Here is a 57,671-nt window from a genome sequence, read left to right as displayed (position 1 = left end):
TGCCATCGTATGCAACAACTGTATCTGCAGCCAGAACGACCCTGCCAGGATTCTTATCAGCGATAGCTTTTGCCTTAAGCAGGCTTAAGTCCATAACGACTTCATCTGGCTTAGTTTTGTCTGTTACTTCTTCTACATTGGCAGCCTGCACTTCAAAATCGATACCGACCTGCTGTAAAAGTTCTTTTCTTCGTGGTGAGTTTGATGCAAGTATAATCTTCATTAGCCTAAATTCCTTATCTTAAAGTCTCTTTCCGCTTCGCGCTTCATATCCTTCTTCTGAATATCAGCACGCTTATCGTATAGCTTCTTACCCTTAGCCAAGGCAACCTTTACCTTTACAAGGCCATTATTAAGATAAACCTCAATAGGAACGATAGTATAACCATTTTCCTTGATTTTGCTAAGCAAGTGATTAATCTCTGACTTGTGAAGTAAAAGCTTACGAGGACGAAGTGGGTCTCTATTGAAAATGTTACCCTTTTCATAAGGATTTACGTGCATCTGATAAATAAACATCTCGCCATTATCAATACGCACAAAAGCCTCCTTTATGGAACATTGACCAAGTCGCATAGATTTGACCTCAGTTCCGTGAAGCTCTATTCCTGCCTCGTATTCTTCCTCGAGAAAGTACTCATGATAAGCTTTTTTATTATTTGCAATTAGTTTTCTGCCTTCTTTATTCATAATCTTTAGCTCCAATTAAAAACGCTGAAATTCGGTAAGGATAAAGTCAATAGTACGAGCTTGCTCATCTACAGAATCCAGTATTACTGTAACAGGCTGACCTAATTTAAAGGTACGACCTGTTCGCTCGCCAACAAGTGTAAGATTCTCTTCGATAAAATCATAATGATCATCATACAATGTCGATACGTGAACCAAACCTTCAACTGTATTTTCAAGCTCAACGTACATTCCCCATCCTGTGACTGAAGAAATATTTCCAGTAAATTCCTGGCCAATAAAATTCTTCATAAACTGAACCATTTTCAGTTTATCAACTTCTCTCTCACATTCCTCAGCTCTACGCTCAAGCTTGCTTGTTTCAAGAGCTACCTGTGGAAGAAGTGATTCATAATGAGAAATCTTTCTATCGTTCATCCTTCCTCGTAAATGATCCTTTATAATACGATGAATCTGTAAATCAGGATATCTACGAATTGGTGATGTAAAGTGACAATAGTACTGTGCAGCCAAACCAAAATGTCCCTTGCACTCTGTGTCGTATCTTGCCTGTTGCATACTTCTGAGAGTCATCTTTGTAATGACAGCCTCGTCCTCATGACCAGCCAAAGATTCTAACATCTTTTGAATTTCCTTTGGATGAATGCTGTCCTTATTTCCTTTAAGTGTATAACCACAAGCACCTAAGAAACGGCTTAATGACTGGATTTTCTCTGGGTCTGGAGCTCCATGAACACGATATACAAATGGAGATTCCATGAGATTGAAGTGCTCTGCAACAGTTTCATTTGCAGCCAACATAAAATCTTCTATTAGTTTGTGAGCATCATTGCGCTCATATGGTGCCAGACCTACAACCTTTCCTGACTCATCGATTACTATATGAGTCTCTGGGAAATCAAAATCTATAGCTCCTCTCTTCTTACGCTTTGCACGAAGAATCTTGGATAGCTTATACATTTGATCAATCATCTCAGCAACGTCAACGTATTCACTACGTTTAACCTCATCACCAGTCATAATAGCAAATACATCAGTATATGTCATACGATGATTGCTGTTTATTACCGACTCGCAAATATTGTGATCAATAAGCTCACCCTTTGGATTGAATGTCATGATGCAAGAAAGGGCCAATCTATCCTCTCCCTCATTCAAAGAACACATGCCATTTGAAAGGGTATGTGGAAGCATTGGAATAACTCTATCAGCAAGATAAACTGAAGTTCCTCGCTTAAGCGCTTCCACATCAAGTGCTGATGATTCCTGCACGTAATTTGTAACATCAGCAATATGAACTCCAAGAACGAAATTTTCCCCATCCATTTCAAGGGAAACACCATCATCGATATCCTTAGTATCCTCACCGTCAATTGTGATGACTGTCAAATCTCTAATGTCATTTCGTCCAGCTCTATCTGCTTCAGAAACAGGCTTAGCAACATTAGTAGCCTGTTTTAAAACCTTATCTGGGAACTCAGGATCGATACCAAAGCCTCTGACAATAGATAAAATATCTACTCCAGGATCATTCTTATGACCAATGATTTCAGTAATGACACCCTCAGGCTTATGAGAATCATCGCCATAGTCATCAATATGGCAAACTACCTTATGACCAGTAACAGCTCCCATATCCTTGCCAGCAGGAATGAAAATATCTCTATCTAATTTGTTGCTATCAGCAACTACAAAGCCAAATCCATTGCTTTTTTCATAAGTGCCCACAACATCTGAAAAACCGTGAGCAATAATGCGAATAACACGAGCTTCCTGTCGTTTACCAGGAGCACCAAAGGTAAGAACAGCTGCTACTGTATCATCCTGCATAGCAAAAGCCGTGTTATCTCTGCTAACAAAATAGTCTTCGTCGCTTCCCTCAACCTCAATAAAACCATATCCATCTTTATGAGATATAAATCTGCCAATAATATCAGGCTCAAGATTCTCATTCTTTGGACGATTTGCATTCTTTGCAACCTGATTAAGAGACTGCTTCTTAGCAGCTACTTCTGCTTTTGAAGGTTTCTTTGATTTATGATCTTTTAGCTTTATGAATTTAGGTCTGTTTTCAGCAATCTGATATTTGCCACGCTTTGTAATTTCTACCTGTCCCTCGTCAACAAGCTCTTGTAGAACCTGCGCAAACTCACTTCTTTTATCCTTCTCAACATCAAGAAGAATTTCAAGCTCCTTCTTTTTCATTGGAACATAAGCCTGACTTTTAAATACATCCATCAGAAAATGCTTTTGTTTATCGAACTCTCTCATAAACCTCCTAAACAACAAATGCCACCCTAAAAGGGTGGCAAAATAAAATCTTTCTTAAAAGCTACCAATATTCAATACTGCTGAAAGCACGAAGAATAAGATAACGCAAACTGTTGTAAGCTTAACTAATAAGCCTTCACGCGAACGTCCCTTATTACGGCTCCAGTATGAATCAAACTGCTGACCTGATAATGAACCAAGGCCATTCTGCTTTCCTTCCTGGAAAAGAATGATAACTGTAAGTGCCACACAAATAGCAATTAATAAAAATATAAGAACTATCTTTAATGTTTGCATAATGCCTCCCGAATAGCTAATATTTAAAAACTAAAATTGCGACCTTTCGCAACATTTGAAGTATATCATAGGGTATATTTGATTTCAAGCAAATTCAGCAAATCTGTGTCCTTTTATTTTGTCCCCAAAACAACTATACTATTACTTAACGCAAAGGAGAATAAGTTATGTTAAGTAGGTATTTTGTTTTATTTATTATTTATAGTTTTATCGGGTGGATTTACGAGACGTGTTATTGTACTATACACGAAAAAGCTTGGGAAAATCGAGGCTTTTTATATGGTCCTTGTATCCCACTTTACGGAGTCGGTGCTACGCTAGCCCAGATTATTTTTGTAGATTTGCCTTTCGTACATAGTAAGAGTCCTTCATATTTAACAATATTCTTAGGATGTGCCGTCGGCTCTTTCTTTCTAGAATATGGTACATCATATATCTTAGAAAAAAGATTTCACGCAAGATGGTGGGATTACAGTGATTTACCACTAAATATAAATGGACGAGTTTGCCTTATTTTTACATGCTGTTTCGGAATCGCAGGAATAATAGTAACACAGTTTATTGTTCCGCCAATCGTAAGCATTATTGTTATCATCCCTCAGATAGTCATAGAATTACTAGCACTAATATTTATGTTTCTATTTGGAATGGACATGGCATTAACAGTTTCTGCTCTCACAACATTTGCTAAGGAATTCGAACGTATTAATGATCAGATAAATAGTCAAATGGCAGAAAAAGTGGAAGCACTTACAACAAATCTGGCCGATGCAAAACTTGCTAGAATAGAAAAAGCAAACGAGCGTAAAGAAGCTGCTTTTGTAAAACGTGAAATGACTGCCGAAAAACTCGAAGAAATAAAAGAACAATTGTCCAGCGAGGCGGTTAAGCAATGGATTATGAATGCTACCGAAACTCAGCGTGGCCAGTTCAGACACATTGCCAAATTCACTCACCCAGTAGCATCTACAAAATCATTATTAAACAAAGGTTCAGAATACTTACGACATAGAAAAAAATAATAAAAATAAAGCCACCCATATGGGTGGCTATTTTAGTCTAAATAAATTATTTAGTCTTTTCTTTTTTATCTTTTTCGTCTTCCTTTGAAGCCTTAACAGCATCCTCAGGCTTTTCAATCTGAGCGATAGCTACCTTCTGCATTGGAATACGGCAGTTCTTGTTGCTTCCGAACTCTACGATAACAGTTGTGTCATCAGGAATTGCAATAACAACACCATAAAAACCGCTTGTAGTAAGAACTGTATCACCTACAGCAAGTGTAGACATCATAGCTGTCTTTTCCTTCTGCTCCTTCTGCTGTGGACGAATCATGAAAAAGTACATGAATACAAAAAGAACTACTACCCAAATAATTAAGCTGATTGAGCTATTAGCTGCAGTTAATAAAACTGAACTGTTCATTAAATTATTCCTCCTAATCGTTGGCCCTATGGGCCAGTCACTGAAATTTATTTTACATAAAGAATACTATATTCGCAAGAAAATTATACCATTTAATATATTTTTAAGAATTACTGTTCTCCTGCTTCCATTGAAGCAAGCTTGTTTTTCTTATAAGTAGCAAATTCTCCTGCATCTAAAGCATTTCTGATTTCTTCCATCATTGTGTTGTAGAAGTATAGATTGTGAAGAACACAAAGTCTCATTCCAAGCATTTCCTTTGCTTTAAGCAAATGACGAATGTAAGCTCTTGAGTAAGTCTTGCAAGCAGGACAACCACAGCCTTCTTCGATAGGTCTCATATCCTTTTCAAACTTCTGATTGAAAAGATTAAGCTTACCATGGTTTGTATATACATGACCATGACGACCATTACGGCTAGGATATACACAATCAAAGAAATCAACACCTCTGTCAACGGCCTCTAAAATATTTGCAGGTGTACCAACACCCATCAAATATGTAGGCTTGTTCTGAGGGAGATATGGTACTACGTGATCAAGAACATCATACATCTGTTCATGGCTCTCACCAACAGCAAGACCACCTACTGCATATCCTGGTAAATCAAGCTCTGAAATAGCCTTGGCATGCTCGATTCTGATGTCGTTATAAATTGCTCCCTGATTGATACCAAAGAGCAACTGCTCTTTATTAATTGTATCCGGCAAAGAATTAAGACGAGCCATCTCTTCCTTGCAACGATGAAGCCATCTTGTAGTACGAGCCACAGAATCTTCTACGTATTTACGTTCTGCAAGTGCTGGTGGGCACTCATCAAAGGCCATAGCAATTGTAGAGCCAAGGTTTGACTGAATCTGCATTGATTCTTCTGGACCCATAAAGATTTTACGACCATCTATGTGGGAATTGAAGGTTACACCTTCTTCCTTGATTTTACGAATACCGGCAAGTGAGAACACCTGGAACCCACCTGAATCTGTAAGGATTGGTCTATCCCATGCCATAAACTTATGAAGACCACCAAGCTCCTTAATAAGCTTATCTCCCGTACGAACATGCAAATGATAGGTGTTTGAAAGCTCCACCTGGCATTTGATATCTCTTAAATCGTCTGTAGATACAGCACCCTTGATTGCAGCAACTGTACCAACATTCATGAATACAGGTGTTTCGATAACACCGTGAACAGTATGGAATCGACCTCTTTTAGCTCGACCTTCTGTTTTTAACAATTCGTATTTCAATTCTTATAAAACTCCTTAATATAATCTACTCTATCTGTCATATGTGAAAGCAACGCATCACAAATTGTAATAGCACACATAGCCTCTACCACAACTACAGCACGAGGAACAATCACAGGATCATGTCTACCGTGGATTTCAATATCTACGTCTTCATGCTTTTCATTAACAGTAGCCTGTACTTGCGCAATAGATGGAGTTGGCTTAATAGCACATCGGACAATAATATCATCTCCATCAGAGATGCCGCCCAGGATACCACCACTGTGATTAGTAAGCTTTGTAACAACCCCGTTATCCATTCTGAAATTGTCATTATTAATGCTGCCTAGAGTCTTTGAAGCAGCAAAGCCATCTCCAATTTCAACGCCTTTTACAGAACCAACAGATACAAGAGCCTGAGCTAATTTTGCATCAAGCTTTTCAAAAACTGGATCACCTATGCCTGCTGGAACTCCAGTAATAAGACATTCGATTACTCCACCAGCGCTATCCTTGTTAAGCATACAAGCTTCCAGGTATTCTTCTGCCTTTTTAGCAGCCACTGCATCTGGCATGCAAAGCGGATTGTTATCTCTTTCAGATAAATCAAAATCATAGATTTTAATGTCGCCAATAGACTTAGTATAGGCGCAAACGGTAATTCCAACCTCATTTAAAAGCTTGGCGCAAATAGCACCAGCTGCTACACGGCCAATAGTTTCTCTTCCTGATGAACGACCACCACCGCGGTAGTCTCTAAGCCCAAACTTTTCAATGAAGCCGTAATCAGCATGGCCAGGCCTAAAAGTAGTGGCAATATTTCCATAATCCTTTGAATGTTGATCCTTGTTTTCGATCATCAAAGATATTGGTGTACCAGTAGTGACACCCTCAAACACACCAGAAAGAATAACAACCTCATCACCTTCTGCTCTAGCAGTCGTATACTTAGACTGTCCAGGCTTTCTTCTATCAAGATATGGTTGAATATCTTCTTCTGAAAGCTTTAAGCCAGCAGGAAAACCATCTATAACAACGCCAAGTGCCTTGCCATGTGATTCTCCCCAAGTTGTCACTGAAATTCTATTGCCAAATGTAGACCCTGCCATATTCTCCTCCTATGAAAAAAGGGCTGCGCCTTGCAGCCCTTAGATAATACATACGATAATTTATTTTATCTTAACAACAACAATACTATTAGGCTTAGCAATTTTGATAGGTGCATTCTGCATTAATGAATGTCCTGTCTTCTTATCAATAGTAAAGCTTCGAATTTCATTTGTATCATGATTCAATGAAACATAATACTTATCCTTAGGCAAAACAGCAAAGCTCTTTGGATAATCTCCACTGATGAAACTGTGTGAGAAATACTTAATCTTTCCTGATCTAGCATCACGTTCATACATGCAGATAGCATTTAATCCATCAACACTAGCATATACGAACTTGTCATCCTCGCCAAACTTAATGTTTGTTCCTGTACTGATTTCCTCATCAACACCAACAAGAAGTGATACTGTCTGGATATTTTCAAAATCAGGATGGCCCTCGATAATATGATAATCGTAAACTAAAATCTCATTAGACATTTCAGTAATTACATATGCATATTTTCCATCTGGAGAAAACTTCATTTTAAGTGGAGCAGAACCCATTGCGCAACGAACAATATCAACAAGATGAAGCTTGCCCATTTCATAGTCTACTTCGTAAATCTTAATCTGATGAAGACCATTTTCTACAGCACAAAGGAATCTCTCATCTGGAGTAAGTTCGACACATGTGCAATGTGGATACAAAGGACGATCTGCTACTGATTTACCAATTCCCTGATGGAAAATACCATCAGCAATACCGCCTATGCTTCCATCCTCGTTGAGTTTCATCATTGTAACACGGCCATCATGATAACCTGCTACAAAAAGATATCTGTTCTGTGAGTCAACGCAAAGGTTACAACCTCTCATACCGCCAACCCATTCCTGGTTCATCTTTTCAAGATCACCATTTTCAAGAATCTTGAAGGAAGCAACACCTTCATCTGCAATAGAATAAAGATATTTGTTATCCTTTGAATTAATGATGTCTGATGGATTGTTGATAGGAGCTACGCTCTGTTCAACCATCTTTCCTGTGTCAGGATCAACATCATAAACATAAATACCAACGCTAGTCTCATGTGTATAGGTTCCCACATAAGCCACATATTTGCTCTCTGCCATTATATTCTCCTCGTAACTAACTTATGCTTCTTTTCTTCTTAAAATGTCGAACTCATCAGGAGTAACGCTAAGCTTAATGAAAAGCTTCTGCTTTGGATGTGGACATGACTCCATATCTTCTCCCTCTTCGTTTTTGATTCCAAGAACTTCTACCTCTATATTATCTCCATTTGGCTTCATAATTTCAATAGTTTCACCAACTGAAAATTTATTACGCTGCTCAATCTCAAAGTATCCCTCTGAATTTAGCTTACCTGTAATACCAAGGTATGTATAACCTATATTATATGTATTGTTATCATATATCTGTGATTCCTCAGATGGCTTGCCATAGAAGAATCCAGTAGTGAACTGACGATAAGTACATGCAGAAATCTGCTCCTTGTACCAATCAAGGTTTGCAAGATATTTTTCTTCGGATTCCTTACAGTCATCAATAGCCTTGCGGTATGTACGTGCAACAGTTGCTACATAAAGAGCTGTCTTCATACGTCCTTCGATTTTAAAGCTATCGATACCAGAATCTAAAAGATCAGGAACATGCTCAATCATGCACAAATCTTTTGAATTGAAAATGTATGTACCACGCTCATTTTCGTATACTGGGAGATACTCTCCTGGACGCTGCTCCTCAACCACTGCATACTTCCAACGACATGGATGTGTGCACTCGCCGTGGTTAGCATCTCTACCTGTAAAGTAGTTTGAAAGAAGACATCTACCAGAATATGAAATGCACATGGCACCGTGAATAAATGTCTCGATTTCTAAGTCATCCGGAATATTTGCTCTGATTTCTTTGATTTCTTTAAGAGAGAGCTCTCTAGCTGAAACAACACGCTTAGCGCCAAGCTCGTACCAGAACTTGTATGTACCGTAATTTGTGTTGTTAGCCTGAGTACTAATATGACGCTCGATATCTGGGCAGATTTCCTTTGCCAACATAAATACTGCAGGGTCTGCAATAATAAGAGCATCTGGCTTAATCTCATTAAGCTCTCTAAAATATTCTTTTACGCCTTCGAGGTCTTCGTTGTGAGCAAGGATATTTGATGTGACATAAACCTTTACACCATGCTCGTGAGCAAACTTGATACCCTCAATCATATCCTCTTTAGAAAAGTTTTTAGCCTTAGCACGAAGTCCATAAACTTCTCCACCAATATAAACTGCATCAGCTCCATATATTACAGCAACCTTAAGTACTTCAAGGCTGCTTGCTGGAACTAGTAATTCTGTTTCTCTCATTTTGTTCCTTTCACACTAATACTAACTCCATCCCCCAATGGCAAAATAGTTGTGTTAAATTCTCCATCATGGGTAAGTTCAAATAAGTAATCGCGCATACGTTTATGAATAGTACGATTACGTCTTGTGATTGCATATCTGGATTCGATTATATCACCATCCTGAAGGACATTGTCTGTTACAACCACTCCTCCATCTCTAATGAGACGCTTGATCTGAGGCCAGAAATTAATGTACTGACCTTTGGCTGCATCCATGAAAATAAAATCATATGGTCCTTCCAATGTAGGAAGAATCTCCATGGCATCACCTTCTAAAAGAGTTATTTGCCCATCCTTACCTGCTCTAACAAAATTGTTGTTTGCAATAGGAATGCGAGGCTCATAGTTTTCTATTGTGGTGATGACTGCATCCTCGCCAGCTGTCTCTGCCATGAGGCAAGCTGAAAAGCCAACAGCCGCACCAACCTCAAGAATCTTCTTAGGCTGGTGAAGCTTTATAAGTGTCTGTAAAAGATTTATTGTCTCTGTGCGAATAATGGGCACATAAGTATCCAAAGCCTCTTTCCTGATTTCTGAAAGTACCGGGCTTAGCTCAGGATAAAGACTGTTTAAGTATGTGGTATATCTTTCGTCTACAATCATTTTAAACTTCCATGATAATTGGAATAATCATAGGACGTCTCTGAGTCTCATGCCATACGAAATCAGAAAGATTGTCCCTGATATCTGCCTTAATCTTATTCCAATCTGTAATATTCTTCTCCTCAAGAACTTCCATAGTTTCTGTAAGGACTGCTCGAGCGCTTTCCATAAGATCTTCTGAATCTCTAACATATACGAAACCACGGGATACAATATCAGGACCAGCTAATACTGTACCTGAAGCACTGTCAAGGGTAAGAACTACGATAATAATTCCATCCTCAGCAAGCTTTTGTCTATCTCTAAGAACGATGTTTCCAACATCACCAACACCGATACCATCAACCATGATAGCACCAGTGTGAACATGACCTGAAACCTTGGCATAATTGTCACCAAGCTCTAATACATCGCCTGAACGAATAATCTTGATATGGTCATGATCCCATCCTAAAGACTCTGCAATACGTGCCTGAGCTGTAAGGTGCTTGTATTCACCATGAACAGGAATAGCAAACTGTGGACGTACAAGAGAATAAATAAGCTTAATCTCCTCAGCACAAGCATGTCCTGATACGTGTACATCCTGCATAACAATTTCTGCACCACGCATTGTCAGATCGTTAATTACATTTGAAACGGCCTTCTCATTTCCTGGAATTGGATGAGAAGAAAATACAATCATATCTCCTGGCTTAATCTGGACCTTTTTATGAGTTCCATTAGCCATACGAGAAAGCGCTGCCATAGACTCACCCTGAGAGCCTGTAGTAACAAGGACTACCTTTTCATCTGGGTAAGACTTAAGTGACTCAATATCGATAAGTGTATTGTCTGGAATCTGTAGGTATCCAAGCTTTGAAGCTGTCTCAATAGTGTTAACCATTGAGCGACCTTCTACACATACCTTACGTCCGTATTTATCTGCAGAGTTGATAATCTGCTGAACACGGTCAACATTTGATGCAAATGTAGCAATAATAATTCTAGATGAATCATTATCAGCAAAGATTGAATCAATAGTCTTTCCTACAGTCTTTTCAGACGCAGTAAAACCAGGGCGCTCAGCATTTGTAGAATCGCACATAAGCGCAAGTACACCCTTTTTACCGATTTCACCAAGACGCTGTAAATCGATTGGATCACCATAAACAGGTGTGTAATCAACCTTAAAATCGCCTGTATGGACAACGATACCAGCTGGTGAATAAATCGCAAGTGCAGCCGCATCCTGAATACTATGATTTGTACGAATGAACTCTACTCTAAATTCACCTGCGTTGATATGTGTGCCATATTTAACTACCTTACGCTTAACCTTAGTAAGCATTTTGTGCTCCTCAAGCTTGTGTTCAATCAAGCCGTTTGTGAGCTTTGTCGAATAAATAGGACAAACATTAAGATCCTTAAATACATAAGGAATAGCACCTATATGATCCTCGTGACCATGGGTGATAAAAAAGCCTTTAAGCTTGTCCTGGTTCTCCTTCAGATATGTTATATCTGGAATAACCAGATCTACGCCCAACATATCATCCTCAGGAAATGAAAGTCCGCAATCCACAACAATAATACTGTCTCCATACTCGAAAGCAGTAATATTCATGCCGATCTGCTCAAGACCTCCAAGTGGAATAATCTTTAGCCTTTCAGCCTTCTGTTCAGTTTTCTTCTTCAAAAATAAACCTCCTAATTGTAATCAATTAATAATCAATGTCAGCATCGTCGCCAACTAATTCTTCAAATAATTTTGCTACTGCATCAAACTCAACATCATCCTCAACAACATCGTAAATAACTTCACCGTTGTCTTCTGATACCTCTTTGAGAATAAATGCATCAGCGTCTTCATTTTCATCCTGGCTGTCGCATACAAGAAGATATTTTACACCTGATAACTGTGTCTCTTCGATAACATATACTGGTAAATCTTCTCCGTCAGCTCCTGATAAAATAATCTGTTCCATAAAACTCCTTATTTATCTCGATGATTGTCGAGATAGTCCTGTAATATAATTGCAGCTGCAATTTGATCAATAAATTTCTTTCTGTCTTTTTTATCAACACCAGATTCTTCAAGAATCTCGTCTGCATACATGGTAGTAAGTCTCTCATCAATGAGGACTATAGGTATATCAACACGCTTTTCTAAAAGTTCCTTGAACTTGATAGTGTCTTCACATCGAAAGCCTTCGGTATCATCCATATTTAAAGGATAACCAAGGACGATTGTAGACACTTGATATTCATCGCATAATTCTTTGATTCGAACTAAAGTATGACGTAGTTTACTAGCTCTATCACGAGTAATAGTTTCTAATTCCTGTGCAGTCAAAAGTAAGGGGTCACTAATCGCGACCCCCACTGTTTTGGTTCCATAATCTAGACCAAGAATTCTGCCACTCATTACTTGCTCCAACTCTCGTTGATGATGTATTCCTTGAGTAGCTCCTCTACAAGCTCATCACGCTCTACCTTCATAATAAGGCTTCGTGCATTGTTATGACTTGTGATATATGTAGGATCACCTGACATGATATATCCTACAATCTGGTTAACAGGATTGTAGCCTTTTTCCGATAATGCTCCATAAACCTGTTCTAAAACTTCTTTTACCCCAACAGGATTTTCTTTTTGAACTTTAAAATATTGTGTGTTACTTAAATCTGCCATATCTACCTCGTATTAATAAAAATATCCCACACTAAAAATCTATTACAATAATATTAATATACAAATGGCTAAATTTCAACAATCAAGTACTCATTATCTTTTGTGATGGAAACAGCTTTTGCCTTTAAAATAACATTTGATAATGATTCTCCGTTTGACTTAATAGCACATTTTATATATTCTTTTGAAAATCCTACGAAATAATCTTCACCATCAATCTGTGCTTCCTCTTCAAAAAGAATATCTAGCTCCTGACCAATATGGTTTTGTCTGTAAGCTTTTGTCTGGATATTTCCCGCTTCGATGAGCTTAGCGCTTCTCTCTTTTTTGACTGCATTTATAATCTGATTTGGCATAGTAGCAGCCTTTGTACCAGCACGCTTTGAATACGCAAATACATGAAGCTCTGCAAATGCAATTTCATCAACATATGCAACAGTCTCATTAAACTCTTCTTCTGTTTCACCAGGAAAACCTACGATTATGTCAGTAGTGATTGCTGGATTTGAAAAATACTTTCTAAGGATGTTAACTCCTTTAGTATACTCCTCAATTGTGTATTTTCTGTTCATTCTTTTAAGAACTGTATCGCAACCTGACTGGAGAGAAAGATGAAAATGAGGACACATCTTTTCAAGGGCAGAAACTCTCTTTGCAAAATCTTCTGTCACTATCTGTGGCTCAAGTGAACCCATACGAATACGTTCAATTCCATCTATTTTATGAACAGCTTCAAGTAAATCAGCTAAGTCGTAATCCTTACCATTACCATAAGATGAAAGATGTATTCCTGTAATGACAACCTCTTTGTATCCAGCTTGAGCAAGGCCAGTAACTTCCTTGATTACGTCATCGATATCTCTACTTCTAATACGACCTCTTGCAAAAGGAATGATGCAATAACTGCAGAATTGATTACAGCCATCCTGAACCTTAACAAAAGCTCGTGTATGCTCAGAGTCCTTTTCGATAATCATATTTTCATATGCAACGTTTCCATCATTAATATCAACACACTCAAGAATTGGACCTTCCAATGAATCACGTTTCTCGAAGAATTCATGAACCTTTGCTACCAATTCATTCTTTTTATTGTTGCCAAGAATAATATCCGCACCAAGCTCATCTGCAATATCTTTTCCAAAATTCTGTACATAACAGCCGGCAGCCACAACGCATGCATCTGGATTTAACTTTTTACATTTATGAATCATCTGACGAGATTTTCTGTCAGCAATATTCGTTACGGAACATGTATTTATTACGTAAACATCGGCGCTCTCATCAAATCCTACGATTGTAAAACCGTCCTTTTTGAGGAGTTCTTCCATCGCTTCAGTTTCATATGCATTAACCTTGCAACCAAGGTTATGTAAAGCAGCTTTTTTCATTAGATTAAAAACCTTTCTATTTTTGTTAAAAGTGCAATACTTTATTGACTTTTAGGTACCATTGTTTTAGTATAAATTTATATTTTAAAACTATTAGAGGAGGCAAGCAGGATGAAAACAGTTCAAATTTCTCTTAACTCAATCGACAAGGTTAAGTCATTCGTTAATACTATTTCACAGTTTGACTATGATTTTGATCTTGTTAGCGGACGTTATGTAATCGACGCCAAGTCTATCATGGGTATTTTCTCCCTTGATTTATCTAAGCCAATCGATCTTACTGTACACGCTGAGGGTGATGCAGAAGACGTAATGTCTACATTAAAGGATTACATCGTTTAATTCTTTAAATCAATGTGTTAAATATTATGAGCTTTGCTATATTAGCAAAGCTCATATTTTTTATCTAACTTTAATAACCTCAACTGTATCTATAGCCTGCTTCATAAGCTCATCTATCTTCTCATCAAGATTGTGCTCATGCTTTTCAATAGCCTCAAGCTTTGGCTTTGTAACAGGATGCTTTGCAACGAAAATTGTACAGCAATCCTCGTAAGGCAATATTGAAGTCTCATATGTATCGATTTTCTCTGAAATATCTACAATATCCTGTTTATCAAATGCAATAAGTGGTCTGTAAACTGGAAGTGTACATACAGCATTTGTGCAGTTTAATGACTGCATAGTCTGGCTGGCAACCTGTCCGATAGACTCGCCTGTAACAAGACCAAGGCAATCATTTTCCTTAGCGAAGTGCTCAGCTATTCTCATCATGTAACGACGCATAATGATTGTAAGCTCTTCGTGAGCACACTGCTGATAAATGTAAAGCTGGATATCTGTAAAGTTTACAATATGTAAATCAATTGGGCCTGAATACTTAGCAACAAGCTTTGCTAAATCTACTACCTTTTGCTTTGCCTGCTCCGAAGTGTATGGTGGTGCATGGAAATATGTGGCTGAAAGTGTAACACCACGCTTTGCAATCATATATCCGGCAACTGGTGAATCAATACCGCCTGATAAGAGAAGCATTGCTTTACCTGCTGTACCAACTGGCATACCGCAAGGTCCAGGAATCTCTGTAGAATAAATAGCAATATTCTCTCTTACCTCTACGTAAATGATTCTGTCTGGATGATGAACATCAACATGCATCTCAGGAAAAGCATCAAGAAGTCTTGCACCAATTTCAGCAGCAACTTCCATAGAAGTCATAGGATACTGCTTGTTTGCTCTTCTGCCCATTACCTTGAATGAGAAGTTCTTATCTACAAATTCCTCATCAACATACTTAATAACAGCCTCAGCCATTTTATCGAAGCCTTCATCTGGCACAACAACAGTAGGGCAAATAGCGCTAATACCAAATACATGCTGTAAAGCTGCGACTGCATCATCATAATCGTATTCACCTTCTACAGAAACTAAAATACGACCGCTCTGCTTCTTAACCCCAAAGTGCCCATCCACACCATAAAGTGCTCTTTTAATCTGATGAACTAAGGCATCCTCGAATACATAACGATTCTTGCCTTTGACACCAATCTCTGAATATTTAATCAAAAATGCTTGATATGTCATTAATAATCTCCTTTAGATTATATTTATAAAACCATCATAGGAACCAATTCAGTCATAGCCTTAATTGCTTCCTCAATTTCTTCCATTGTATTTTCAGGACAGAAACTAAAACGAATAGTACGCTCCAGTAAATCCTTTTCCAAGCCAATAGATTTTAATGTCTCACTGATTGCAGGCTTATTAGATGAACATGCTGAACCAGCAGAAACATAAATGCCATAAGTATCCTGAAGAGCATTCAACATGACCTGCGCTCTTGTACGATTTCCCTTTATAGAGACGCTAACAATCTGAGGCGCACTGTTTTCATCGTGATGTCCATTAACAGTAACACCGTCTATTGCAGTAAGGCCTTCTATCAGTCTGAACTTCATTTCATACATGTGCTTTCTAGAAGCTTCGAGATTGTCATATGCTTCCTTTGCAGCAACACCAAGTGCAGCAATAGCTGGAACATTTTCTGTACCAGATCGCATGCCGTTTTCGTGTCCTCCACCAAGAATCTGAGGAACAACTCGTACTTTATCTTTAATATATATAAATCCAGAACCCTTTGGTCCATGAATCTTATGACCGCTAACTGTAAGAATATCCATTCCCATCTTCTTTGGAATAATATTCATTTTGCCGAATGCCTGAATAGCATCCACATGGAAAATAATTTCTGGATTGGCAGCCTTGATAATTTTAGCAGCTTCTTCTATTGGCTGAAGACTACCAATTTCATTATTCACCATCATGATAGATACAAAAATTGTATCTGGTCTGATTGCAGCCTTAAGCTCCTCTAAATCGATAACACCATATTCGTCAGTACCAAGATAAGTAACATCAAAGCCTTGCTTTTCAAGGGCTTTAACAGGATTCAAAACACTTGCGTGCTCAATCTTTGTAGTAATGATATGATTACCAAGACGCTTTCTTGCCTCTACGCCACCTTTAATAGCAAGATTATTTCCTTCTGTACCACCTGAGGTAAAATAGATTTCCTTAGGTTGGCATTTTAAAATGCCAGCAATAATCTCTCTGGATGTTTTGAGGTAATCCTTTCCTTTGTAACCCATGTTGTGCAAAGATGAAGGATTTCCAAAGTTTACCTGCAATGCTTCCTGCATTATTTTAAGCGCACCATCAGAACATCTAGTGGTGGCTGAATTATCAAAGTATATCATTGTAGTTCTAATTCCTCGCTTTTTAGCATTAACATACTGAGTGAACAAATCGCTGCAGTTTCAGTTCTAAGTATTCTTCTACCTAAAGATATAAGCTTGCATTTGTCTTTTACAAGCTCAATTTCGGATTCATCAAATCCACCTTCAGGCCCAATAAATATACCAACACTCTGCCCCTTTTGCAATCCATTTATAACGTCATAAGTATCTTTCATGCCATTTTTGCTTTCGTAAGGAAGCAAAAGCAAATCAAGATTTGCTGCGTATTCCATAGCTTCCTTGAAAGAAATGACATCATGAATAGCAGGCACAATTGAACGTTTTGATTGTTTGGCTGCTGTAAGGGCAACAGTCTGATATCGTGAAAGCTTATTCTTTTTCTTTTTATCATCAAGCTTTACTATACAGTTTTTCATCTGAACAGGAATGATTTCGTATACTCCAAGCTCTACTGTCTTTTCAATGATGGTTTCCATTTTATCCCCTTTAGGAATGGCCTGGAAAAGATAAATCTTGTTTGAAAGTTCAGTAGAGTTGACCTGCTCATTGACATCGACTAAAAGCTCTTTATCCAAAATGTCGCTAACTGCACAAAGGTAATTATTGCCAGCTGCAGTAGAAACTCGGATGATTTCGCCCTTTTTAATGCGTACAACACGCACCAGATGATGCATATCATCACCTGTGACAGTAAATCTTCCTTCTATTGGCTCTTCATTAACAAATATTTGCTGCATATTTTTATTTACGAGCGGTAATATTTACCCACTCACCCTGATAATTAATCTCTACTATATTAAGTCCAACTGCCTCAAGAGCCTCTTTTACTTCATTTTCCTTGAAATTGATAATTCCAGAAGAAATAAAGTAAGCTCCCTTCTTTAATGTTGGATAAATGGCTGGAGCCATACCGATAATGATGTCTGCCAAAATATTAGCAACAACTACATCATATTTTTCATAGCCCACTTTATCCTGTAAATCCTTGTCCTCAGTAAGATTTCCAACAAAGAAATCTCCTGCGTCCTTGGAAATATGATTTACTTCGAAATTCTCATAGGTAGACTCGATACAATCCTCATCGATATCTGTACCAACGATATGACACTTACCATCTAAAAGCTTATTAGCAATAATAGAAAGAATACCGCTACCGCATCCTATATCAAGAATCTCGTCGCCCTCCTTAAGATATTTCTTAAGCTGTCTGATGCAAAGCTGAGTAGTCTCGTGCTTTCCTGTTCCAAAAGAAACGCCAGGATCAATTTCAACAACCAGATTGTCCTTTGCATCTGCTGGAATTTCCTCCCATGTAGGCTTAATAAGAATATCTTCGATATAGAAGGCCTTGAAGAATTCCTTCCAATTGTTAACCCAATCTTCCTGCTTTGTAATAGATGTATCGATTGTTCCTTCACCGATATCCATCATATCCTTAAGCTCTGCTAAGCCAGCCTTTACCTCGGAAAGCTTTGACTCATGATCCTCGTCCTCTCCTAAATAAAAGCATACTCGAGATGTACCATCATCATCTGGTAAATCAGGCTGAAGCTCTTTGAATTCTCCGCCCTGCTTTTCTCCAGAAACTGGTACATTATTTTCAATTTCAATAGAGACAATATCTAGTTCCATCAGCATTGCGCTAACAAAATCCTCTGCCTCTGTTGTTGTATTTATAGAATATTTAATCCAATTCATAATTACCTCAAAAAAACACATATCAGAATAATCTGATATGTGTCAATTCTACTTTGCTCCTTGTTTTGCAACAATATCTTCCTTAAGCTCTAAGCACTTATCCTTAAGCTTTCTGGAAGTACTAGGTGACTGAATAAGTCTTGCGATAAGCTTCATAGCTGCATCGTATTTTTTATAGTGAACTGACATATTAGCAAGCATATATTCAACTGCCTCTGATGCCATTCCGCAATATGGAGGAGTTTCTGATGAAACAGCCTTCATAAAGCCTTCATATGCCTGTGAGTAGAAACCTTCGTATTCTTTTTGAATCATATCTACAATCTTTGGATCAGCATCCTTGTTTCCCTCAAGCTCTTTAAGCTGTGCTCTACGAAGCCATGCTATCTTAAGGCAAACGTAAGCTTTTTCAGACATCTTTGCACGCTTTTTCATTGTACAAATCAATGCAAGCTTAAACTTTTCGATTGAATATTCATATGAATATGTCTCAGGAAGTGCTGTCTCCTTCTGTGGCTTAAAGCTTGGGCAGAATTCAGCTCTGATAAGCTTAACACGAGCTGTGTCAATCTTAGCAAATGTAGTATCAAGAGCAGAATAACCACAGTTTGGGCATGACATAAAGTCGTATTTGCATTTGTCAACATGCTCGTAATTAGGTCTTAAATCGAAATCAGGCTCTAATCTCTTAAGCTTTGTAGCAAGTACAGCCTTGATAGGAAAATCCTTATCGCAAACTGGACATCTAACCTTTTTATCAATGATAAAATCCTTCTCAGTTTTAACGACAGGCGCTGCTGCTGTCTTTTGCGCAGCATCCTTCTTTGGCTTGTCATCCGCCAAAATATCAAGCTCTCCGTCCATAGAGAAGCCAAATTTTTCCATTCCAGATAATAAATTCATTTTGCAATCCTTTTCTAAATAGATTACTAAATCTATAACTTAGTTATTTGTAGGCAATTTAAATGAGCTCTTTAAAGAAACAATTCTATTAAACACTAATGCATCTGGCTTTGAGTCCTTAGAATCAACGCAGAAGAAGCCTTGTCTAACAAATTGGAAACTATCATAAGCCTTGGCATCCTTAAGGGATGGCTCAACAAGACAATCTTTAAGAACTGTAAGTGAGTTTGGATTAAGATTTAAACTACCATCTTCATTATACACTCCTTTTTCTTCATCTACAATGTTTTCATAGAGACGAACCTCTGCCTTAAGAGCTGTCTTAGCAGCTACCCAGTGAATTGTTCCCTTAACCTTACGTCCATCAGGTGCATCTCCACCCTTTGTAGCTGGGTCGTATGTACAGTGAATGCAAGTAACCTTACCGTTTTCATCTGTTTCATAGCTTGTGCATGTAACAAAGTATGCATTCATTAAACGTACTTCGTTGCCTGGGTAAAGTCTGAAATACTTCTTAGGAGGCTCAATCATGAAATCCTCTCTATCGATGTATAATTCCTTACCAAATGGAACCTGTCTGCTTCCAAGCTCAGGATTCTCTAAGTTGTTTGGAGCATCAAGCCATTCAACATCATCACTCTCGTAATTATCAATAACAAGCTTAACTGGGTCAAGAACAGCCATAACACGGCCACGGCTAGTCTTTAAATCCTCTCTGATGCAGTACTCAAGCATTGCATAATCAGATGAGGAATTAGCCTTTGAAACTCCAGAAAGCTCAACAAATTTTCTGATTGATGAAGGAGTAAAACCACGACGTCTAAGAGCTGCAATTGATACAAGACGTGGATCATCCCAACCGTCTACAATTCCATCCTCAACAAGTTTCTTGATATATCTCTTTCCTGTAACAACGTTTGTAAGATACATCTTTGCAAACTCAATCTGACGTGGTGGATTTGGGAAGCCTGCTGACTTAACAACCCAATCATAAAGAGGTCTGTGGTCCTCAAACTCTAATGTACAGATTGAATGTGTGATACCTTCAAATGCATCCTCAAGTGGATGAGCAAAATCGTACATTGGGTAGATGCACCACTTATCACCTGTGTTGTGATGTGTCATGTGAGCAACTCTGTAGAGAATTGGATCTCTCATATTGATGTTAGGTGAAGCCATATCGATTTTAGCTCTAAGTGTATGGCTACCATCCTCATACTTGCCAGCCTTCATGTCTTCGAACATAGCAAGGTTTTCCTCGATAGAACGGTTTCTATTTGGATCTTCCTTACCTGGATGCTCGAAGTCACCACGGTACTCTCTCATCTCATCAGCTGTAAGATCAGAAACATAAGCAAGCCCCTTTTTGATAAGGTCAACTGCTACTTCGTACATTCTATCAAAGTAGTTTGAAGCGAAATAGAGATGCTCTCCCCAATCAGCTCCTAACCACTGAATATCTGCCTTAATTGAATCAACGAACTCTACCTTTTCCTTTGTAGGGTTTGTGTCGTCAAATCTCATGTGGAACTCACCGTTGTACTTCTCAGCGAGACCATAGTTTAAAATGATTGACTTTGCATGGCCAATGTGTAAGTAACCATTTGGCTCAGGTGGGAAACGTGTACAAACATGGTCGTAAACGCCCTCCTTTAAATCCTTGTCAATTTCAAGCTCGATAAAATTTTTGCTAACTACTTCTTCACTCATTATCTATTTATTGTCCCTTCAATAATTATATTTTAGATTTATCTAATGTGATTGTGTGTAAACAAATGATCACTGCAATATTCATAATTACCATTACATTTACTGCAGAATCTGAACTCCAAACCTGGGTTTGTAAGCTCTGTGCGCCCGCACACAGCACATTTATGTCTCGCGATAGGTGTGCCATCACGGTACTGAGTACGTGGTGGTGTTGCCTGTCGTTTAAACTCGTTTCGTCTATGGATATCCTTTGGATTGAATCTAGCCATATTTCTAGTCATCAGGAAGAAGATGAAGAAATTAAGGAGTGATGCAATCACTGGTACGGCAGCAAAAAATGCACCGGCCATACAGTATCTAAATACTTCATATCCAATAATAACAAGGTAGAATATGGACATCCATTTCATCTTGATTGGAATGATAAAATACAAAAGTACCTGCATATCTGGGAAGCATGTAGAAAATGCAAGGAAAATTGAAAGATTAATGTAGTAAGTGCTGGTAATCTGTCCAATATATCCTACAGGTAATGCTCCGCCATAAATAAAGTATGTAATGAACGCTCCAAGAAGGGTGAAAATCATACCGCCAAAAATATATACGTTAAAACGAAAAGCACCCCAGGTACGCTCAAGTGTCTGTCCCAATTGATAATAAAGCATAAACATGATAATTGCCCATATAATGCTAGTATCAGGTGGAATAATAACCCATGAAATAATTCTCCAGATTTGTCCATGGAGAATGTAATATGGCTCCAAGGTAAGAAAACTCAGATAAGGCACCCCGGTAAATCTCTGTCCAAAGGATAATAAATATCCGATGGCATATCCGCCAAGCAAATATACTATTAAATTATTAATGGCATATCGGCCAAATTTCTTCTCTAATTTGTCTAACAAAGTATAACCTCCAAGTAAAAAACGACATAAATATAGACTTTAAAGATTATACCTCTTTAAAGCCTATGTTATCAACTAGATTTTTAGAATTAATAGTAATATCACTGGGAAATAGTATACTGCGAAACATTAGTATTATCTATACGTTCATAAGGAACATAATAATATTTACCATCCTCCATCTGGATATCCTCTGGAGGTCTTCCATCCATTGCAATCCCTACAGCTAATTCAGCTATAATTCTTCCTTTTTCCTGGGCGTTATTCAAAGCGGTACCTTCAATTTTGCCCTCAGCAATATCTGCAAGAACCTCTTCCTGACCATTAACCCCAACAATTAGAGGATCATTTTGCACTCCAAATTCAGTCAATGCATCTAAAGCTCCAAGAGCCATATTGTCATCATTTGCAAGGACCAGCTCAATTTGTCGAGGATATCCTGCAAGCAAAGATGTCATTTTTGTCTGTGCCTGTTTCCTATCCCAGTTTGCTATTTCATCTCCCAGCATTTCCATCTCGTATCCCGCATCTTTTATCGTTTCCACAGATACGCGGCTTCTAAGAATAGCATCCTGATGTCCGGCCTCGCCCTCTAAAAGTACATACTGAATAATGCCATCACCATTAACGTCAATCTCATCGAAGCGCTCATCCAATGCATCAATAACAATCTGCCCCTGAATCTGGCCACTGTCCTCAGGTCTAGCGCCTACATAATAAAGCTTGTTAAATCGTTTCAAATCGTCTTCTACAAGCTCGCGATTAAAAAAGATAATTGGAACATCAGCTGATTTAGCAGCCTCAATTATTACAGAAGGATCTGTTCTATCAACCAGATTCACACATATGACGTCATAGTTTTTTTCGATAAAATCAATAACCTGGTCATTCTGCACCAATTGATTCTTGCCTGAATATACAACGCTACTTTCAATTTCAATATCCTTTTCATCCCCATACACTGCAAGATAGTCCTCGATATTGTGCCTGATTTCCTCTGTAAAAGGATCATACTGATTGTACATAGTAATCCCAACCCTGATTACCCGAGGTTCAGTACTTTCCTTGGATTGAACCATATGGTAGCCGCCGAATAAACATGCAGCCACAGCAATTGCTATTCCAAATACAAACAACCTTCTCTTATTCATTACATCCTCTTATTTAACAAATGGAAATAGTATTTTTTCATACTCCTCTGAATAAATCTGCTCTTTATTAATTATGTAATAAAGAGGAACACCTTCATCTGAAACCTTATCTCCATTATCAAGTACAGCCTTCACTGCCAAATACCCCATTGTATAATCGTCCTTACAAGCAAGTGCCTGAATAGAACCGCTATCAAGGTAATAAACTGCAGCCTGTCTGTCATCAACTCCATAAATTGCAAAGCCAGATTTTTGATCAATCCCCAATGACATTGCACAATCTAGCACATTGGCGTCCAACAAAATCATTCCGCTATACAATCCAGATCTGTAAATGTTGTAAATATGGTTTATCAGGGAACTATCATCCATAGTAACAAGTTCCCTTTTCAAATAGACATCTGAGCCCTCTAATGATTCCTCCAGTCCCTTGATGAAATTAATGTTATTTACAGAATCAGAGCTATACATAACATACAAGGAACCTGAAAAACCATCGTCGATTATATATTTACCGTAATCTTTTCCCATAGAATAGTCATCAGCTATGATAGAATATTTGTCGTCATCACAATTTCCATTCTTTACAAATCTAACTTTGCTTTTCAGACCTTGTTCTTTGATATAAGTGTACAACTCATCATAAAAGCCTGAGGCAACATAAACATATTCAGCCCCCTCGTATATCTGTCTATTGATTAGCTCTATTTCGCCTTCCACTCCAGCAGATACAGGGCTATTCAAAAAAGTAACCTGACACTTGTTGTCCAGCGCAGCTGTTTCTGCACCTGATTTTAAAGTTTCCCAGTCGTCCAGATTGTCTCCTGTGACAACAAATGAAATACGCTCATCCTCTCCCTCAAATACACTTGAGTTGGCGTAAACATAAAACTCAACAATGATCAATAGGATAAGTACAAGGAACATGCCGATAAAGAATCTATTTCTTCTCATTTCCATCACCTCCCATATATTCCTGGTAGGAAATCTTTGGCAAATGAATTATGGCAGTAGTTCCTACGTCCAATTCGCTTTCAATTTTCAGTCCATAGTCCTCCTTAAAATACAGGTTGATACGCTGATTGATATTCCACAATCCGATACCAGATCCTTTGCCTTGAGATTTACCCTTTTCCTTAAGCAAATCCTTTAGTTTCTCAGGAGGAATTCCCATTCCATTATCCTTAACCTCGATATAAATATCTCCGTCTTTTTCATAGCCCTTTATATCGATTACGCCTTCATCATACAAATCCCCCACAGCATGATAAATGGCATTTTCGATAAGAGGCTGAATAATAAGCTTGATAGTAATGCAATCCTCTATCCCCGGATCAACGTCGATATTGGCTTCAAACTTGTTTTTATAGCGCACCTTCTGGATGGCTAAATAATTCTTTGCATGGGTAATCTCATCTCTTATTGTAATGATGTTGTTGCCCTTGCTAAGACTGATTCTAAACAGGGATGCCAGGCTTGTAATCATAGAAATAGCCTCTGGATATTTCTCCGATTCAATCATCCAAACAACAGAATCCAAGGTATTATAAAGGAAATGTGGATTTATCTGAGCCTGCAGAGCATTCAATTCGGATTTACGTTTTTCTTTTTGCTCCGCAACGCTTTCTTCCATCATAGTTCTCATCTGGACTACCAAAGATTTTATGGTGCGGCCCAAATGCCTGATTTCGTGAGTACCACCAATGAAAATCACATCTTCATCAAGCATACCTGCATCGATAACGCCAATAGAATCCTCCAGCTTCTTAATTGGATCAGTAACCACTCTTGCAATGAAAAGGTTTCCAAAAAGAATCATAAAAATAGTTATTGTAAGTATGATAAGCATGAATACACGCAGCTGGAAGCTTTCACCGATCAGCTCCTTAACTGGTGTTACTGATACTATTTTCCAGCCTGTGTAACCTACCGTTTTTACGATAACCGCTCTTTCATTTCCTTCAAATGTCTCGATATAGTTTCCATCATCATAACTAGCCGCCACAATATTGTTCTCGTTTGCAAGACCTGAATATATAGCCTTCTGAGCAGGATGATATATTATTTCTCCATTTGAATCTATCAGATAGACATAGCCCTCACCAGACTCATTTGCTTTCATAAACATTTGCTCTATAGCAGAATAGTTCATGTCAACCAAAAGGATTCCTCGCCTGATGTAGCCCATGTAATTCAAATCGATACTACGAGTGAGAGAAACTACCCAATAATATCGATAATTGTCGCTTTCAAACATGTTTTGTACATGTGGCGCAGAAAAATGAAAATTCTCCACTTTCTCTTCTTCAGTATCGCCAAACCAGGACTGCTCCGTAAAATCCACCCCAGTTTTTCTTGTGGCGATTGGCGCAGCAGAAATCAATGCTCCGTCCTGGGAAATGCAGGCGATGCTGATAAGATCATCCTTATTCGCCTCGTACAGGATATCCATTTCCTTAGTCATACTATCGCTAGTCAAATCCAGATTTTTGATTACGCTGTAGTACATACTATTTGAAACGCCCATCATATTACGTAAATACGAATTAAGATTCCAGCTTATCTGCTCTACTATCTTCTCATCGTTATCAATAGCATTCTGTCTGGATGTATTGATATAGTTTGTATAAAAGGCCATAGCCATAAAGGTCATACTGATTATGGCAACCAACGTGAAGGAAATAGAAATAACAAGCTGAATACTTCTTCGCTTGGAAGCACGACGCAATCTATGAAATTGATTTTGAAAATCAAAAAGTTTCATTAGCTTTCCCTTTGCTGTCTATACTTTGATGGTGATATGCCATAAGCCTTTTTAAATACATAGCTGAAATAATTTGGCTCATCGTAGCCTACAAGACCAGCAATTACATAGGCCTTTTCATCTGTAGTTTCAAGCAGCTCCACTGCCTTTTTCAACCTAATATCAGTTAGATATGATACAAAGCTTTCCCCTGTGTTTTTCTTAAATACAGCAGAAAAATAATTAGCGCTTACATTAAGGTTTGAGCAAACTTTATCTACCGACAAATCTGAATCCTTATAATGTTCCTTAATATATTCCTTCGCTTTATCTACAAGCACTTCCGTGGAGTCCATTCGACTCTTTTTGATTTCCTTTTGGATGAAGAAGCACTTATCCAAAAACCACTTTTCTACTTCCTGTATTGAATCGATGTTGTCCAAAAACTCAAAAATATCTCCATCATTACCATCAATTGATGAGCCTGAAATATCATAATTCTTTGCAAGCTTAAGGACCTCAAAATAAGCCTCCAAAATAGAAATCTTCATCTGGTACAAGCCAATTCCTTTTTCACTAAAGTTAGAAAAGAATTCATGAATAGCTCCATTCAATTCATCAGTAGAGCCAATCTTGATAAGCTTAAGTATCGTATTTACGTTATCATTTTCAAACAGATTGATTTCTGTCTTGTCCGGTTCCACATCCATAATTGAAAATGCCTGGTTTTCATCGAAAAGCTTTCTATAGGCAGTAGCCTCCCTGGCTGATTTGAACGAACTAAACAAATCCTTAAGTTCATTTACCATTAAGCCAACACCAGCAGTGGTTGGCACCTCTATTAGCTTCGCAGAAAGCTTACAAATCATGTCCAGATTAGATACAAACTCTTCGTACTCGTCTTCCTTCTCAAAGCAGCCCAGCACAATAACATTGCCCAGGTAATTTAAGCAATGATAATTTCCGTAATCCTTTAATGTTTCCTTTGCAAGCTGATTCAAAGAAACAGAAAAAAGTTTTCTATCGGTTGTATTAAATTGTTCACTGTTTTCAAAGGATAATTTGATTATGCCGACGGCATAGAAATTCCCCTTAATATCTTCTCCGTAATCAGACGCTATCTCAGCTATCCTATCGACCTCAATATGCCCCTCAATAAGGCCAATAAGAAACTGCTCCCTAAAAAATGGGAAGCTCTCCTGATAGTATTTTTCAAGATTTTGAAGATTGCGCCTCTTGTCAAACTCCTCGTCCAAGGTGTGTTTAAGACGAGTAAAAATAGAATGCAACTCATCTGCATCAATCGGCTTTAAAATGTATTCCTCTGCTGATAGCTCGATTGCTTCCTTGGCATACTCAAACTCATCATAGCCAGAGAAAATAACGAATTTCGTTGCAGGAAGCTCCGCCTTTAACTGCTTTGAAAACTCAAGGCCATTCATGAAAGGCATGTTAATATCAGTCATAACCACATCCGGCTGAGCCTCAAGCGCTCTCTCCAAAGCATCCTGACCATTTTCAGCAGTGGCAACCACATTAAACCCCAAATCCTGCCAATTAATCTTTTTTTCAATGGCGATGCGGACTTCCTCCTCATCGTCAACTAACATAACATTATACATACATTATTCCCCCAGTAAAAACCTACCTCTAGTATAACAAAAAGCTGGTTACGGCTACAAGCCTTAGCGTTTCTTCATTCAGCTAAGAATGCTTCTTTCAGAAACCTAAGAGCTTGATGCCTACCAGCTTTATCCTAGTCTATGAAATAATGTATTAGTTCTTTTTACGCTTAGAAAGAACGTCTACAGTAACAGCGCCAAGAAGTACAGCACCCTTTACGATTTTCTGGATATCTGTCGACCATCCAAAAAGTGACATACCGTTGTTAAGAACACCCATAACGAAGGCACCAACAACTGCACCAAGGATAGAACCAGAACCACCAGCTACGGCAGCACCACCGATGTAGCAAGATGCAATAGCATCCATCTCGAAACCATCACCAGCCTTTGGAGTTGATGATCCGTTTCTTGCTGAAAGAACGATACCTGCGATAGCTGCAAGAACGCCCATGTTTGTGTATACCCAGAAGAATACCTTATTTGTATCGATACCAGAAAGGTTTGCTGCTTTTCTATTGCCACCTAATGCATAAATCTGGCGACCTGCAACAGTCTTTGTTGTAACAAATGCATAGATTCCAATAAGAACAACCATGATAAGAAGTACAAATGGAAGTCCGTTGTAACGAGCAAGCTTATAGAAGAAGAACCAAATGATAAACAGCTCGATTACAAGCTTAGTTACTGTCTGCCATGTAGGAGTAAGTACAAAGTTATATTTCTTCTTTGTCTTGATTCCTCTGATTTCATTCCAAATAAGAGCAACCGAAGCAATAAGTGCAACTGCTATTGAAACTAAATCAAGGATACCATCACCAAAGAATATTTTGTATGTAGGAAGGAAGCCTGCACCGATAAAGTTGTAATTTGAAGGAAGAGGACCTTTTGTCTGAGCCTGTAAAAGTGTGTATGTTAATCCTCTACCCATAAGCATTGTAGCAAGGGTAACTACAAATGGAGGGATGCTCAAATATGCAATGAAGAATCCAGCAAACATACCAACTAAAAGACCGATAGCAAGTGCTGCAATAATTGCAACCCACATATTCATTTTGTAGTCCATCATCATGATACCGGCTGTGGCACCACACAATGCAACTACAGAACCAACACCAAGGTCAACGTTACCAGTTAATACGCAAAGCAACATACCGATTGCAAGGATAACAACGTAACCATTTTGCATAACCAGGTTGTTGATGTTCATTGGTGTAAGGTTTTTGCCACCAGTAAGAATGGCAAATATCAAATAAATAACAATAAGGGCAATGAACATGCCGTATTGTTTCATATCAAGACTAGCTTTTTTATTTTTCATTTCCATCATCCTTTCTATTATGTGCCATTACACACTGCATGATTTTTTCTTGAGATACTTCTGCACTAGAAAGCTCTCCCGCAATCTCGCCCTCATTGATAACGTAAATACGGTCACAGGTACCAATGATTTCCGGCATTTCAGAAGAAATAACAATGACTGCTTTTCCAGCCTTTGCTAAATCGTTGATAATACAGTAAATTTCGTATTTAGCACCAACATCGATACCACGAGTTGGCTCATCCAAAATCAATACATCCGGTTGTGTAAGCATCCATTTAGCAAGGACAACCTTCTGCTGGTTACCACCTGAAAGTGATCCAACAACCTGATTGATGGAATTCGATTTTACGTTAATTTTCTTTTTATATTCTTCAGCCGCAAGGATTTCCTCGTTCCCATTAATAACACCATGCTTTGAGAAGAACTTAGGACGAGCAGCAAGTGTCATATTCTCCTTGATATCGCCAATAAGAATAAGACCATTTGTCTTTCTATCCTCAGTTACATACGCAAGCTTGTTATCAATAGCATCCTTGACTGTATTTAAATGGACTTCTTTGCCATTTATTTTTACAGTTCCTGAGATTTTCTGACCATAGCTATGACCGAATACACTCATGGCAAATTCGGTACGGCCTGCTCCCATCAGACCAGCCAGACCAACAACCTCACCAGCTTTAACTTCGATATTAATGTCCTTAAGTACCTGACGATTTGGATCATCAGGATGATATACATTCCAATTCTTAACCTCAAAGATTGTGTCACCAATAGTGACACCTTCTCTTTCAGGATAACGATTAGTCATTTCACGACCAACCATTGCCTTAATTACTCTATCTTCAGAGAAATCATCTACACCCTTAACAAGTGTTTCGATTGTCTTACCATCTCTGATAATTGTAACGGCATCAGCAACATAGCTAATCTCGTTCAATTTGTGAGAAATAATAATACATGTAATCCCCTGCTTCTTTAATTCAAACATGATATCAAGAAGCTTCTTTGACTCCTCATCATTCAAAGCCGCTGTAGGCTCGTCCAAAATAAGAAGCTCAACCTTTTTTGCCATTGCCTTTGCGATTTCAATAAGCTGCTGTTTACCAACACCAAGTGAATTTACTGGGGCATTGACATTTTCATTTTCAAGACCAACTCTAGATAACATTTCCTGGGCTTTTTGTCTTGTCTTTGTCCAATCAATTACGCCCTTCATTTTAAGCTGTTCGTTACCTAGAAAAACATTTTCAGCAATTGAAAGAAGTGGGCTAAGAGCAAGCTCCTGATGGATAATAACGATTCCTTTCGCCTCTGAATCTCTTAAGTTATGGAATTTGCAGATTTCGCCGTGATATTCAACATCTCCCTCATATGAGCCGTATGGATAAACTCCTGATAAAACATTCATCAGAGTAGATTTTCCAGCACCATTTTCCCCACAAAGAGCATGAATCTCTCCCTTTTTAACCTGCAGATTAACATCATCAAGGGCTTTAACTCCAGAAAACTCTTTTACAATATGCTTCATTTCCAAGATGTAATCTGACATATTCTTCTCCTTCTTAAAAGTAATGGCGACTTAAGACTAAGCCGCCACTACAATTAATACATTAATTACTATTCAGCTAACTGCTCCTCTGTGTAGTAGCCACCGTCAACAATGATTTCTTTGTAGTTGTCCTTATCTACTGCAACTGGTGTGCAAAGGTATGAAGGAACTGTAATCTTTCCATTGTTGTACTGCTCTGTGTCGTTGATTTCTGGCTCTGAGCCTTCAAGAACTGCCTGAACCATTGTTACGCACTTGTCAGCAAGAAGACGTGTGTCTTTGTAGATTGACATTGTCTGTGATCCAGCGATGATGTTCTTTGTAGCCATAAGCTCAGCATCCTGACCTGTGATAAGTGGCCAATCTTCGCCAACTGTGTAGCCTGCTCCTTCAAGAGCTGCCTTACATCCATATGCAAAACCATCAAAAGCTGTTGCACAGATATCAAGCTTTTCATCAGCATAGAAACCTGTTAAGTAGTTTTCACAGTTCTGCTGTGCTGTTTCCTGAGACCATCTGAGGATACATGTATCATCAAATGATGTTCTACCTGACTTACATACTAATGTACCGTCATCAAGGTATGGCTGAAGAACTTCCATAAGTCCGTTGTAAAGCATTACAGCGTTGTTATCATCTGGAGATCCCATGAAGAACTCGATTGTGTAAGTCTCATCTGTGTTAGCCAAATCCTTTGCCTCTTCGATGTACTTACCAATTGCTGTACCAACACCCTTGTTATCGAATGTTGCATAGTAGCTTACAGCGTCTGTGTCCATAAGAAGTCGGTCATAAGCGATGATAGGAATACCAGCTTCCTTAGCCTGCTCTTCTACGTTTACAAGAGCTGATGAATCAACTGCAGCGATTACTAAGCAATCAGCGCCAGCAGCGATCATGTTCTCAATCTGAGATACCTGAGCCTGAACGTCATCCTCAGCATACTGAAGATCAACTTCATATCCGAGAGCCTCAAGCTTCTCTTTCATGTTGCTACCATCGTTAATCCATCTCTCTGAAGACTGAGTAGGCATTGCAACTGCAACTCTCTTTCCGTTTGAAGCTGCAGGTGCAGAAGAATCAGAAGATTCTGTTGCTGTGTCAGTTGTAGCAGCTGGATCAGCGCCTGTGTCTGCAGGGCCACATCCTGCAAATAACCCCATTGCAAGAGCGGCTGTCATCATTAAACCTAGAACACGTTTTTTCATTTTACCTTCTCCTCCTGTGTTTTCTTGACAACTTTGTTGTCGTTTTTAACTATGAATCAATAATAACAGTTCACTTTTTTGTTTAAAATATAAAATTCTATTTAAAAATATCAAAATTCTACACAATAAAAAAAGACTCCTAAGAGTCTTTTTTGTGATTATTGCAGTTAAACATCATATCAAAACCAATTCCGCTATAAATACAACCGCGCAACAAAGTGCTGCTACTTTAAATAGGCTTTGATTAAACCAAGCCGCTACAACTCCCACAATCAATGCAATTATTCCAGCAAGCTTTACCTGCGTTGCATCGATGATAGCCGGAAAAGTCATAACTGCAAGAGTCACATAAGGAACATAATATAAAAACGAACGAATGAATCGATTCTTAATTTGTTTTCTAAAAACTGTCACCGGCAAAATACGTATAAACGTACTGACAAGTGCTGCCACCAATATATAAATATAAGTTCTAGTCATCATCTTCCTCCATAGGATGTGGAAATAGTATTGCAGCTACAGCAGCAATTACAACAGTAAGAATAATAGTTTTTGTTCCAGCTGATATGGATGCAAAAACTTCTAATCTAGATGCTAAATAGCTGAGAACAAAGCTTATTATAATTAACACTGCCACTATTCTGTGCTTTCTGGCTTCCGGCATAATGCAAGCTAAAAACATTCCATACAAAGCAACAGAAAATGCACTGACAACTCTAAGAGGCATCAGCTCTCCTGCCACAATCCCACATGAAGTACCAAGAGCCCAGCAAGGAACCGCTATAGCACAAGCTCCATAATTATATATAGGATTGATAAAACCAGGTCTGTTAATGGTTATGGCAAATATTTCATCAGTAACACTAAATCCCACAAGCATTCTATGAATCAAAGGGGTTTTAGGATCAAACTTTTGACTTAAGGCCGTAGACATCAGTAGATATCTGGCATTGACAACCAAGGTCATAATAGCCATTTCCACAAAACCCGCTCCAGCAGCAACTACCGTATATACGGCATATTCACCTGCGCTAGCTCGATTTAAAAAGGAATTAATAAACCCCTGCAATGGAGTGAAATGTGCTGTTCTAGCCAAAATTCCAAGAGAAAATGCAACAGCAAAATATCCTAATCCAATAGGAACCCCATCTCTTACTCCTTCTCTAAAAACTGTTAAATTAGAATTAGTTTTTTTCAAATTCATTTTATCCCTTTATTTCACCAATTTTTTAAACTTTTTTCTTCTCAAAAGTGTAAAATAATATACATAGGAGGATTTTATATGAAACCTGGCGTATATCAGGCCACTAAAAAAGACGGAACAGTCTATTATCGTGGCAATATCACTTACAATGGAAAACACATCAGCATCGGTAGCTTTTCTACAGAAGCTAAATGCAACAAAGCATACAATGAGGCTTGGAGCATTATCAAAAATGAAGATATCACTATCTTAAATTTGCAAAGCAAAATTAAAGAGCTTCCATTTGATAAGTGCATCACTCTAATTAATTTTAGAGACAACCATATTTATATTAAAACTCCAATATATCTTCAGAGAAATTATTTTCTATATTATTTAGATAAAACAACTATCTTGAAATTCGACAATGATGACCTCTTCTACTATTCAAGTCATAAGATTCAGTATCGCGGAGGCCACATGTTTGTCAGTGATTACGGAATGCAATACAACATTCTTGGCCGTTATGGCATCAAACCTTACAGTGTAAAAGGTAAGGACTTTCTCTTCGCCAATGGCGACGAAACTGATTTCAGATATTCAAACATTATAGTTGTAAATAAATATCACGGCGTATACCGTGAGGAAAAGGCTGGAAAGGTAATCTATGCAGCCAAGATTCATCTTAATGGTGATTTTATAGTCGGCCGTTATAATAGCGAAGCAAAAGCTGCTATAGCTTACAACAAGGCTGTAGATTTATGCAAAGCCCGCGGTATGAAAAAAGCTTTTCCTACCAACTTTATATCTGAATATTCCCCTCGTGAATATGCCGACATCTACACTGAAATCAAGATATCATCTCATCTGTATAAATTCTTTCATAATAAAAACTTCCGCGAGGCTTAGGCCTCGCGGTTTATTTTTTATATTAGTTGTTGATGAACTTGTCTTCCTCATTGTTCCATGAGTAAAGGCTACGAATCTGCTCACCAACTTTTTCTGCTGGATGCTCAGCAGCAAGCTTTCTCATTGCCTGGAAGTGAACCTGGCGACCAGCTGGTGACATATCAAGAAGGAATTCCTTAGCAAATGTACCATCCTGAATATCAGAAAGGATCTGCTTCATTGCCTTCTTTGTATCTTCTGTAACAATCTTTGGTCCAGTGATATAATCACCGTACTCAGCTGTATTTGAAATAGAATATCTCATTCCAGCAAAGCCTGACTGGTAGATAAGATCAACGATAAGCTTCATTTCGTGTACACACTCGAAGTATGCATTTCTTGGATCGTATCCAGCCTCAACAAGAGTCTCGAAACCAGCCTGCATAAGAGCACAAACACCACCACAAAGTACTGCCTGCTCACCAAAGAGGTCTGTCTCTGTCTCTGTTCTGAATGTTGTCTCAAGAATACCAGCACGAGCTCCACCGATACCAGCACCATAAGCAAGTGCAAGATCAAGAGCCTTTCCTGTAGCATCCTGATATACAGCAACAAGACAAGGAGTTCCCTTACCTGCCTGGTACTCAGAACGTACTGTGTGACCTGGAGCCTTAGGTGCAATCATAGTAACATCAACATCTGCTGGTGGCTTGATGCAACCAAAGTGAATGTTGAAACCATGAGCAAACATAAGCATGTTGCCAGCCTCAAGGTTTGGCTCGATATCAGCCTTGTACATATCAGCCTGCTTCTCATCGTTGATAAGAATCATAATGATATCAGCTTTCTTTGCAGCCTCTGCTGCTGTATATACTGTAAGGCCCTGCTTCTCAGCCTTTGCCCAAGACTTTGAACCTTCGTAAAGACCAATAATGACGTCGCATCCGCTTTCCTTAAGGTTAAGAGCGTGTGCGTGACCCTGGCTACCATAACCAATAATAGCTATTGTCTTACCCTTCAATAATGAGAGATTACAATCTTCTTGGTAATAAATCTTTGCTTCCTGTGACATTCTTTTATCCTCCTTATAATATAACTACATCCTCTGAGCCGCGGCTAAGACCAGTAAGACCGGTACGAGCGAGCTCTAAGATGTCGTAGTCTCCAAGCATATCTAAAAATGCTTCCAATTTGTCTTGGTTGCCTGTAAGCTCAAGAATCATAGAATCATGAGTAACATCTACAACCTTTCCCTTGAAAATCTCAACGATTGTGAGAACATCCTGTCTCTCGTCATTTCTAACAGAAATCTTAACAAGCATAAGCTCTCTTTTTACTGAGCTACCATGCTCCAAAACCTTGAGATCAACAACCTCTGTAAGTTTTGACACCTGCTTTTCAATCTGTTCCAATATCATTTCATCGCCATGTGTAACAATAGTCACACGTGTATATCTAGGATCAGCAGTGACACCCGCTGAGAAACTGTCGATATTGTATCCTCTTCTTGAAAATAAGCCTGAAATGCGGCTTGTAAGACCTGGTGTGTTTTCTACTAAAATAGAAAGAACTTTTTTAGACTCCATAATGCTCTCCTAAAAATATAATCTCGTTTGCACTTTAATGCTTTGAAGTACGAAACTATTACAAATTCTATCACAAACAATTTATATGTCAACCAAAAAGATTTCAGAATTTAGTAAATTTAGTAATACTTTCCATCGTATGGGTTATAGAGTCCCATTTGAATTGGTTGTCTCTTATCTTCGTAACATAAAGTAATATAAAAATCTCTGAACTCAAATCCCTGTTTTGTCCAGTAAGTACTTCCCTTTTCAAAATCACAGTACTCACTGAAATCAACCCATTGAAGGACCTGCATTAGTGGTCGGTCCATCATCTTGCAGGTAGCCTCTTTAAATGTCCAAACCTCAGTAAATTTTTTGTTTACCTCGGTTTTCTTTAATGATTCCAGGTACTCTAAATCAGCCTTCGTAAAAAAGCGTTCAACTAAATCTCTATCGTATGGACGTATTCGCTCAACATCAATTCCAACAGGCTTATCTGAAATTGCCGCTACTGCAAAAAAATTAGAATGCGAAATACTAAAATCTACGTTTTTCGGCTGTATAAAAATGGGTTTTCCTTGAGAAGTTGATGAATAGACATATGGTCTTTCAATGTGATTTTCCCATAGAAGTTTTTCTAAAAGATGGGCAGCGCCTAATCTCTCACATTTGCCCTTTAAGGTCTTAGCCTCGTCAACATGTTCTCGTCTTTGGGGACTGATCATGCTGTACACTTCATCAAATATGAACGGATTTTGTAATGGCTCACAATTATATGCTGCTGCTTTAATCATATTCTCCCCCTTTAACGTTTACATAAAGTATAACATAGTGGAAATTAAATATGATAAAATATTTGTGAACTATTCTTATAGGGGGCTATATGAAATTCTTAATTTTTGAGATGAAAACTGTATGCTATAATTCCTATCTTTACTTCGGGGACGCTTTAGGCAAAGCACTCACCGATATGGGACATACAGTAGAATATTTTAAAGTAGACGAAGACGCCTTAGACGATTTAGAAAACTATGTAGGAACAAAATACGATGCACTTATCGATTTCAATTCCGATTTGCCTCGTGCACTTATGGATGACGATTCATATTTTCTAGATCATGTAGATGCGCCTTTTTTTGATGTTATTTTAGACCACCCTCTATATCATCATGATTCATTAAAACATAAGCTTAGCAATTTCAATGTAGTCTGCCTAGATGCAAAGCACCGAGACTACATTCTAAAATACTATCCTCATATCAAATCAGTTACTGTCACACCAATGACTGGCGAATTAGCCTTCGGAAATGAAGCCATCAACTGGGATGGTTATAATGAGCGCCCATACGATATTCTTTTATCCGGCACTTATACGGACCCTACCAGGCTTGAAGCTGCCATTCATAAGATTCCAGATTTCCTTGCACAAAACGTATACGAATTGATTGATATGATGCTTGCAGACAGTACCCTTACAATAGAGAACGCTGTTGAAACTCTGGCCAAAAACGAAATCTACGACTATATTAATTCCGACCTTCCTTTACACACTCAGTCTTTCTATCTGGCAGATGCTTATGTGCGCTGCATAAACAGAAAGAATCTTGTGTTAGAGCTGGATAAATGCAGTCATAACTTCCATATTTTTGGTGCACTTTGGGAAGAATTAGATTTAAAACATGCCACTCTCCATCGAGAGATTCCATTCAATCTTACATTTACAGTTTTTTCCAAGGCTAAAATATCAGTAAATATCATGCCAAATTTCAAAGCAGGCAGTCACGACCGAGTATTCTCAGGCCAGCTAAACGGTGCTGTTTCTCTCACCGACCCTACTACTTTGTTGCTTTCAGAATATCAGCATGACAAAAATATACTATTCTATGATTTGAATCATATGGATGATATTCCCTCTATGGTAGATAGTCATTTGGATAAGCCTGATGAGCTAAAAAAAATAGCCCAAGGTGGATTTAGTATCGCAAATGCGAATCACACCTGGGCTAATATTGCAAAATTAATTTTAAATAATCTTTAATCTAAATTAAGCATTTCCTGGTAGAAAGCGAAGTAATCCTTTCTACCTTCTTTTGTAAATTGGATAGCTGTTCTAGGATGCTGATTTAATAGGCCTGTTGTAAGATACTGCATATCGTATCCCCAAACAACCCCCTGCTCCTTTAATGGTAGCATATAGTCCTCTACAAACTTGATAGCATATCTTTCCTTGTATTTAGGGTTCTTCAGGAATCCAAGAAGAAGCTCCATAGCGCAATTTCCCGCGCCACGTCCCATGCTGCAGTATGTGGCATCCAAGAAATCTACATTGTCGCCGACAGCTTCTATCGTATTTGCGAAAGCAAGCTTCTGGTTGTCGTGAGCGTGCATTCCCACCTTTTTGCCATACTTAGACGCAATTTCATAGTACATATCAGCAATTCGCTCTGTCTGCTCTGGATATAATGAACCATAGCTATCAACAATATAAATACATGAAATAGGTGTCTGACATACAATATCAAGTGCAGACTTAATATCCTCCATAGAAGCTGTTGAAATAGCCATAATATTACATGTAGTCTCATAGCCTTTCTTATATGCGTCCTCAATCATCTCAACCGCACCTGGGAGCTGATGAAGATATGTTGCAACACGAATAAGATCCACAGGACTTTCTGCCTTTGGATGAATATCCTCCTTGTAATTGCAACGGCCAACATCCGCCATGATTGCAAGCTTCAAATCAGTATTGTTGTCCCCAACAATCTTTCTAATATACTCATCAGATGAAAACTTCCATGGGCCAAAAGAATTCTCATCAAACTGCTCTTTATCAGCACGATAGCCCATTTCCATATAGTCGACTCCAGCCTTTACATTTGTAAGATAAAGAGCTTTAGCAAATTCATCTGTAAAATAAAAATCATTTACCAAACCTCCATCGCGAAGTGTAGCATCCACTACTCGTACGCTTTCCCTTACTTCTAAAAGCTTTGAAATTTCCTTTTTCATCTGTCTATCCTCCAGTTACTTTAGTGATTAAAAGTGGTAAAGTAAATTATAAACGTATCTGACCAAAAAAACAAGCCTATTGCAGATTATCACTACAATAGGCTGTAAATTTATACTACTTCAAACTGCATTGTGCTTTCATTAAGCTGCTTTGTAACAATATTGCTTTGATCCATAGCAGCATTAATTCCCTGGATTTCCCCAACAATATCTGTTGTGGCTGTTGCAGAAGTATTGATAGCCATTGAACTTTCCTGAATTGAGTCACCAATAGTAAGAATCTTTGCTGACATATCGTCCATAATGGTATTAAGATTGTTAGTCTTCTCAGAAAATGCTCCAAGTAAGTCTTCAATTACAGTAGCTATACTCTCGAACTTATCTCCTGTCTCAACAAATGCATCATAATCACATAATACATTTTCATTGATAAACTGGATTACCTGAACAGCATTGTCAGATAAAGCCTGAACTGCTGTAGTAACCTTTTCTGAAATATCCTGGATATTACCAGCTGTATCTCTAGAATTTGCAGCAAGCTTGCTGATTTCATCAGCTACTACTGCAAAGCCTCTACCTGCTTCACCAGCACGGGCAGCCTCAATTGAAGCGTTAAGTGCAAGTAAGTTTGTCTGGCTTGCAATATCAAGAATATCGTTTGTTAAATCGCTAATCTGATTAACCTGCTCTGATTCTTTAACAGATTCCTCAAGCACACATGAAAGCTCCTCAATTCTTGAACCTGTGCTGGCTTTCTTGCTGTTAGCTTCTCGCTTAATTTCATCAGCCTGAACTTTGATTTCGTTTGCCTTATTTGAACCGTTTACTGACTCTTCGCTAATTGCTGCTGTAGCCTTTTTAGCAACTCGAAGCTTGTCTTCTAACTCAACAGTAGAGAATGTGATTGTCTCCATAGATGCAACAAGCTCCTGCATAGCTGCAGATGTGTTAGTAACGTTGTTGCTAGCGCTCTGAATCTTGCCAACCATGCTCTCAGATGATGACTGAAGCACATCAGTTCCAACCTTAACATCCTTAATAACATTTTGAAGGGTAGATAAAAAATGATTGACCTTATCTTCGATAAGAACTAACTCTGTCTTGCTTTTCGCATCAACTCGAGTAGTTAAATCTCCCTTTCCCTGATTAATATCGTCAATAATTACCTGTATATCCTGGGACATATTAACGATTTTCTTACTAACTCTAACCTGAGTAAGTATGAATGAGGCAGCAATAAGCAAAATACCAATCGTCATAACTATATATCCCCCGATAAAAGTCTCCGCAATTAAAGCAGAAAGTATCAAAACACTCATGAGAATATTTTGAAACTTAATAGAATGAATAAACTTGCTTTTGGTTTCCATTATTGCCCCCAATCTTGTAGTAATAAATATTTTGCACAGCTATTTAATTTTACACTATTACCATACTTTAGGGAACCGATAAGAACGATAAATTTCATAAAAAAAGAGCTCTTGGATTAACCAAGAGCTCTTGAATATAACAAGGACTTAATTAGAATTTACCAGCAGTAGCAGCTTCCTCTACAGAAACAGCAACAGCAACTGTTGCACCTACCATTGGGTTGTTACCCATACCGATAAGACCCATCATCTCAACGTGTGCAGGAACTGAAGATGAACCAGCGAACTGAGCATCTGAGTGCATACGTCCAAGAGTATCTGTCATACCGTATGAAGCAGGACCTGCTGCCATGTTATCTGGGTGAAGTGTACGTCCTGTACCACCGCCTGAAGCAACTGAGAAGTACTTCTTGCCGAGGTCAACGCACTCCTTCTTGTATGTACCAGCTACTGGATGCTGGAAACGTGTTGGGTTTGTAGAGTTACCTGTGATAGATACACCTACGTTCTCATGATGCATGATAGCAACACCTTCCTGAACATCATCAGCGCCGTAGCACTTAACTGTAGCACGAAGACCGTTTGAGTATGCCTTCTCTGATACGATGTTAAGCTTAGCTTCCTTGTAATCGTACTTTGTCTCAACAAATGTGAAACCATTGATACGAGAAATAATCTGAGCAGCATCCTTTCCAAGACCGTTAAGGATTACTCTAAGAGGCTTCTGACGAACCTTGTTAGCCTTCTCAGCGATACCGATAGCACCTTCAGCAGCAGCGAATGACTCGTGACCTGCTAAGAAACAGAAGCACTCTGTCTCCTCCTCAAGGAGCATCTTTCCAAGGTTACCATGTCCAAGACCTACCTTACGGTGATCAGCAACAGAACCTGGAATACAGAAAGACTGAAGTCCCTCTCCGATTGCTGCAGCTGCATCAGCAGCCTTGCGGCAATTCTTCTTAATAGCGATTGCAGCACCTACAGTGTAAGCCCAGCAAGCGTTCTCGAAGCAGATAGGCTGAATCTTCTTTACCTGCTCGTATACATCAAGACCTGCGTCCTTAGTAATCTTCTCAGCTTCTTCGATTGAGCTGATACCATACTTATTAAGAACTGCGTTAATCTGATCAATTCTTCTCTCATATGATTCAAATAAAGCCATTTTTGTTTCTCCTTTCCTATATTATTCCTGACGTGGATCGATAATCTTAGCAGCATCGTCAACACGACCGTACTGGCCCTTTGCCTTTTCCCATGCTGTGTTAGGATCATCACCCTTCTTAATGAAGTCTGTCATCTTTCCAAGAGAAACAAACTGATATCCGATAACTTCGTTATCATCATCAAGTGCGATACCTGTTACATAGCCTTCAGCCATTTCAAGGTAACGAACACCCTTTTCCTTTGTTGCGTACATTGTACCAACCTGTGAACGAAGACCCTTTCCAAGATCCTCAAGACCAGCACCGATTGCAAGTCCGTCATCAGAGAATGCAGACTGTGTACGTCCGTAAACGATCTGAAGGAAAAGCTCTCTCATAGCTGTGTTGATAGCGTCGCAAACAAGGTCTGTATTAAGAGCCTCAAGGATTGTCTTTCCCTGAAGAATCTCTGCAGCCATAGCTGCTGAATGTGTCATACCTGAGCAACCAATTGTCTCAACAAGTGCTTCCTCGATAACACCATTCTTAACATTTAAAGATAATTTGCAGGCACCCTGCTGTGGAGCACACCAGCCAACACCGTGTGTGAAACCGCTAATATCAGAAATCTGCTTAGCGTGTACCCATTTTCCCTCTTCAGGGATAGGAGCTGGTTCATGCTTTGCGCCCTTTGCTACAGGACACATGTTTTCTACTTCTTTTGTGTAAATCATTGTAGAACTCCTTTCTATAATTCCATTAATATACTGCTACCTACATTAATGACCTAATTATATAAACGCATAGAAACGCGTTATTGATTACATTTTCTCACTTTCTGTGGCTTTAGTAAAGTATTCTTTTGTATTTTCGTTAAAATATTATCTAAATATTTAGAAGCTGTGACCTCCACCTGAGTGGCCACCGCCACCACCGCCGGAAAAACCGCCGCCACCGCCAGAAAATCCACCGCCACCACCGTGGTATGAGCTTCCAGCTGATGCAATTTTTCTACGAGTTGTATTTAATACAGTAGATGTTCCTGCAATGGAAGCTCCTATTAGAAGCAATTCTGCAGGAGTAAATGTCTGAACCCTTGCTCTCTCTCTTACTGCTTTCAAGAATACAAGTAAGAATCCAAGAATTATAGAAACTAGAGCTGTAACTATAAGTCTCATTGGTCTAAGGATCATTCCATCATTAATCAATGTATTGCACTGCTCAAAAACAGAATAAATGCATTCGTAGTACTCTTCATTTGACGCATATCTATAAACATTATCTGTAATATCATATGCATCTGCACTTTTTATCTCGTATTGAGCCTTTCCATATCCTGATAAATATAACTCTCGATGGTACATATCAATCAAGAAAGCGACTCCATCCTCTCTTGAGTTGTAATTTTCAGTATAGAAATCAAAAAGAATAGAATCTTCATCTTGCCCATAATTAGACTCATCTGTAGTAGCAACCACATAATTGTAGCTACTATCCAAAGAATCCAGATATTCTTCAAGCTCATCATATTCATCATCGCTAAGCAAATAAGCATCATCGATAATAGTTACATTTGATTTAGCCTCAGCACGAATTGGAAGTAAGAGACATACAACGAATAAGAATATAAAATATTTAGCCTTTCGCATTTTCAAGCTTACCTCCCTTCTTCAAAAACTGTGGTGATGGACGTGTTGCAAGTCTGTTGTACTCTCTAACAGTACAGTCAATGGTAAATACGATAATTGCAAACACTATAGCTAAAGCTATGTAATAGATTATGTCGTTTGGAAGGTTGATTATTCTTATAAGAATTGCAGCAATCCATCCAAAAGTTCCAAGCATAAGAACTGTCTTCTGTCCCTTTTTAACTACATTAAAGCCTTTAAAAATGAATACAAAACTAGAAATATACATCGCTAACATCAGAATAACATTAAGAACATTTGAAACAGCTCTACCATTCTCAATAACATAAAGTATACCTGCTATGATAAATGCATATCCGCCCTTTAAAATCAAAAATAAGACAACGGCACCAGCGCCGGATAGTGCTGCCTTTGTTGACGATTTAGTAATCTTCTTTTTCGCTTTCTTTTTAATTGGCTTAATATTTTTGCTGGTAACAACATCTTTGCTGCCAAAATAACCCTTATCATCAAGATGATTGTCACGTCTATAGACACCATCTGCAATCTTTGCACCATAGTAAGCTATAAATGAAGAAACAAGTGCAGCAAACCCGCAAAGATTCTTTATGCGATAAGTAAAGCTAAAGGTTAAACTGAGCACAAAAAGAACAGCAAAAATAGCAAATGATGCACCTATAGCTGCAGCATACATCTTTCGCTTATCGATAGGCATATCCGAATAAACAGCACCTGAAGCGCCATTGATTACAGAATATGAAACTCTATCGTAATTACGTGTAGTCATGAAATAGACAGGAAGATATGCTCCTTCGCATCCCTTATACTGTAGCTTCGAAGCAACATCATTATGAATTCGTTCATCTTCTCTGCTAGTCAAATCATATCCATCTGCTTTAGCTTTAACTTTGTTACAAAGTGAGTTCTGAGCTTCCTCTAATGCATCCTCAACATAGATTTCCTTATCAACAGTAGAATTTTCAACGAAAAATCCTGCTAAAAAGTTTGGATTAAACTTTTCCAATTCTTTAAGTGGAAATGGATTGATGGAGCCAGAAACATTGTCGTCGAATGTCTGTGATGCATCAAATGGAACCTTCATATCATCCACATCAACTCTAACATTAAACTGGGTTTCTTTTGTAACTTCATAATCTCCACTTGTAGATGTTTTTTTACCAACAAATGAAACATCACCATCTGACGAATAATCATAGAGATAATATGGAGTATAAAGTCCAACAAGCTTATCAATATTGTCATCGATATTTAATCCATCAGGGACAAAATGAATATGTTTAACTTCCTCTAGATATTTTTCACGAGCTTCCTTTTTTGTGAGATTAAAAGGAAGAATATATTTAGGAACACCACTTTTAGAAAAGTGCTCCTGCATAGTAGTCTGAGTACCGCAGTATGGACAAAACTCCATACCATCGTTATCTATTACCTGAATTTCCCCAGCACAATTAGGACAGGTATAAATAGTAGTATTTATACCTGCCTCATTTTCAATATCATTACCTTTGTACGCTCTTGGATCTGTATACTGACCGCAAGAGCTACAAAGCATTTGCATACGTTCTGGCGAAAACTTCAGTTGCCCTCCACAACTTGGGCAAGGGAACATTGTAGCCATTTTTCAACTTCCTTCCTATGGTCTCTTAGTTCCGCAATTTACACAGAAATTGCCGTAGTTTTCATTGCCACAATTTGGACAGAACCATCTACCTGGCTGTGCTGCAGCTGCGTCCTGACCTGGAGTCACCTGAGGCTGTGCTGGCTGACCTGGCTGTCCAGCAAACTGCTGTCCTGCTGCCATACCTGCAGCACCTGCATTTAATAAATCAGCTGCATTTGCACCACCTGCCTGCATAGCCATGTTCATACCAAAGAATCCCATAGCTGCACCGTTTGCATTGCCGGCTGCTGTCTTCATTGCCTCTGCCTGAGCCTGTACAAGTGTTGCACCTGCCATAGCCTGTGAACGAAGTGCACCAGACTTCTGAAGTTCTCTAAGTAAATCAGCATCCTTGTCAGGAATAACTGTTGTAAGAATCTGAACAGATGTAATTGCAAGACCGTACTTATCTGTCCATTCCTGATCAAGCTCATCGCTCATAGCCTCAGATATTTCCTTTGTATAAGATGGAATACCTGAAGGTCTAACACCAAGTGCTGTAAGCTTGCCAAGTGCTGGCTGAAGTGCCTGGATAAATGTAGCACGAAGCTGATCCTGAATATCGTCAACTGTGTATTCGTTCTTTACGTTGCCTGCAAGGTTAACATAAAGCTGAGTAGGATCAGATACTCTCATGCTGTAGTTACCGTTAAGCTTAAGTGTTGTATCTAAATCTAATCCAATGTTGTTATCAAGAATTCTGAAAGGAATTGGTGATGGTGTGCCGAACTTCAAACCAACAATATCCTTTGTATTAACGAAATAAACTCTCTGCTGAACTGGCTTCTCGCCGCCGAATGTAAATCTACGTCCGAATTCCTTAAATACATCGATAAAGTCACCAGCAAAAATAGAAGCAGAACCATTATCTTCCCATTCATATGCTCCCGCCTCTGCAGCAACATCGATAATTCTTCCGCTATCAACTAAAAGAGCACACTGACCTTCGTTTACAATGATTGCAGAGCCATGTGAAATAACATCAACATCTCCCTGTGTGTTTGTACCGCGGCCTGTCATCTTGTGAACAGCTCTCTTAACAAGTACATCTGATGACATTGAATCAGATACGAATAACTCTTTCCACTGATTTGCAAGCTCACCAGATACTGAGCCTTTTACTGCTTGAATAAGTCCCATTTTTTTATAAATCCTCCCTAAAAAAAATAATCTTTAATTAGTTTAACAAAAAAGACCCATTCTTTAAAGAACGGGTCTTAAAAAATTTCAATTTTTTAGTTTTTCTTAACGATGTTGTCCTGGCTTTTGAAAATGCTATCTGCCTCAACAACTCCTCTTACAGAAGAAAGTGGGTAAACATTTGAACGAGGGCAAACTACTGTACCAGGGTTAAGAACTGAGTTGCATCCAACCTCTACATTGTCTCCAAGCATGGCTCCGAATTTCTTTAATCCTGTTTCAATTTTCTCTCCATCGCGTGATTTTACAACAACAAGAGTCTTATCCTGCTTTACATTTGATGTGATTGAACCGGCCCCCATATGAGACTTGTAACCAAGAACTGAATCACCAACATAGTTGTAATGAGGTACCTGTACGTTATTAAAAAGAACAACGTTTTTAAGCTCTGTAGAGTTACCTACTACGCAGTTCTTTCCAACGATAGCTGAACCTCTAATAAAAGCGCACTGACGAACCTCAGCATCCTCATCAATGATAAGAGGTCCGTTTAGATATGCAGAATCAAAAACCTTAGCTGACTTAGCTACCCAAATATCCTCTCCTCTTTTCTCAAACTTCTCAGGATCAAGAGTTGAGCCAAGCTTTTTGATGAACTCAGAAATCTCAGGAAGAACCTCCCATGGATATTCCTTTCCATCAAACAAGTCTTTAGCGATAGTTTCATCTAAATTATACATAGATTTAATTTTTGTCTGTTCCATAATGTTCCCTTTCTTGTATGTAAATTACTTTGCATCTGAATAATTATCAAACTCAAACTCTGTTCTACATTCGTCATTGAGCTTAAGTCTCGCATCAAAGAATAAACCTTTTTTACTCAAAAAGCCAGATATAACATCAGTTTTCTTTTCCAGGATAAGCTTTTTGAATTGGTCTTCTGGAATATCTACGCCGGCGACCTTGCCTACATAGAACTGACAGCTGTCTACGTTGTCCCTGATGTTGTTCTTACATCTATAGCCAAAGTGATTCTTTAAAATAGGCTCGCCACATTTAGGACATTTTAAGCCTTCCATAACCTTTTCTTCATCTTCGAATACGAACTTTATTCCTGACACTTTGCCTGTCTCATCTTTGTTTAAAGCAAGCTTCGCATCAAACTTTGTTCCCTTCTTGGACTTGAATCCAGATATTGTAGATGTGATGCCATCCTTTAAAAGCTCCTTTACCTGAGCTTCTTTAAGCTTAACGCCAGCAATCTGTCCAATATTAAAGCCGCATGAATTCTCAGGATCATCCTTTTTGTAATTGCTGCATCCGTAACCAAATGGTGTGACAACAACCTTGCCTCCACACATTGGACAAACAACGTCCTTAATATCCTTTGCTTCTACATTGTCAAAATCAAAGGTTACCTCTGATTTGCCTTCTTCGTTTTTCTTAAGGACAAGGCAGGCATCAAACTTCTTACCTGATTTGCCTTTGAAGCCACGAATAGTTTTGGTGTGTCCTTCTGTAAGAAGCTCTTTCACATCACCATCGCCAATCTTTTTAGAAGCAATCTCTCCTATAACAAAATTACATTTATTCTCTTTATCAAAGTACTTTTCACAAGCGAAACCGAAGTTTGTCTTTATGATTTTATTGCCGCAATCAGGACAAACCACATCTGCCAAATAGTTAGGAGCCACATCATCGAAATCAAATACAAGCTCTGTACGACCTGTCTCCTCATTCTTTTTAAGAACAAGCCTTGCGTCAAACTTCTTTCCAGTCTTGCCCTTAAAGCCTCTAAGTGTATCTGACTTTCCTTCTTTAAGAATCTCGGTAACAACCTGCGAGCTGATATTCTTTCCTGCAATTGTCTTTCCTATATAGAACTTACATGAGTTTTCATCCTGGGCATTAAAGTTAGCACAGCCATATCCGCTAGGACGAACAAGAATATCTCCTCCACAATCAGGACATTTAACATCTGGAAGCTTTTCAGCCTCAATTCCATCAAAGTTAAAGCTAAGTACCTTCTTGCCCTCTTCGTTTTCTTTTAATTGAATCTTAGCGCTGAACTTCTGATTAGTCTTTGACTTGAAACCAGTAAGCACATCAGTGATTCCATTATTAAGAAGAGTTGTAAGTTCTTCCAGTGAAATCTTTCTGCCAGCGATTTCACCAACAGAGAAATAGCACTGGTTCTCCTCCTGGAAACGGTGCTCGCATGCGAAGCCGTAACCAGTCTTTGCAATTCTTCCACCACAAACAGGACATTTCAAATCCTCAACATACTCAGTAGGTGTTTCAGAGAAATCAAAGCTAACGTTGAATTCACCATCTTCGTTTTTGCCTAGCTTAAGCACAGATTTGAAAGGCTTGTTTGACTTACTCTTAAATCCTTCTATTAAATCTGTCTTGCCTTCAAGGATAAGCTTTCTAAATTGCTCCTCTGGCAAGTCTACTCCGGCAATCTGGCCGATACTAAATCTACATTTAATTTCATCGTTAGTGTAATTACTGCAGCCATATCCAAAGGATGTTGTAGTAAGCTCACCACCGCAGGCAGGGCAATTAATTCCAAGAGGCTTTCTAGTAGCAAGGCCCTTAGAATCCTTACCTGTGAATTGATTAATATTAAGAGCGATAGTCTGAGTCAGGTCGGAATCTATCATGCTCTTTGTTTCAGTACGGATATAGTCCTCAAGCTCTTTACGATAATCATCGAACTCTACAGAACCATTAATAATTCCTTCCAATCCCTTTTCCCAGTTGGCAGTCTGCTCTGGCTTTAAAAGAGATGGTGTAGTCAAAAGAACTACCTCATAAATCATCTCACCCAAGCGTTCAGGTGTGATGACCTGAGTCTTGTTGTTTTGATTGAGATATCCAATTCGAACAAGCTTTTCAAGTATTTCGCCTCGTGTAGCAGATGTTCCAATACCAGTAGTCTTAATCTGCTCTCGAAGCTCCTCGTCCTCAATAAGCTTTCCTGCATTTTCCATTGCAAGAATCAAGGAACCAGATGTGTATCTCTTAGGTGGAGAAGTCTTTCCTTCCTTTAACTCGAAGCCATTTACATTGATGGAATCTCCGATGTTTACCTGCTCTACAAAGGCAGCAAACTTCTCTTTAGAGAAATCATCCTCTGCATCTTCGTTCTCATCGTCAGATTCGCCTGCATCATCCTTTTTATTCTTAGGAATGCCGGCTATTTCCAGATAACCAGGCTTCACTAATAATTTAGAGCCTGCAAAGAAGCATTCAGAATCTATCTTAACTGTGATTTTTACATTTTTGTATTCTGCAGGCGGATAGAAAATAGAAAGGAAACGACGAACAATAAGCTCGTAAACCTTTTGACTAAGAGGGGAAAGGTTTTCTATTCCATTGCATTGACCGGTAGGAATAATCGCATAGTGGTCAGTAACCTTGCTATCGTCTGTATAGCTTGTCTTTTCAATGCCGATGTATTTTCTATCTGCAAGAATCTCATGAACATACTTTGCAGTAGGTCCGTAAGACTGAAGCTTGTTAAGGTTTTTATTGATTTCCTTTGCAACTGCTGTTGTAAGAACTCTGGCGTCTGTACGAGGATATGTGGTGTACTTTTTCTCGTAAAGCTCCTGAATAATATCAAGGGTTTGAGCCGGAGAAATCTTGAAGCGCTTAGAGCACTCCGATTGAAGCTCAGCCAGGTTGAAAAGCAAAGGTGCTTTTTTCTTCGAAATACCTGTTTCCTTATCTGAAACCCGGGATTCTGCATTTGTTAAATCGTCTATTAACTTTTGAGCGCTATCCTTTGTTTTAAAGCCGTTGCCCTTGTCGCCATACAACAAAGGAGATTCAAAATACTTAGATCCGTCAACAGCTTTCCACTCAGCAGGGAAATTAACATCTGAGAACTTACCAACTACTTTGAAAAAAGGATCCTCGTTGAAATTACGAATCTCTCTTTCTCTCTCAACTACCATACCAAGCACACAAGTCATAACTCGACCAATAGCAATTGCTGCATAGCTTGTGGTAGCTGCCGCATCGTTTATCAAACGGCCGTATTTAACAGATAAAGCACGGGAAAAATTAATACCAAGACTGTAATCCTCGATGGTACGCATAATACCAGAAGCACCGAGCTTTGCGTAATCGCTCATTGGCTTTGCTTCATTAATACCGCGCAGGATTTCATCATCAGTCTGTGAATCAATCCAAACACGAAGCTCTGTCATGCCATCACGAACTCCACCATAATTACGGATGTTTTCCTCAATTGTCTGTCCTTCTTTTCCCGAGTCACCTGCCCAATATACAGTATCAATATCCTCTCTGTGCAAAAGGCCATTAACTACTTTGTATTGGTCCTTTGCAGATTCAACAACACCATACTTGTACTCAGTAGGCAAAAATGGCAAATCCTCAAGATTCCAGTTTTTATATTTAATGTCATACTCCTCTGGATAAACCATCTGAACCAAATGGCCATAGCACCAGCTAATGACATATTCATTATTCTCAATAAATCCGTTTTGATTTCCGGAAACCTTCAGCACTCTTGCAAAGTCTCTTGCAACAGATGGTTTCTCAGTGATAATCAATTTTTTGCCCAAACTTATTACTCCCTTGTAAAAATTAATTTTAGTTTTAATAATATTTAGAGCCCCTAGCCAAAGGCAAGGGGCTCTAAATATTATAACTTTATAGCTCCGTCATGTCCACCAACACAACAGATTTATTTTCTTTTGAAAGCTCAACTAATTTGTTGTCAAACTTAGTTGCTGAGAAAAGGAATATGGTGTTTGCAGTGATACGAGCTTGCTTCATAGAATCGAGAAGCTTTTCGTATGTATCGTATCCCATAGTCTTCTCAGTCCAGTTGCAAATACCAACCACATTTTCTCTGTTAGTACTTTGACCGATTACATCAATTGTTCCTTCTTTACCAAGCCATGTACCAATTTTTACTAGCTTGATTGGCAGCTGCCCTACCATATTTAAAAGATGTAAATATTCTCTACATACATCCACGAAGTAATTCTGTAAGTATTCATCTAAATATGGAGCAATAAACTTGTCATAGAAAGCTTCCGGTGTGTGTGAAATCAACTCTGATAAATGAGGATATACAAATGTGAACCAGAAATTTGTGTAAGGCTCAACAATTCTATAAATACCCTTTTTAGTGTTATCCCATCCGCCTGTCTCAAAGGAAACAACCTTATCTATAACATCAAATGCTGCCAAGTTTTTCATATATACAGAAATCTTTGCTCTTGAATATCCTGTATCCTCAAACAAATCATTAAGCTTTTCATTGCCAGCTGCAATAGAACCTAAAATTGTGTTGTAGCAAGATAATTCTCTAAGCTCTGAAGAAATATATCCCTCAGCCTCCGAGTAAAGAAATCCTGTTGGAGATAATATATTTTCACAGACATTTGCCTTAATGCTCTTTTTACCATTCCATCTGTCAAGGTAATCAGAAACACCACCGATGATACCGTATGTGCTAACGCACTGGGCAACAGTGTAATTTGGAAAAGCTCTGACAATATCAAGGAATGAATGATTCTCAAGCTTGATAGTCTCATCAATTTCATTAATGGAATTTCCAGCGAATTCTGCAAAAGTATTTTCAGACCATACAATTGAAGAACTAGCGATAATGATCATAATCTTGCCTGGATAAAGCTTTCTATTCTTTAAAGAAACAAGGCTTGAAAGCAAATCGTTATTCTTCTTGATAGCAAACTGAGCTTCATCAATAATAAACACAAGCTTAGAGCCATCTTTAGATTTGAAATTCTTGAAACACTCGTCAAAAGATTCAGATTCCATCTTTTTATCGTACGCAGATGCCATCTGATCATTAAGATACTTTAGCTGCTTGTTATCTGAGCATTGACGGCTACGGTAATATAAATAATCTTTGCCAGTTGTGAATTCATCTAAAACGGACTCACACCCGCAGCCACGTCTGCCATATAAAAGCACAAGGTTGCTTTTATTCTCTTGGTAAATAGTTTCTAGCTTCTTAAGTTCGTTGCTTCGTGTCATGTTATTCTCCCAATAAAACGTCAATTCACTAAGTACGAGTACTATAATAACACAATTCACTTTAGCAGACTACACTAAAAAAGTATTTTATTTGAATTTAATTTATAAAATATATTTATATCCAATAAAAAAGGCAAGCACTAACAACTGTGCCTGCCTTAAAATCAGATTTTATACTATTTAGCTGTGATATATCCCTGTGCCTTAAGAAGCTCTGCACAAAGAACTGCACCACCTGCAGCACCACGTACTGTATTGTGTGACAATCCAACGAACTTCCAATCATAGATGCTATCCTCACGAAGACGACCAACATTGATGCCCATACCATTTTCGTAATCTACATCAAGTGCTACCTGAGGTCTGTTGTCCTCTTCCATGTAACGGATGAACTGCTTTGGTGCTGATGGAAGCTTAAGCTCCTGTGGCACACCAGAGAAGTTGTTAATTGCATCGATAAGCTGCTGCTTTGTAGGCTGTTTCTTGAACTTAACAAATACAGCTGCTGTATGTCCGTTAAGAACTGGAACACGGATACACTGGCTAGTAATCTTTACATCGTCAGCTGGAACGATAACACCGTCCTTGATTTCGCCCCAAATTCTAAGTGGCTCCTTCTCAGACTTCTCTTCCTCTCCTGAGATAAATGGGATGATGTTGTGCTCCATCTCTGGCCAATCCTTGAAAGTCTTACCTGCACCAGAAATAGCCTGATATGTTGTAACAACTACCTCATATGGCTCGAATTCCTTCCAAGCTGTAAGAACTGGAGCATATGACTGAATTGAGCAGTTAGGCTTAACTGCAACGAATCCTCTAGTTGTACCAAGTCTTTCCTTCTGATACTTGATAACATCCATGTGCTGAGGATTGATTTCTGGAACAACCATAGGTACATCTGGAGTCCATCTATGTGCTGAGTTGTTTGAAACTACTGGAGTCTCAGTTTTAGCGTAAGCTTCTTCAATTGCCTTGATTTCATCCTTAGACATATCAACTGCAGAGAATACGAAGTCTACTTCTTTAGCTACTTCTTCAACCTCATTAACGTTCTTTACAATGATGTCCTTTACAGCTGCAGGCATTGGAGTATCCATCTTCCATCTGCCACCTACTGCATCCTCATAACGCTGTCCCGCAGAACGTGGTGAAGCTGCAATAGTTGTAACCTCGAACCATGGATGATTCTCAAGTAGAGAAATAAATCTCTGACCAACCATACCAGTACCACCAAGAATTCCGACTCTTAATTTCTCGCTCATTTCAAACTTCTCCTTACTTTTGTATTTGTGTCGCGGACAAATGTCCGTCATTAGACTAGATTATAATCAAACTATATAATAAATGCAAGGAGAAATTAAACAAATTTAACAACTCCTTGCATAATTATTACTCAAAACTAAAATGTTCTGGAATATTCTTCATAAAATCCTTGCATAACTGGATTTCATCTAGCATAACATCATGACCTGGAGCACCAACTGTAAGGCGCTTGTTTACGCAAGTCTCCATAGAAATCGCATCGAAAATATCTTCATCGAAGGCTTCAGAATAGCTTCTAAGCTCCTCTAAAGACATATCATCAATGGCAATTCCCTTATCGATGCAAGCCAAAACGATTTGACCGATTATGCCGTGGGCATCTCTGAAAGGCACGCCCTTATTTACAAGGTAATCTGCCGCATCTGTGGCATTTGTAAAGCCGTTTCTAGCGCTCTTCGCCATCACATCCTTATTGAACTTGATTGTAGAAAGCATACCATCGAAAAGTATTATGCAATCCTGAACTGTCTTCATAGCGTCGAAGGACATTTCCTTGTCCTCCTGCATGTCCTTGTTGTAAGCAAGAGGTATGCCCTTCATTGTAGTAAGAAGAGACATCAAAGCGCCATAAACACGGCCTGTCTTTCCACGTACAAGCTCAGCAATATCAGGATTCTTCTTCTGAGGCATGATAGAGCTTCCTGTAGAGAAGGCATCATCGATCTCGATGAATCGATATTCATTACTATTCCAGATAATGATTTCCTCTGAAAAACGAGAAAGATGCATCTGGATAGTACATAGTGCTGATAAGAACTCGATAAGATAATCTCTATCAGAAACACCGTCCATCGAATTAAGTGTAGGTATTTCAAAACCAAGGAGCTTTGCAGTCATATCTCTATCAAGAGGATATGTGGTGCCAGCCAAGGCGCCAGAGCCCAATGGACAAGTGTACATTGATGAGTTGATGAAAGCTAAGCGCATAACATCTCTTTTAAACATCTCGAAGTAGGCTCCCATATGATGGGCTACTGTAATTGGCTGAGCCTTTTGAAGATGTGTGAAGCCTGGCATGATGGTGTCGATGTTTTCTTCCATGATGCCAAGAATTGTATTTAACAGGTGTTCCAAAGCTTTTGCTGTAGAGTTGACCTGCTCTCTCGTGTAGAGCTTCATATCGAGAGCAACCTGGTCATTTCTGGAACGTCCAGTATGGAGCTTCTTTCCAGCATCTCCGATTCTATCGATCAGATTTGCTTCAACAAAACTGTGTACGTCCTCATACTCAGATGTTATCTGAAGTGCACCAGACTTAACATCAGCTTCGATTCCATCAAGACCAGCAAGAATCTGATTTTTCTCATCATCTGTGATAACTCCAACAGATGCCAACATAGTAACATGAGCTCTACTGCCTCTTACATCCTGCTCGAAAAGCTTTTTATCAAAATTGATAGAAGCATTGAAATCGTAAACAATTTGATCTGTAGCCTTGGTGAATCTTCCACCCCATAACTGCGCCATAACTAATCCTCCATACTTGCCTGTTGTTTCTGTAACTGTCTGTCTCTATAAGAATAGACACATCCGCAGTAATCCTGCCTATACATGTCGTATTCCTTTGAAAGCTCAGTGCTTCGCTTATACCCTTCCCTCTTTTTAAAATCACTTGGAAGCCAAGGTATCTCAAGCTCTTCGGCGATTTTCATACCGATTTCATTAAGCACCTGGGAATCTTTCATTGGTGATATTGTAAGCGTTGTTGTGAAAAAGTCAAAGCCTTTTTCTTTTGCAACCATCGCAGTACGTCTCAAACGAAGATCATAACACTTGTGGCATCTAGCACCTTTTTCCGGCTCATTTTCAAGGCCTTTGGCGATTTCGTAGAAGCTATCCTTGTCGTAATCACCCTCAATAAAAGCAACTGGATGCTTAGTAGGAAACTCGTTGATAAAACGCTGTTGCTCCTTTACACGATGATAATACTCTTCATCTGGATAAATGTTTGGGTTGTAGTAAAAGACAGTAACATTGAAATACTGTGAAAGATACTCAATGCAGTAGCTACTACAAGGCCCACAACAGCTATGTAACAATAAAGAAGGCACTTGGCCTTCTTTTTCTAAGTTCTCTATTAATTTATCTAGCTTATTTTGATAATTTTGACGAATCATAACTTGACCAAATATATAAAAAAACAATTGCAAATATATAAACACATGCCATAAGGATCATGAAAGGTACCTGAGATGCCATGATGCCGCAGACAATCTGAGCAATGATGACAAGTCCATGAATCCAAATAGGAATTTTATTGAGGCAAGCAGCAAGAGCAGCCTCCAAAATAACCATCACGCAAGCTACTACCACGTTGATTTTGAAAGCAACGATTGAAACTACAATAGCAACAATTGCGAATATTCCAAGGGCTATAAGTGTAATTAAAGGAAGATTTTCTTTTGAGAAGAACTCCTTAATGTTAAATGCAGGTAAATTTTTCTTTTTAGTTTCCATTTTAAATCCCCACTAATAATAAATTTTGGTACATGTGTCATTATAATAAAACATATTGATTTTCTCAACATTTTAATTGAGTTTTTAATTGATTTTTTCCAACCGTTATATTACACTTAATCTCGCATGGATTAAGGCTATATAGGCTTTTTTCATAAGCTCCGATAGCTCAGTTGGTAGAGCACCTCACTCGTAATGAGGGGGTCGTCAGTTCGAGTCTGATTCGGAGCTTTTATTTTACCTACACTACTATGGGTAAAGTAAATGTTATGAATGTATAAGGAGGATGATTAATTGGAATTTATTCAATTCGATCACGTATCAAAAAGCTACGGTAAGCAGCTGGTTCTTGATGAGCTAGACCTCTATGTTAAAGAGAACTCTTTCGTTACTCTTTTAGGTCCATCTGGCTGCGGTAAAACAACCACTCTTCGTCTATTAGGTGGTTTTGAAAAGCCTGATTCAGGCAAAATCTATTTAAATGGTAATGATATCACTGCACTTCCAGCAAACCTTCGTCCAATCAACACGGTTTTCCAGAAGTACGCACTCTTCCCTCATATGACTATTGAGGAAAACATTGCCTTCGGATTGAAAATCCAAAAGAAATCAAAAGAATATATCGACGACAAAATCAAGTATGCATTAAAGCTTGTTAACCTTGATGGATTTGAAAATCGTTCAATTGATTCTCTTTCTGGTGGTCAGCAACAACGTATTGCCATTGCACGAGCTATCGTTAACGAACCAAAGGTTCTTCTATTAGATGAGCCACTTGGTGCTCTCGATTTAAAACTCCGTCAAAGCATGCAATATGAGCTTATGAAGATTAAACAGGAGCTTGGTATCACATTCATATATGTAACACACGACCAGGAAGAAGCCCTTACAATGTCAGATACAATTGTTGTTATGAACCAGGGCTACATCCAGCAGATTGGTACTCCAGAAGATATCTACAACGAGCCAGAAAACGCATTCGTTGCCGACTTCATCGGAGAAAGTAATATTATAGAAGGAATCATGATCAAGGATGAGCTTGTTTCATTCCTTGGAGTCCAGGTTCCTTGCGTTGATAAGGGATTCGGAACAATGAAGCCTGTCGATGTTGTAATCCGTCCAGAGGATGTTGAGCTTGGCAAGCCAGGCGAAGGATTCATGGATGGCGTCATCACAGATTGTCTCTTCAAGGGCGTTCACTACGAATTAGATGTACAGTGTGGCCAGTACGAATGGTTAGTTCACACTACAAAATACTTTGAAGTTGGCCAGCATGTTTCATTAAATGTTATTCCATTCAACATTCAAATCATGAACAAGCCTGAGTCTGAGGATGAGGAGGTACTTAAGGAGGATGATTAATAAGCTACGCACTAGCTTTCTCGCCATGCCTTATGCAATATGGGTGTTGATTTGCACCATCCTTCCTTTGTTTTACATCCTTGGCTATGCCATCACAAATGGCGATGGAGGCTTAACTATTCATAACCTTACTGCTATAGCAGATCCAGTCCACTTAAAGTCACTTGGTCTGTCTATTCAGGTTGCGTTTATCACTACCGTGATTTGTCTCATTATGGCATATCCAGTAGCTTTGATACTTCACAACCTGAAAATCACTAATAAAGGATTCATCGTATTTTTGTTTATTCTTCCAATGTGGATGAATTTCATGCTTCGTATTCTTGCATGGCAAAACATCCTTTCAAACAACGGAATTCTAAACAGCATACTTACAGCACTTGGGCTTCCAACAGTCCACATCCTTTATACAAAGGCCGCAGTTATCCTTGGTATGGTATATGATTTCTTGCCATACATGATTTTGCCAATTTACAACTCACTTTCAAAAATCAGTGACGATGTAATCGAAGCAGCTGCCGACCTTGGTTCAAACTGGTTAAACACATTTATCAAAATCACAGTCCCTCTCTCACGAGACGGAATTATATCTGGAATCATTATGGTATTCGTACCTGCCCTCTCATCTTTCGTTGTTTCCAACTTACTTGGTGGAGGAAAGGTATTATTAATCGGAAATGTTATTGAGCAGGAATTCACTCTAGCTAGAAACTGGAACTTAGGATCAGGATTATCAATCATCCTTATGCTATTCGTCCTTGCTTCAATGAGCATCATGAACAAGCTTGATGATTCCGAGAATGGAGGTATGCTTCTATGAAAAAAATCAAAAAAGGCGCCTCTACTCTATACTTAGCATTAATATTTTTATTCTTATATGCACCAATACTTGTTCTCATAGTTTTATCATTTAATAATTCTATGTCGCGAACAGTATGGGGAGGATTTACCATTCAATGGTACCTTAATCTTCCTTCCAACGACACTATCATGGATGCTTTGTTTACTACACTTAGAATCACACTTTCTTCCAGCATCCTTGCTACTGTCCTTGGTACATCAGCAGCCATCGGTATCAACCGAATGAAAAAGCGTCATGCAGCTATTATGCTTGGAGCTACCAACATACCTCTTTTAAATGCAGATATCGTTACAGGTATTTCACTTATGCTTCTGTTTACACGATTCT

At 38.6% G+C, this 57,671-nt stretch carries 55 protein-coding genes and 1 tRNA gene (2 of these 56 cut by a window edge); 8 read left to right on the top strand and 48 right to left on the bottom strand.

What is annotated here, in order from left to right; all coding sequences use genetic code 11:
• The 4 genes in view from BM102_RS02765 to secG are tightly spaced (at most 54 nt apart) and all read right to left on the bottom strand, a layout consistent with a single transcriptional unit that may run on beyond the window.
• Positions 1–223, bottom strand: partial view of a Maf family protein gene (locus BM102_RS02765; protein ID WP_044934687.1) — the start only. 320 nt of this gene lie to the left of the window's left edge; the window shows 223 of its 543 coding nt (coding positions 1–223); it begins with the start codon at positions 221–223; the stop codon falls past the left edge of the window.
• Positions 223–690, bottom strand: coding sequence for an SsrA-binding protein SmpB (gene smpB / locus BM102_RS02760; protein ID WP_033154213.1), 468 nt, complete (start codon positions 688–690; stop codon positions 223–225). Before smpB ends, BM102_RS02765 begins: the two co-directional genes overlap by 1 nt.
• 15 nt (positions 691–705) lie before the next feature.
• On the bottom strand, positions 706–2,961 hold the full coding sequence (gene rnr / locus BM102_RS02755; RefSeq protein ID WP_090478714.1) for a ribonuclease R: 2,256 nt from the start codon (positions 2,959–2,961) through the stop codon (positions 706–708).
• Positions 2,962–3,015: 54 nt separating this feature from the next.
• Positions 3,016–3,258: a preprotein translocase subunit SecG gene (gene secG / locus BM102_RS02750; RefSeq protein ID WP_033154215.1), complete on the bottom strand. Its 243-nt coding sequence runs from the start codon at positions 3,256–3,258 to the stop codon at positions 3,016–3,018.
• A gap of 167 nt (positions 3,259–3,425) precedes the next feature.
• On the opposite strand from secG, the gene BM102_RS02745 reads away from it, so the two are divergent.
• A complete protein-coding gene (locus BM102_RS02745) occupies positions 3,426–4,280 on the top strand; it encodes a putative ABC transporter permease (RefSeq protein WP_090478711.1) in 855 nt (284 codons plus the stop codon).
• Positions 4,281–4,326: 46 nt separating this feature from the next.
• On the opposite strand, the gene yajC is transcribed toward BM102_RS02745, so the two are convergent.
• The 11 genes from yajC to mtaB all read right to left on the bottom strand — a co-directional run bounded on the left by yajC (position 4,327) and on the right by mtaB (position 14,093).
• On the bottom strand, positions 4,327–4,683 hold the full coding sequence (gene yajC, locus BM102_RS02740) for a preprotein translocase subunit YajC (protein ID WP_090393877.1): 357 nt from the start codon (positions 4,681–4,683) through the stop codon (positions 4,327–4,329).
• A gap of 110 nt (positions 4,684–4,793) precedes the next feature.
• Positions 4,794–5,930, bottom strand: coding sequence for a tRNA guanosine(34) transglycosylase Tgt (gene tgt, locus BM102_RS02735; protein WP_074788997.1), 1,137 nt, complete (start codon positions 5,928–5,930; stop codon positions 4,794–4,796).
• Positions 5,927–7,021, bottom strand: coding sequence for a chorismate synthase (gene aroC, locus BM102_RS02730; protein WP_044934697.1), 1,095 nt, complete (start codon positions 7,019–7,021; stop codon positions 5,927–5,929). The genes tgt and aroC overlap by 4 nt, the downstream gene beginning before the upstream one ends.
• Positions 7,022–7,081: 60 nt before the next feature.
• Positions 7,082–8,137, bottom strand: coding sequence for a lactonase family protein (locus BM102_RS02725; RefSeq protein ID WP_090478709.1), 1,056 nt, complete (start codon positions 8,135–8,137; stop codon positions 7,082–7,084).
• A gap of 21 nt (positions 8,138–8,158) precedes the next feature.
• On the bottom strand, positions 8,159–9,385 hold the full coding sequence (locus tag BM102_RS02720; protein WP_044934700.1) for a peptidase U32 family protein: 1,227 nt from the start codon (positions 9,383–9,385) through the stop codon (positions 8,159–8,161).
• Positions 9,382–10,029 carry an O-methyltransferase gene (locus BM102_RS02715; protein ID WP_044934702.1) on the bottom strand — a complete coding sequence of 216 codons (648 nt, stop codon included), beginning with the start codon at positions 10,027–10,029 and terminating at the stop codon, positions 9,382–9,384. Before BM102_RS02715 ends, BM102_RS02720 begins: the two co-directional genes overlap by 4 nt.
• Before the next feature lies 1 nt (position 10,030).
• Positions 10,031–11,707, bottom strand: coding sequence for a ribonuclease J (locus BM102_RS02710; protein ID WP_044934705.1), 1,677 nt, complete (start codon positions 11,705–11,707; stop codon positions 10,031–10,033).
• Between the two features lie 25 nt (positions 11,708–11,732).
• Positions 11,733–11,996: a DUF1292 domain-containing protein gene (locus tag BM102_RS02705; protein WP_044934707.1), complete on the bottom strand. Its 264-nt coding sequence runs from the start codon at positions 11,994–11,996 to the stop codon at positions 11,733–11,735.
• Positions 11,997–12,004: 8 nt separating this feature from the next.
• Positions 12,005–12,436, bottom strand: coding sequence for a Holliday junction resolvase RuvX (ruvX, locus tag BM102_RS02700; RefSeq protein ID WP_044934709.1), 432 nt, complete (start codon positions 12,434–12,436; stop codon positions 12,005–12,007).
• Positions 12,436–12,702: an IreB family regulatory phosphoprotein gene (locus BM102_RS02695; RefSeq protein WP_044934710.1), complete on the bottom strand. Its 267-nt coding sequence runs from the start codon at positions 12,700–12,702 to the stop codon at positions 12,436–12,438. Before BM102_RS02695 ends, ruvX begins: the two co-directional genes overlap by 1 nt.
• Before the next feature lie 68 nt (positions 12,703–12,770).
• Complete coding sequence (mtaB, locus tag BM102_RS02690; protein WP_090478706.1) at positions 12,771–14,093, bottom strand: tRNA (N(6)-L-threonylcarbamoyladenosine(37)-C(2))-methylthiotransferase MtaB; 1,323 nt, start codon at positions 14,091–14,093, stop codon at positions 12,771–12,773.
• A 111-nt stretch (positions 14,094–14,204) separates the two neighbouring features.
• Between mtaB and BM102_RS02685 the strand changes: the two genes are divergently transcribed.
• Positions 14,205–14,435: an HPr family phosphocarrier protein gene (locus tag BM102_RS02685; RefSeq protein WP_028243612.1), complete on the top strand. Its 231-nt coding sequence runs from the start codon at positions 14,205–14,207 to the stop codon at positions 14,433–14,435.
• Positions 14,436–14,495: 60 nt separating this feature from the next.
• On the opposite strand, the gene thiI is transcribed toward BM102_RS02685, so the two are convergent.
• From thiI to BM102_RS02605, 16 genes are all read right to left on the bottom strand, one after another.
• Positions 14,496–15,677: a tRNA uracil 4-sulfurtransferase ThiI gene (thiI, locus tag BM102_RS02680; RefSeq protein ID WP_090478704.1), complete on the bottom strand. Its 1,182-nt coding sequence runs from the start codon at positions 15,675–15,677 to the stop codon at positions 14,496–14,498.
• Between the two features lie 23 nt (positions 15,678–15,700).
• Entirely contained in the window at positions 15,701–16,849 is a 1,149-nt protein-coding gene (locus BM102_RS02675) for a cysteine desulfurase family protein (RefSeq protein WP_090478701.1), read from the bottom strand.
• A complete protein-coding gene (locus BM102_RS02670) occupies positions 16,846–17,586 on the bottom strand; it encodes an RsmE family RNA methyltransferase (protein ID WP_090478698.1) in 741 nt (246 codons plus the stop codon). Before BM102_RS02670 ends, BM102_RS02675 begins: the two co-directional genes overlap by 4 nt.
• Positions 17,587–17,590: 4 nt before the next feature.
• A complete protein-coding gene (prmA, locus tag BM102_RS02665) occupies positions 17,591–18,547 on the bottom strand; it encodes a 50S ribosomal protein L11 methyltransferase (RefSeq protein WP_090478695.1) in 957 nt (318 codons plus the stop codon).
• Between the two features lie 48 nt (positions 18,548–18,595).
• The gene (locus BM102_RS02660; RefSeq protein ID WP_044934725.1) at positions 18,596–19,450 is read right to left on the bottom strand and encodes a DUF2225 domain-containing protein; all 855 of its coding nucleotides are present in this window, start codon (positions 19,448–19,450) and stop codon (positions 18,596–18,598) included.
• A gap of 39 nt (positions 19,451–19,489) precedes the next feature.
• Positions 19,490–21,160 (bottom strand): glutamine--tRNA ligase/YqeY domain fusion protein, encoded by a 1,671-nt coding sequence (locus tag BM102_RS02655; protein ID WP_044934728.1) that lies wholly within the window; start codon positions 21,158–21,160, stop codon positions 19,490–19,492.
• 38 nt (positions 21,161–21,198) lie between these two features.
• A complete protein-coding gene (locus BM102_RS02650; protein ID WP_090478692.1) occupies positions 21,199–22,065 on the bottom strand; it encodes a hypothetical protein in 867 nt (288 codons plus the stop codon).
• Between the two features lie 101 nt (positions 22,066–22,166).
• Positions 22,167–23,216 (bottom strand): galactose ABC transporter substrate-binding protein, encoded by a 1,050-nt coding sequence (locus BM102_RS02645; protein WP_090478689.1) that lies wholly within the window; start codon positions 23,214–23,216, stop codon positions 22,167–22,169.
• Positions 23,217–23,225: 9 nt separating this feature from the next.
• Complete coding sequence (locus BM102_RS02640; RefSeq protein ID WP_177194885.1) at positions 23,226–24,170, bottom strand: substrate-binding domain-containing protein; 945 nt, start codon at positions 24,168–24,170, stop codon at positions 23,226–23,228.
• Positions 24,157–25,980 (bottom strand): sensor histidine kinase, encoded by a 1,824-nt coding sequence (locus BM102_RS02635; RefSeq protein WP_090478682.1) that lies wholly within the window; start codon positions 25,978–25,980, stop codon positions 24,157–24,159. The genes BM102_RS02640 and BM102_RS02635 overlap by 14 nt, the downstream gene beginning before the upstream one ends.
• A complete protein-coding gene (locus BM102_RS02630) occupies positions 25,980–27,581 on the bottom strand; it encodes a response regulator transcription factor (protein WP_090478678.1) in 1,602 nt (533 codons plus the stop codon). Before BM102_RS02630 ends, BM102_RS02635 begins: the two co-directional genes overlap by 1 nt.
• Before the next feature lie 154 nt (positions 27,582–27,735).
• Entirely contained in the window at positions 27,736–28,902 is a 1,167-nt protein-coding gene (mmsB, locus tag BM102_RS02625) for a multiple monosaccharide ABC transporter permease (RefSeq protein ID WP_081821942.1), read from the bottom strand.
• Complete coding sequence (mmsA, locus tag BM102_RS02620) at positions 28,892–30,454, bottom strand: multiple monosaccharide ABC transporter ATP-binding protein (protein WP_090478675.1); 1,563 nt, start codon at positions 30,452–30,454, stop codon at positions 28,892–28,894. Before mmsA ends, mmsB begins: the two co-directional genes overlap by 11 nt.
• A gap of 68 nt (positions 30,455–30,522) precedes the next feature.
• Positions 30,523–31,662 (bottom strand): multiple monosaccharide ABC transporter substrate-binding protein, encoded by a 1,140-nt coding sequence (gene chvE, locus BM102_RS02615; RefSeq protein ID WP_090478673.1) that lies wholly within the window; start codon positions 31,660–31,662, stop codon positions 30,523–30,525.
• A 174-nt stretch (positions 31,663–31,836) separates the two neighbouring features.
• Positions 31,837–32,142, bottom strand: coding sequence for an AzlD domain-containing protein (locus tag BM102_RS02610; protein WP_090478672.1), 306 nt, complete (start codon positions 32,140–32,142; stop codon positions 31,837–31,839).
• The gene (locus tag BM102_RS02605; protein WP_074789013.1) at positions 32,135–32,866 is read right to left on the bottom strand and encodes an AzlC family ABC transporter permease; all 732 of its coding nucleotides are present in this window, start codon (positions 32,864–32,866) and stop codon (positions 32,135–32,137) included. Before BM102_RS02605 ends, BM102_RS02610 begins: the two co-directional genes overlap by 8 nt.
• A gap of 78 nt (positions 32,867–32,944) precedes the next feature.
• On the opposite strand from BM102_RS02605, the gene BM102_RS02600 reads away from it, so the two are divergent.
• The gene (locus tag BM102_RS02600; protein ID WP_090478669.1) at positions 32,945–33,754 is read left to right on the top strand and encodes a hypothetical protein; all 810 of its coding nucleotides are present in this window, start codon (positions 32,945–32,947) and stop codon (positions 33,752–33,754) included.
• Between the two features lie 22 nt (positions 33,755–33,776).
• Here the strand turns inward: BM102_RS02600 and ilvC are convergent, their stop codons facing one another.
• The 3 genes from ilvC to BM102_RS02585 form a co-directional block, all read right to left on the bottom strand.
• Entirely contained in the window at positions 33,777–34,805 is a 1,029-nt protein-coding gene (gene ilvC, locus BM102_RS02595; protein WP_028236037.1) for a ketol-acid reductoisomerase, read from the bottom strand.
• A gap of 13 nt (positions 34,806–34,818) precedes the next feature.
• Positions 34,819–35,319: an acetolactate synthase small subunit gene (gene ilvN, locus BM102_RS02590; protein ID WP_044934754.1), complete on the bottom strand. Its 501-nt coding sequence runs from the start codon at positions 35,317–35,319 to the stop codon at positions 34,819–34,821.
• A gap of 119 nt (positions 35,320–35,438) precedes the next feature.
• Positions 35,439–36,095, bottom strand: coding sequence for a 4'-phosphopantetheinyl transferase family protein (locus BM102_RS02585; RefSeq protein WP_090478666.1), 657 nt, complete (start codon positions 36,093–36,095; stop codon positions 35,439–35,441).
• Between the two features lie 89 nt (positions 36,096–36,184).
• Here BM102_RS02585 and BM102_RS02580 point away from each other — a divergent pair, with 89 nt between their 5' ends.
• Complete coding sequence (locus BM102_RS02580) at positions 36,185–37,339, top strand: glycosyltransferase (RefSeq protein WP_090478663.1); 1,155 nt, start codon at positions 36,185–36,187, stop codon at positions 37,337–37,339.
• On the opposite strand, the gene BM102_RS02575 is transcribed toward BM102_RS02580, so the two are convergent.
• The 14 genes from BM102_RS02575 to BM102_RS02510 form a co-directional block, all read right to left on the bottom strand.
• Complete coding sequence (locus BM102_RS02575; protein WP_090478660.1) at positions 37,336–38,313, bottom strand: aldolase catalytic domain-containing protein; 978 nt, start codon at positions 38,311–38,313, stop codon at positions 37,336–37,338. The two genes, BM102_RS02580 and BM102_RS02575, sit on opposite strands and share 4 nt — an antisense overlap.
• Positions 38,314–38,423: 110 nt before the next feature.
• On the bottom strand, positions 38,424–39,683 hold the full coding sequence (locus BM102_RS02570; RefSeq protein WP_090478658.1) for a methyl-accepting chemotaxis protein: 1,260 nt from the start codon (positions 39,681–39,683) through the stop codon (positions 38,424–38,426).
• A 151-nt stretch (positions 39,684–39,834) separates the two neighbouring features.
• A complete protein-coding gene (locus BM102_RS02565) occupies positions 39,835–40,845 on the bottom strand; it encodes a GGGtGRT protein (RefSeq protein ID WP_074789019.1) in 1,011 nt (336 codons plus the stop codon).
• A gap of 21 nt (positions 40,846–40,866) precedes the next feature.
• A complete protein-coding gene (locus BM102_RS02560) occupies positions 40,867–41,559 on the bottom strand; it encodes an iron-sulfur cluster assembly scaffold protein (RefSeq protein WP_033154250.1) in 693 nt (230 codons plus the stop codon).
• Between the two features lie 159 nt (positions 41,560–41,718).
• A complete protein-coding gene (locus tag BM102_RS14235; RefSeq protein ID WP_090478654.1) occupies positions 41,719–42,474 on the bottom strand; it encodes a TPM domain-containing protein in 756 nt (251 codons plus the stop codon).
• The gene (locus BM102_RS02550) at positions 42,461–44,113 is read right to left on the bottom strand and encodes an MFS transporter (RefSeq protein ID WP_090478651.1); all 1,653 of its coding nucleotides are present in this window, start codon (positions 44,111–44,113) and stop codon (positions 42,461–42,463) included. The genes BM102_RS14235 and BM102_RS02550 overlap by 14 nt, the downstream gene beginning before the upstream one ends.
• Positions 44,114–44,128: 15 nt before the next feature.
• The gene (locus tag BM102_RS02545; RefSeq protein WP_090478648.1) at positions 44,129–45,295 is read right to left on the bottom strand and encodes an SPFH domain-containing protein; all 1,167 of its coding nucleotides are present in this window, start codon (positions 45,293–45,295) and stop codon (positions 44,129–44,131) included.
• A gap of 95 nt (positions 45,296–45,390) precedes the next feature.
• Entirely contained in the window at positions 45,391–46,059 is a 669-nt protein-coding gene (locus tag BM102_RS02540) for an acyltransferase (protein ID WP_090478646.1), read from the bottom strand.
• Positions 46,060–46,083: 24 nt separating this feature from the next.
• Complete coding sequence (locus BM102_RS02535; protein ID WP_177194884.1) at positions 46,084–49,893, bottom strand: DNA topoisomerase III; 3,810 nt, start codon at positions 49,891–49,893, stop codon at positions 46,084–46,086.
• Positions 49,894–49,981: 88 nt separating this feature from the next.
• On the bottom strand, positions 49,982–51,340 hold the full coding sequence (locus tag BM102_RS02530) for an ATP-binding protein (RefSeq protein WP_090478644.1): 1,359 nt from the start codon (positions 51,338–51,340) through the stop codon (positions 49,982–49,984).
• A 176-nt stretch (positions 51,341–51,516) separates the two neighbouring features.
• Positions 51,517–52,602, bottom strand: coding sequence for an aspartate-semialdehyde dehydrogenase (gene asd / locus BM102_RS02525; protein WP_044934777.1), 1,086 nt, complete (start codon positions 52,600–52,602; stop codon positions 51,517–51,519).
• 127 nt (positions 52,603–52,729) lie between these two features.
• Positions 52,730–54,130 (bottom strand): argininosuccinate lyase, encoded by a 1,401-nt coding sequence (argH, locus tag BM102_RS02520; protein ID WP_044934780.1) that lies wholly within the window; start codon positions 54,128–54,130, stop codon positions 52,730–52,732.
• Positions 54,131–54,132: 2 nt separating this feature from the next.
• The gene (locus BM102_RS02515; RefSeq protein ID WP_044934782.1) at positions 54,133–54,780 is read right to left on the bottom strand and encodes an epoxyqueuosine reductase QueH; all 648 of its coding nucleotides are present in this window, start codon (positions 54,778–54,780) and stop codon (positions 54,133–54,135) included.
• Positions 54,755–55,120, bottom strand: a complete 366-nt coding sequence (locus BM102_RS02510) for a hypothetical protein (protein WP_090393850.1) — start codon at positions 55,118–55,120, stop codon at positions 54,755–54,757. The genes BM102_RS02515 and BM102_RS02510 overlap by 26 nt, the downstream gene beginning before the upstream one ends.
• Positions 55,121–55,278: 158 nt before the next feature.
• On the opposite strand from BM102_RS02510, the gene BM102_RS02505 reads away from it, so the two are divergent.
• From BM102_RS02505 to BM102_RS02490, 4 genes are all read left to right on the top strand, one after another.
• Positions 55,279–55,351: transfer RNA gene (locus BM102_RS02505), tRNA-Thr, on the top strand.
• A gap of 63 nt (positions 55,352–55,414) precedes the next feature.
• Positions 55,415–56,482: an ABC transporter ATP-binding protein gene (locus BM102_RS02500; protein ID WP_090393849.1), complete on the top strand. Its 1,068-nt coding sequence runs from the start codon at positions 55,415–55,417 to the stop codon at positions 56,480–56,482.
• Positions 56,475–57,302 (top strand): ABC transporter permease, encoded by an 828-nt coding sequence (locus BM102_RS02495; protein WP_044934788.1) that lies wholly within the window; start codon positions 56,475–56,477, stop codon positions 57,300–57,302. Before BM102_RS02500 ends, BM102_RS02495 begins: the two co-directional genes overlap by 8 nt.
• Positions 57,299–57,671 carry the 5' portion of an ABC transporter permease gene (locus BM102_RS02490; protein WP_044934793.1) on the top strand. It continues 416 nt past the right edge of the window, so 373 of the gene's 789 nt are visible here — the first part of the coding sequence; the start codon lies at positions 57,299–57,301; its stop codon lies off the right edge, out of view. The genes BM102_RS02495 and BM102_RS02490 overlap by 4 nt, the downstream gene beginning before the upstream one ends.

The organism is Pseudobutyrivibrio sp. JW11, assembly GCF_900115355.1.
GTDB lineage: Bacteria > Bacillota > Clostridia > Lachnospirales > Lachnospiraceae > Pseudobutyrivibrio > Pseudobutyrivibrio ruminis.
Note: the sequence above shows the minus strand (reverse complement) of the source record. Positions and strands in the feature narration are given on the sequence as shown.

What these genes read in the sequence shown, in the direction of transcription:
- mmsA (WP_090478675.1), bottom strand. Translation starts at nt 30,454, where the DNA reads ATGTCAGATTACATCTTGGAAATGAAGCATATTGTAAAAGAGTTTTCT.
- BM102_RS02550 (WP_090478651.1), bottom strand. Translation starts at nt 44,113, where the DNA reads ATGGCTACAATGTTCCCTTGCCCAAGTTGTGGAGGGCAACTGAAGTTT.
- thiI (WP_090478704.1), bottom strand. Translation starts at nt 15,677, where the DNA reads ATGACATATCAAGCATTTTTGATTAAATATTCAGAGATTGGTGTCAAA.
- BM102_RS02545 (WP_090478648.1), bottom strand. Translation starts at nt 45,295, where the DNA reads ATGGGACTTATTCAAGCAGTAAAAGGCTCAGTATCTGGTGAGCTTGCA.
- BM102_RS02585 (WP_090478666.1), bottom strand. Translation starts at nt 36,095, where the DNA reads ATGATTAAAGCAGCAGCATATAATTGTGAGCCATTACAAAATCCGTTC.
- secG (WP_033154215.1), bottom strand. Translation starts at nt 3,258, where the DNA reads ATGCAAACATTAAAGATAGTTCTTATATTTTTATTAATTGCTATTTGT.
- BM102_RS02540 (WP_090478646.1), bottom strand. Translation starts at nt 46,059, where the DNA reads ATGGAACAGACAAAAATTAAATCTATGTATAATTTAGATGAAACTATC.
- argH (WP_044934780.1), bottom strand. Translation starts at nt 54,130, where the DNA reads ATGGCGCAGTTATGGGGTGGAAGATTCACCAAGGCTACAGATCAAATT.
- mmsB (WP_081821942.1), bottom strand. Translation starts at nt 28,902, where the DNA reads ATGAAAAATAAAAAAGCTAGTCTTGATATGAAACAATACGGCATGTTC.
- chvE (WP_090478673.1), bottom strand. Translation starts at nt 31,662, where the DNA reads ATGAAAAAACGTGTTCTAGGTTTAATGATGACAGCCGCTCTTGCAATG.
- BM102_RS02530 (WP_090478644.1), bottom strand. Translation starts at nt 51,340, where the DNA reads ATGACACGAAGCAACGAACTTAAGAAGCTAGAAACTATTTACCAAGAG.
- aroC (WP_044934697.1), bottom strand. Translation starts at nt 7,021, where the DNA reads ATGGCAGGGTCTACATTTGGCAATAGAATTTCAGTGACAACTTGGGGA.
- mtaB (WP_090478706.1), bottom strand. Translation starts at nt 14,093, where the DNA reads ATGAAAAAAGCTGCTTTACATAACCTTGGTTGCAAGGTTAATGCATAT.
- BM102_RS02655 (WP_044934728.1), bottom strand. Translation starts at nt 21,160, where the DNA reads ATGAGTGAAGAAGTAGTTAGCAAAAATTTTATCGAGCTTGAAATTGAC.
- prmA (WP_090478695.1), bottom strand. Translation starts at nt 18,547, where the DNA reads ATGAATTGGATTAAATATTCTATAAATACAACAACAGAGGCAGAGGAT.
- BM102_RS02565 (WP_074789019.1), bottom strand. Translation starts at nt 40,845, where the DNA reads ATGGCTTTATTTGAATCATATGAGAGAAGAATTGATCAGATTAACGCA.
- BM102_RS02685 (WP_028243612.1), top strand. Translation starts at nt 14,205, where the DNA reads ATGAAAACAGTTCAAATTTCTCTTAACTCAATCGACAAGGTTAAGTCA.
- ruvX (WP_044934709.1), bottom strand. Translation starts at nt 12,436, where the DNA reads ATGAGTGGCAGAATTCTTGGTCTAGATTATGGAACCAAAACAGTGGGG.
- BM102_RS02605 (WP_074789013.1), bottom strand. Translation starts at nt 32,866, where the DNA reads ATGAATTTGAAAAAAACTAATTCTAATTTAACAGTTTTTAGAGAAGGA.
- BM102_RS02670 (WP_090478698.1), bottom strand. Translation starts at nt 17,586, where the DNA reads ATGCAGCAAATATTTGTTAATGAAGAGCCAATAGAAGGAAGATTTACT.
- BM102_RS02705 (WP_044934707.1), bottom strand. Translation starts at nt 11,996, where the DNA reads ATGGAACAGATTATTTTATCAGGAGCTGACGGAGAAGATTTACCAGTA.
- yajC (WP_090393877.1), bottom strand. Translation starts at nt 4,683, where the DNA reads ATGAACAGTTCAGTTTTATTAACTGCAGCTAATAGCTCAATCAGCTTA.
- BM102_RS02725 (WP_090478709.1), bottom strand. Translation starts at nt 8,137, where the DNA reads ATGGCAGAGAGCAAATATGTGGCTTATGTGGGAACCTATACACATGAG.
- BM102_RS02630 (WP_090478678.1), bottom strand. Translation starts at nt 27,581, where the DNA reads ATGTATAATGTTATGTTAGTTGACGATGAGGAGGAAGTCCGCATCGCC.
- BM102_RS02600 (WP_090478669.1), top strand. Translation starts at nt 32,945, where the DNA reads ATGAAACCTGGCGTATATCAGGCCACTAAAAAAGACGGAACAGTCTAT.
- ilvC (WP_028236037.1), bottom strand. Translation starts at nt 34,805, where the DNA reads ATGTCACAGGAAGCAAAGATTTATTACCAAGAAGATTGTAATCTCTCA.
- BM102_RS02495 (WP_044934788.1), top strand. Translation starts at nt 56,475, where the DNA reads ATGATTAATAAGCTACGCACTAGCTTTCTCGCCATGCCTTATGCAATA.
- BM102_RS02635 (WP_090478682.1), bottom strand. Translation starts at nt 25,980, where the DNA reads ATGAAACTTTTTGATTTTCAAAATCAATTTCATAGATTGCGTCGTGCT.
- BM102_RS02510 (WP_090393850.1), bottom strand. Translation starts at nt 55,120, where the DNA reads ATGGAAACTAAAAAGAAAAATTTACCTGCATTTAACATTAAGGAGTTC.
- BM102_RS02560 (WP_033154250.1), bottom strand. Translation starts at nt 41,559, where the DNA reads ATGATTTACACAAAAGAAGTAGAAAACATGTGTCCTGTAGCAAAGGGC.
- BM102_RS02645 (WP_090478689.1), bottom strand. Translation starts at nt 23,216, where the DNA reads ATGAATAAGAGAAGGTTGTTTGTATTTGGAATAGCAATTGCTGTGGCT.
- BM102_RS02570 (WP_090478658.1), bottom strand. Translation starts at nt 39,683, where the DNA reads ATGGAAACCAAAAGCAAGTTTATTCATTCTATTAAGTTTCAAAATATT.
- smpB (WP_033154213.1), bottom strand. Translation starts at nt 690, where the DNA reads ATGAATAAAGAAGGCAGAAAACTAATTGCAAATAATAAAAAAGCTTAT.
- rnr (WP_090478714.1), bottom strand. Translation starts at nt 2,961, where the DNA reads ATGAGAGAGTTCGATAAACAAAAGCATTTTCTGATGGATGTATTTAAA.
- ilvN (WP_044934754.1), bottom strand. Translation starts at nt 35,319, where the DNA reads ATGGAGTCTAAAAAAGTTCTTTCTATTTTAGTAGAAAACACACCAGGT.
- BM102_RS02675 (WP_090478701.1), bottom strand. Translation starts at nt 16,849, where the DNA reads ATGATATACTTTGATAATTCAGCCACCACTAGATGTTCTGATGGTGCG.
- BM102_RS02610 (WP_090478672.1), bottom strand. Translation starts at nt 32,142, where the DNA reads ATGACTAGAACTTATATTTATATATTGGTGGCAGCACTTGTCAGTACG.
- BM102_RS02575 (WP_090478660.1), bottom strand. Translation starts at nt 38,313, where the DNA reads ATGAAAAAGGAAATTTCAAAGCTTTTAGAAGTAAGGGAAAGCGTACGA.
- BM102_RS02515 (WP_044934782.1), bottom strand. Translation starts at nt 54,780, where the DNA reads ATGATTCGTCAAAATTATCAAAATAAGCTAGATAAATTAATAGAGAAC.
- BM102_RS02695 (WP_044934710.1), bottom strand. Translation starts at nt 12,702, where the DNA reads ATGGCAGATTTAAGTAACACACAATATTTTAAAGTTCAAAAAGAAAAT.
- BM102_RS14235 (WP_090478654.1), bottom strand. Translation starts at nt 42,474, where the DNA reads ATGCGAAAGGCTAAATATTTTATATTCTTATTCGTTGTATGTCTCTTA.
- BM102_RS02640 (WP_177194885.1), bottom strand. Translation starts at nt 24,170, where the DNA reads ATGAGAAGAAATAGATTCTTTATCGGCATGTTCCTTGTACTTATCCTA.
- BM102_RS02580 (WP_090478663.1), top strand. Translation starts at nt 36,185, where the DNA reads ATGAAATTCTTAATTTTTGAGATGAAAACTGTATGCTATAATTCCTAT.
- BM102_RS02720 (WP_044934700.1), bottom strand. Translation starts at nt 9,385, where the DNA reads ATGAGAGAAACAGAATTACTAGTTCCAGCAAGCAGCCTTGAAGTACTT.
- asd (WP_044934777.1), bottom strand. Translation starts at nt 52,602, where the DNA reads ATGAGCGAGAAATTAAGAGTCGGAATTCTTGGTGGTACTGGTATGGTT.
- BM102_RS02715 (WP_044934702.1), bottom strand. Translation starts at nt 10,029, where the DNA reads ATGATTGTAGACGAAAGATATACCACATACTTAAACAGTCTTTATCCT.
- BM102_RS02745 (WP_090478711.1), top strand. Translation starts at nt 3,426, where the DNA reads ATGTTAAGTAGGTATTTTGTTTTATTTATTATTTATAGTTTTATCGGG.
- BM102_RS02660 (WP_044934725.1), bottom strand. Translation starts at nt 19,450, where the DNA reads ATGAATTTATTATCTGGAATGGAAAAATTTGGCTTCTCTATGGACGGA.